Here is a 56682-nt window from a genome sequence, read left to right on the forward strand (position 1 = left end):
AGTAACAACAAAACCCGATCTACGCAGCAATGCTCTGCTGATGAACCGGCAATTGTATCCGCACCACCAGCCCATGCGGCTGCCGGTCGTGCAGTGACAGCGCGCCGCCATGCGCGAGCACGATGGCGTTGGCGATGGAAAGGCCGAGGCCGAAGCCCGCGGCTTCATCCATGTTGCGGGCGTCGTCGCCGCACACGAACGGCTCCAGCACGTTCAGCTTCTGCGCGTCCAAAATGCCGGGGCCGTCGTCTTCGACGTCGATGGTGATCCGGTCATCAGACACGCGAAGACGGATGACGGCCTCGGCGCCGAACCGCACGGCATTTTCCACGAGGTTGGTGACGCTGCGGTGCAGATCGTCCGGCCGCACCGTCGCCATCGCATGCGCGGGGCCGTCGTAAGCGACCTTGCGACCCATGTCGCCGAATTGATCGGTGATCAGCTGCAGCGTGCTGGCGACGTCGGCCAGCGTCATCGATTCAAGCCTGCGGTCGTTGCGCAGGAACGACAGCACCGATTCCAGCATCACGCGCATCTGGTCGAGATCGTCGAGCATGCGGCTGCGATGGGTTTCGTCCTCGATGAATTCGGAGCGCAGCCGCATTCGTGTGATCGGCGTACGCAGATCGTGGCTGATGGCGGCGAGCATTTTGGTGCGGTCGTCGATCAGGCCGGTGATGCGCGCGCATCCGGTTCAGCGCCCGTGCGACCGCGCGGATTTCCTCCGGCCCACGCTCGGGCAGCGGCGCCGCCGCGCCGTTGAGGCTGAAGCTTTCGGCGGCCTTTGCGGGTCCTGGCGGACCGGGTGGCCCCGGCGGCGCCGTTGGGCCGCCTCCCGGCGGTCCGCCGCCCGCGGACGGTGCGTCCTCGAGTGACGACACTTCTTCGAGCACCACTTCGCTCGACAACATCCTCAAGCAGTTTTTGCAGACACTGCAGGAATCACTGTCGGCGTCGTCATCCACGAGCTACAGCGCGACCGGCAGATCGGGCACATCGAGCACCGGTGCGTCGTTCTCGGCGTTGCTGATCGACTACCGGAGCTGACGTCTTTTCTGCGCAGCGAGCGATGTAGCCATCCTTCGCAGCCATCCTTGCCGAAAGGGAAGGGTGGCTGTCTCATTTTGCGGTGCGGGAACTGGCCACCGGCTGGAGCGTTAGACCCTTGATTCATGTGTGGAGGGTCCGATGGCAATCGACGTCATGACCAAGCCGCATCAGTTGATCGCGAGCGATCGTGTCGAAGGCACCGCGGTGCGACGACCGAACGGCGACATGATCGGCCATATCGAACGGCTGATGATCGACAAGATCTCCGGCAAAGTATCTTACGCCGTGTTGAGCTTCGGCGGGTTCCTCGGCATGGGCACCAACCTGCTTCCGTTGCCCTGGGGCCGGCTGAGCTACAATACCAAATTCGAAGCCTACGAACTCGACATCGACGATGAAGAGTTGAAGCGCGCGCCGTCGTTCCGCGCCGACAAGGATTTCGATTGGGGCGACCGCGCGCAGGAAGCGGAACTGCATCGCTACTACGGCATGCCGCCTTACTGGGGCGGATTCTAGAGCGTTTTCAAGCGAAGCGGGGAGCGGTTCGCGTTAAGGAAACGGGCAAAATATCAAGTCGCGCCTGTGTTCCATTCTCGAAACATTGGAACACTTGCTCAGGTGGCGGGTTTTCTCGGCATCGATTTCGAAACTGAGGAGAACCGATATGTTAGCTAAATATACCATCGCCGGCCTGGCCGGTTCTGCGTTGCTTGCATCGGTCGCGTTCGCACAGGCACCGACGACTCCCGCTGAACCGAGCAAGGCCCCAGCGCCTGCCGCTGAAACAAGCAAGGCGCCAGCGCCTGCGACGGCGTCTGACATGTCTTCGTCGTTCCAGGGCACCTGGCGCGCCTCGAAGATGGTCGGCTTGAACGTGTACAACGACAAGAATGAAAGCCTCGGCTCGATCAACGACCTGCTCACCGACAAGAGCGGCGACATCAAGGCCGTGGTGATCGGCGTTGGCGGCTTCCTCGGCGTCGGCGAGCATCTGGTTGCGGTGCCGCTCGACAAGGTCAAGTTCGTCATGGAGCCCGTCGCCTATACCGGCGCCGCAAACGCGCCCGCCAGCGGCGGCGCACGGCCGGGATCGACCACGACCACGGGTGCGGCCACGGCGCCTGCGGCTAAGTCGAATCCCTGGTATCCGGATCACGCCGTGCTCAGCGCGACCAAGGATGAGCTGAAGGCGATGAGCGAGTTCAAGTACTCGACCAACTAAGCTCGCGACTTTAAGTCTGGACTGATCTGAAAGTCTGGACTGATCTGAAAGGCCGGACGGCATCATTGCCGCCCGGCCTTTTGTTTTGCTGAAGCTCGCTCTGCGTGAAATTGCTGCACCGCATCCTATCAGGCCCCGAATCCCGATGTTAGGCTGAGGCGCGGCAGGAGCACCTTTAAGTCCTGCCTGTAACATCAACAGGAGGACGACATGGCTGAGAGCGTCTACAAGGTGATTGAGCTGATCGGTACCAGCAAGGACTCCTGGGAAAAGGCCGCGTCCGCGGCTGTGGCGAGGGCCGGAAAATCCTTGCGCGATCTTCGCGTCGCCGAAATCGTGCAGCTCGATCTGCAACTGGACGCCAAAGGCAAGGTCGAAGCCTACCGCGCCAAGGTGAAAGTCTCGTTCAAATTTGAAGGGTGATATACGCGTACCCACCACCGTCATGGCCGGGCATAGCCGTCCGAAGGACGGCGTCGCTTCCGCTAGCCTATGCCCGGCCATCCACGTCTTTCTTGCTTGACGGAAGTCTAGACGTGGACGCCCGGGACAAGCCCGGGCATGACGACTTCTAATATCGACGGCGCTCACAATCCCGGCAGTGCGGTCACAAACACATTGATGCCGCCTTCGGCTTCCGCGATCACGCGCAGCGTTTTTGAATCGAAGGCGATGTCGGCCAGTCTCAGCTTGGTGATCTCGGCGGCGACGCGAATGCCGTCCTCGTTCTTCTGGAAGTCCGCGATCACGGCGGCGATCTTTTTCTGCGCATTGCTGGCGAATGGCTTGAGGTCGACGGTGGCCTTGTCCGCCAGCGCCTTCTGCAGATGCGGCATCGCCGCGCGCGCCGCGGCGCCGAGCAGGCCGAACGCCGCTTCCGACTCGACCGCGAGTTCGATGTCGGTCAGCCGCAGGGTCTGCTGCGCCTGATCGAGCATCGGCTTGCCCCAGATATGCACATTGGCCTCGCCGCCGAAGCCGAAGAAGCTCTTCTTCTCCTTGGCATTCACCAACAGCGAAATCAGCAGGCGATTGCCGGATGCCGCCACCGTGGCGCGTTTCACGGTGACGTCAACCGAGCCCGAGCCGTCTTCCGGAAACATCTTTCCGGCGAACTGCGCCTCGACGATCTTGTTGATGTCGGTGAAGGGCATGTCGACGGGGACGCCGATCGCGACCCGGCCCGGCGTCGGCGGCACGATCGAGATGGTGGCGGGGAACGGGCAATTGGGCTTGGTCTCGACCGGGGTGATGCGGGTCTCCGCCTCGATGCCGAGCGTCAGTATCAGCGCCTGCGCGTCCACGCGCGGTTGGGCGGCAATCGCCCGGGTCGGCCGCAGCTCCAGCCACAGCGCCGGCAGCGATGAGCTGGCGCCGGTGCCCTGCAGCGGGATCGAGCGGCAGGCCTTGGCCCACTGCACCTTCGCGTTGTTTTCAAACGCGGGATCGTTGCGCATCCGCGCCTGCACCAGATTGATCTGATCGGCGACCGTCTTGTCGATCAGCGGCTTGACCTGGGCCGGCACGTTGATGCGGGCACCGGCCATCGTCACGCTGGTGTCGCCCAGGTTCACCTGCGCGCCGAGATTGGGCTCGATGCGCCAGGCGGCGGCGATCTTGGGCCGCGCGGTGATAACGACGTTGCCCTTGATCTCGGCTGACGCGTTGAGGTTCTTGATGTTCACGCTGCCGATCTGTTTGGCGACGTTGCCGCCGAGCAGGCCGCCGAGCGCGTCGCCGACCGCGCCCGTTGCCTTGGCCGACAGCGAACCGGTGACGTTGAGCGTCCCGGTCAGCGGCGTCGTCAGCGTCAGCGCGTCCTGCGCGCCGGTCGCGGCGATCGGTCCGCGCGAGGCGGTCCAGCCGATATCGGCGTTCTGCAGGATCTGCGAGATGGGATTTTCGGCCTTGCCGTTGAAGGCGCGCGGCGAAGCCCGATCGGCGGCGTCGCGGATCGCCGTCAACGCGACCGCGATCGGCGCCATCACGGTGGAGCTGCGCGGGGCGGGAGCGAGTGGCGGCAATTCGACAAGCGCCGGCGGCTTGACCGTGCCGCGCGGCGCCAGCCAATCCATAGCTTTCAGGCTGATCAGAAACGAAACCGCGATCACTGCGGCCCCGATCAGGATCGTTTTGGAATGCATCGGCAGACGCATCGTCCCCCCGGACCGATCGAGCCCTGGCATTTTCGGACCGCTTCGCGCGAAGAAAACGCGTCAAAAACAAGGCTGGAGCCCGACCGGCTCCGGCGGGAGTTTTACAGGGACGGGGCGGGCGGCGCCAGAGCGGGATCAGGCCGGTCGTCGGATGCGTTAACGCCGGCGCCTGGCGAGCCCGTTGCTGTTCGGCCAGCCCGCGGCACCGTCGGTTCTCAAGGGCAGGTTCCAGCTGGCGGCGTGTGCTTGAGCGCGCGGCCGGCAGCTACGGCGGTCAGTTTGCCGTCCAGAACGGAGGCCGCCCCATTGACCAATAGTGTCTGCACGCCGACGCTCAGTTCGCGAGGGCGCACATAGTCCGCCCTGGGGGCGTAGCGGGCAGGGTCGAACACCACGACGTCGGCAAAATAGCCGGGCCTCAAATAACCGCGCCGGTCGAGCTTGAAAATGTCGGCCGACAGGCCGGTGGACTGGCGGATGAACGTCTTCAGGTCGATGACGTGCCTCTCCTGGACATAGACCGCATATTTTTGCGGAAAGGTCGCATATTGGCGGGGATGGCCATCGGTGCCGTCAGAACCGGTGACCACCCACGGCTGCTTCATGACGAGGTCGACGTCGCTGTCGATCATGTTGAACGAGGCGATCGAGTCCTTGACATTGGCGCGGAGAATCCGCACCGCGGCGTCGACCGGTTCGACCTTCCATGTTTCCGCCATCTCCGAAAGCCGCTTGCCAGTCCATGGCCGCTCAACGCTGGTCAGCAGGATAGATTCGGCGCCGCCGCGGCGTCGCAGGTTCTCGATCATCTCAACGCGTATCCTGACCATCGCCGCCGGATCATCGAAGCGCTGGATCATGGCCGGATAGCCACCGTCGACCGCCCAGCGCGGCACGAGCGCAGCGTCGAGGCTGGTGCTCGACGCCAGCCATGGATACTGGTCGGCCGTCACCCGCTGGCCGGTCGCTCTCGCCGCCTCGATCAACCGGATCACATCCGGCACCTGTCCCTGCAGATCGACGCCGAGCGCTTTCAGATGCGCGAAGTGGACTGGGATCTCAGCTTCGCGGCCGATCTGCAAAACCTCCCTGGCCGAGTTCATCAGGCCGATGGAGTAGGAGCTCTCGTCGCGCTGATGGGTGTCATAGATGCCGCCGCGCCGGGCGGCCTCCCTGGCCAGGGCCACCACCTCGTCAGTCTTGGCGAAACTCTGCGGGGCGTAGAACAGCCCGGCGGAAAGCCCGATCGCCCCCTCGCACATGCCCTTGGCGACGAGTTCCTTCATGCGCTCCAGTTCCGGTGGGGTGGGCGCGCGAGCATTATGGCCGAGCACCGCCTCGCGCACCGCGCCGAACCCGACATAGCTGGCGATGTTGGTGCCGATCTTCTCCGCTTCCAGCCGGGCGTGATCGGCGGCTACCGCCGGATCGCCCCTGCCGTCGACGCCGATGAAGATGGTCGAGACACCCTGCATCTGCCACGGCGCGTTCAGGCGCTTGGCCGCATCGGGCGAGCGGATGAAGCTCTCCGGGTGGGTATGAACGTCAATGAATCCGGGCGCCACGATCATGCCCTGCCCGGCGATGTTCGCTGTTGCGGCAGGTGCGCCGGCGGAAGGGCCGACATAGACGATCTTGTCCGCGGTGACCGCGATGTCGCCGACAAGCGGGGCTTCGTCGCCACCGGTGTAGATGGTGCCACCCCGGATGGCGAGATCGGCAGTCTGTGCGACGGCTGCGCCGACGTTCGCGATGAATCCGGCGCACACGGCGGCAAGCAGGGCAGGCGTGCATTTCATTGGCAATCTCCGCAGGCGGACGGCGTCCTGGAACAGCGCGGCGAGGAGCGTCATCGTCGTTGCCGCCAAGTCTTGGGAATTGTTCGTGATGTCCGGCGGGATACTAGTTGGCGCGATCTGACCGATCCAATGCAAAATTCACATTGGACAGGCCGGACCTGGCACGAGGATTTGCGCTGGTGGCGACGGGTGTGTAGATTCACTCGAAGTCAGCGAGCCGTCGTTGACGAAGGCCTCAGCAATGCTGAGGTTGATCCTGTCCGTGAGGCTGGATTGGGTGGCGGCTCGCTGGCGTCCGGCTTTCGCCAAGGGTCAGCCAAGGCTCCGCGAAGACTCCGCGCGATCATCTGCACCAAAATCCCCGCACATCGATCGCGGACGACGATAGTTCGTCGGGCGCAGGATAGAGTTACGAGCGGCGCCCAACGGGCCGCGCTTTGCGCACGCCCGTTGGGCTCACTCCACCTTTCGGACTAGCCGCCGGGCGGTGTGTATGAGCCACGAAGCTGGACCGCCTTCTGGCGAACCAGCATGATTTCATCCTGCGTCCACAACCGAGTCAGGGTTACATTGTGGATGGCTCCGGATGCCACCACCGTGCCCGAAATGGCCGGTGCTGCATTGGGGTCAGGTACATCGAAGATTACCAGAACGCCGGGTCCATCGGCCGCGGTGCTGTACATCGAAAGCAATTTGCCACCAGCTGCTTCGATCAGCTTTTTCGCCGCTTCCTGGCGATTGGTCTTGGGATTTTCCAAGATCTTGTTGAGAGCTTGAGGCGTATATTGTGCCGTCATACAAAAATGCATGATGTCCTCCTGTTGGGTGTGTTTGATCAACGAGGCGCACGCCTCCCTGCCGGCTCCATTGAAAACGGATCGGCCCCCCAAAACGTGAGATGAACATTGCAAGCCCGCCGTGGGCAAAAATACCGCTAGCACTCCAACGGGCCTTCGGCACTGCCCGCTTGCGGCTGCCGGTTAACCTACATCAATCGCGCGCCATGCGGAAGAGCGCTTGGGCCGAGACCGTCCGGCTTAATCCTAAAGCGAAGCCGACGATCCCTCTAGCGTCGAAGGATCGGTTCGGCGCAGGAAGAAGCACGCGGTGAAAATCGCCAACGCGCTGAGCTTATGGAATCGCTGGCGAAGTGCCGACTGAGTCATTCCGCCTTGATGTTTGCCGTGCGGATCACCTTGCCCCACTTCTCGGTTTCATCGGCGATGAACGTGCCGAAGTCGGCAGACGAGCCTGAAAGCATCGTGCCGCCGAGATCGGTAAGCCGCGCCCTTGCCACAGGACTGGCGAGGATCGCGTTGATTTCCTTGTTGAGCAGGCCAACAATTTCGGCTGGCGTGTCCTTCGGGGCGCCAACGCCGAAAAACGCACTCGCCTCGAAGCCCGGCACGCTGTCGCCTACCGTCGGGATGTCAGGCAAGCCATGCCAGCGTGTTGCGGTTGTGACCGCCAATGCCCGCAGTCGGCCAGCCCTGATGTGTTCGATCGAATTGGAGACGTTATCGAAGGCGACCTGTATTCGGCCACTCAGCAGGTCGGTCAGCACGCCCGGCATGCCGCGATACGGCACATGCACCATGTCGACGCCGGTCATTTGCTTGAACAACTCGGCGCAGACATGGACGGAGGTTCCGATGCCGGCCGAGCCGTAGCTGATGCTGCCGGGATTGGCCTTGGCATAGGCAATAAGCTCAGGAACGGTCTCGACCGGGAGTGATGGAGTTACCTCCATGACATTCGGAACACGCATGATGGCCGCGACCGGCGAGATGTCGCGGATGAAATTGAAACTGAGATTGCCGTAAAGCGCCGGGCTGATTGCATTCCCGACGCTGATCAGGAGCAGCGTGTGGCCATCGGGTGATGCGCGAACCACCGCTTCGGTGGCGATGTTGCTGCCGGCGCCCAGACGGTTCTCAACGATGAATCGTTGCCCGAGGCGCTCCGACAAGGCCTGGCCAATGATGCGCGCCAGGATGTCAACGATGCCGCCGGCAGCGAACCCGGCGATGATCCGAACCGGCCGCGACGGATAGGTCTGAGCCCGCGCTATCCGCGAAGCGGCCGGGAACGCGGCAGCACCTGCTGCCAGATTCAAAAATCGACGGCGCTGAAGCTTCATGAATCCTCCCTGCAATCGACGGCGGCGTTGTTCCGCCTTTTTTGACCGCCGAGCACATTGTGCCGGCCGACGGCGTCGTTGCTCTTGATTGCCGAGTTCTAAGCAACATAACGCACTTCGGCCGTGCGCGAAGATGTTTTTGGGGAATGGTGCCTGCAGCAGCGAACTGCGCAACGCAAAAACGGCCCCGCGAATGCCGGAGCCGTTTTTGGATTTCGAAGTTTGAGTCTTAGCGGATGGCGCGGCCGAGGTCGGCGCGGCGATCCGTCATCGGCAGCACGATCACCTTGGTGCCGACGCTGACGCGCGAATAGAGGTCGCTGACGTCTTCATTGGTGAGGCGCAGGCAACCTGAGGAAACGCGGGTGCCGATCGTCTCGGGAGCATTGGTGCCGTGGATGCGATAGATGGTGCCGCCGAGATACATCGCGCGGGCGCCGAGCGGGTTACCCGGGCCACCGGTCATGTGGCGCGGCAGGTAGGGCTGGCGGGCGATCATTTCCGGGGGCGGGGTCCATGCCGGCCATTCCGCCTTCTTGGTGATCGTCTGCGTGCCGGACCAGGTGAAGCCGTCGCGGCCGATGCCGATGCCGTAGCGCATCGCCTGGCCGTTGCCCATCACCAGATAGAGATAGGTGTTGGGGGTGTCGATGATGATGGTGCCCGGAGCTTCGCGGGTGTTGTAGTTCACGACCTGGCGGCGCAGGCGGGCGGGCAGCTCGAAGCGCTCTTCGTCCTGCGAGGGAGCAACCGCGACCGGCGGCGGAGCGGCTTCGACCGGGGGCGCCATGAAGAAGGGAAACAGCGGCAGCGGGGCTGCGGCGGCGGGTGCGGAAAATGCGGTCGCGCCGATCGCGATGGCGCCGAAAGCGGCGGCGGCGAGGCGGGTATTCTGTTTGAATGAATTGAACATCAGTCGTCCCCTTCAGTTTGCGCCCTGTCGCGCCAGTTCCAGCGCGTCGTTGAGGCAAACCAGTACAGGCCAACCGTTTCAGGACATTTGCACAATGCCGCCAAAATGGTTTCGTCGCGTTAGGGAATTGTTTCAGGACGGCTTCGTCGCAGGGCTTGGGGACGGCAGCGGGGGCGCGGTTCGTGCGCAAAGCATTAAAAAAATAGAGAAGAAGCTGCCGTTCTTGCTTAGCTCTGCAGCGCCCGCAGCCGCTGCATGTCGGGCTCGGCCGTGCCGATCGTGGCGCGGCGGTCGGTCACCGCATGGTGGAATTGTTCGAGCGCCAGCCCGATGGCGGCTAATTCCCCGTCCTCGATCGCACCGTCCTCATGACAGTCGAGTGCCTCGCGCAACAGCGCATCCGCGGTGCCCTGCATCTCGAACAATTCTTCCGGCGTTTCGGCGGTGCGCGCCTTCGAAATCAGGTCGAGCAGATTGTCGCGATGCTCGGAATATTGCTCGCGTTCGTCCCGCTTCCAGTAATGCTGCAGCCAGGCCCATGCCGAGCCGATGCCTGAGAGCACCATGACCGCGAACCAGAGGTAGTCGCTGTTTCGTTCGAGGAACGTCCGCTCGTTGCCGTCGATATAGGCGGCGGCGCCGGTGTGCGCGGGCAAGGCGGCGTCCTTGTCGGTGTCCGGCTTCTCGATCTGGCTTGCGATCGGCAATTCGCGCGCGAGCTGCTGGCGGTGGGTGAAGATCTGGCGGGCGAGCGCGCCGACCGCGGTGTCGGACAGCAACTTCGGCGCGATGATCAAATGGTTGACGCTGACGGTATCGATCTTGTCTTCGGGGCGCGCCGGCGATGAAGCGAAGATGCTGCCGGGAATTTCTTCGGCTTCATAGACCGGGTGCTTCTTCGAAATCGCTTCCGACACCTCGATCGGGAGAAATTTCGGTTCGCCGCGGACCGCTGCGGTGGCGTTGATCGCGTCGACGGTGATCCTGCTGTTGAGCGGGCCGACCGTCATGTACGCGTCGACGCTCTGGTCGCGTGCCATCTCGGCGAGCTGATTGACCCCGAACTGGGTGATCGTCACCTTGTCGGCCTTGATGCCGGCCTCGGTCAGGATCGTGCGCAGCAGCTTGACGTTGGCCTCGGTTCGTCCGACCACGCCGACGCGATGTCCGGCGAGTTCGTCGAGGCTCTTGATCTTGGCCACCGGCGTTTTCTTCGAGCCCTTCGGCGCGATGCCTGACGGCGCCCACAGCACGACGACGTTCTTGCGCAGGATGGCGACCGACTCGGCGTTGGCCGGCAGGTTCAGATCGCCGCGCGCCACCGCAAGGTCGGCCTTGCCGGTGTTGAACAGCGCGATGCTCTCGACCGCGCCCGGGGTCGAAACGAGCGACAACCGAACGGCGCCGTGGTCGCGCGCGAAGGTCTGCGCCATCAGCTGGATCAGTTTCTGATCGTCGCTGCCGGGAGGGCCAACCGCGATCCGCAAGGTGACCGGCTGCAACAGATAATAAAGCGTGGCGGCGGCGGCGCCGAAAATGAAAATTCCGGCGGCGAGCAGCAGCAGCGAGTTGTTCTTTCGCTTCCGGCGCGGGCGGGAGGGAGCGGAATTTGCGTTCGGGCTTGACATCGTACTGTCACGTTACACGAAAAAGCGCCGGGACGACGGGAAAAACATCCTTACAGATCGATGACGTCATACGCTTGAAATATCCATGAACCAACGTCGGGAAGTGAGAATCATGGATAACCCCGGGGTCCCGACATGCGGGTATTGATAGCAACCGACGCCTGGCATCCGCAGGTGAATGGTGTGGTCCGGACGTTAACCTCGCTGGCGCGCAGTGCGTCCAAGCTTGACGCCGAGATCAGCTTCCTGACCCCGGACGGATTTCCGTCCGTCGGCGTCCCCACCTATCCCGGCTTGCGCATCGCGCTGCCGAACCGCCGCGAGATCGCGCGCCGGATCGAGGCGGCGGCGCCCGAGGCTATCCATATCGCGACCGAAGGCCCGATCGGTTGGGCGGTGCGCGGCTATTGCCGCCGTCACAAGCTCGCGTTCACCACGTCCTACACCACGCGCTTCCCGGAATATGTCGCGGTCCGCACCATGATCCCGGCCAGCGTCGGCTACGCCTTGTTGCGGCATTTTCATGCGGCGGCGTCGACCACGATGGTCGCGACCGCCTCATTGCGGCAGGAGCTCAGCGAGCGCGGTTTTCGCAAGCTTGGTTTCTGGACCCGCGGCGTCGACACTGATCTGTTCTCGCCTGAAAGCCCGGCCACGATCGACCTGCCGCGGCCGATCTTCATGACGATGGGCCGCGTTGCCGTTGAAAAGAATCTCGAGGCGTTTCTCTCGCTCGATCTGCCGGGAACGAAAGTCGTGGTCGGCGACGGGCCGCAGCGGGCGCAGCTCGCGCAGAAATATCCGCACGCGATCTTCCTCGGCGAGAAGAAGGGCGAGGATCTCAGGTCGCATCTCGCCGCCGCCGATGTATTTGTGTTTCCGAGCCTCACCGACACGTTCGGCGTGGTGCAGCTGGAGGCGCTCGCTTGCGGCACGCCGGTTGCGGCGTTTCCGGTCACCGGGCCTTTGGACGTCATCGCCGATCATCCGATCGGTGCGCTGGACTGGGATTTGCGCAGCGCCTGTCTGCGCGCGCTGACGATGTCGCGCGAGGCGTGCCGGAACTTTGCGCTGGGGCGCTCCTGGGAAAACAGCGCCCGGCAATTCATCGGCAATCTGGCCGCGCTGCAGCCCAGCCGCGCCACGCTGCCGGCGCGCCGCATCCCCGGCACCAGCGCCGTACAGGGTTAGTTCAATCTACTTTTGAAGAGAGACGAGAAGGCAGACCATGGCAGACATCATCAAGCTTGACGGCACCAGGGCGTTGGACTTCGACCGCGAGACGGTCGAGCAGGCCTACGACCGCTGGGCGCCGGTATACGACCTCGTGTTCGGCGGCGTGTTCAGCAAGGGCCGCAAGGCGGCCATTCAGGCCACCAACAAGATCGGCGGCCGCGTGCTCGAGGTTGGTGTCGGCACCGGCATCTCGCTGCCGCAATACGCAGCCCACTTACGCATCTTCGGCACCGACATTTCGGAAGCGATGCTGCAGAAGGCCAAGAAGCGCGTCGACGAGCTCAAGCTGAAGAACGTCGAGGGTCTGGCTGTCATGGACGCCGAGAAACTCGAATTCCCCGACAACTCCTTTGACGTCGTGATGGCGCAGTATGTCGTCACGGCGGTTCCGAACCCTGAAGCGGCGCTCGACGAATTCGCCCGCGTGCTGCGCCCGGGCGGTGAACTGATCATCCTGACCCGCGTCAGCGCCGATGCCGGCATGCGCCGCTTCATCGAGCAGCGCCTGCAGCCGGTGGTTCGCCCGCTCGGTTTCCGCACCGCCGAGTTCGCCTGGTCGCGCTACGCGCAGTGGCTGGCCAGCGCGCGCGGCATGGAGCTGGCGGAGCGCCGCCTGGTGCCGCCGCTCGGTCACTTCTCGCTCGTGCGTTTCCGGAAAGTCGACGTCGCGAAGGCAGCGTAACCGCGAAACTTCATATGACATTTAGATGATGTCATACGCCGGACATCGAATCCCGTTAATCCTTAACCCGAAAGAATTTTGGGGGAGATCATCATGATCAAGAACTTCATGCAGGAACTGCGAACCCAGCGCTGGGACGACCATCGCTACTATCACCACAGCCGCATCAACCAGTCGCTGCACTTCGTCAGCGCGGCGAGCTTTCTGTTCGCCTATGTCATGCTCTTCATCGATCCCGTGGTGTCGGCGCTGGTCGGCTGGCTGGTGTCGATGACGTCACGCCAGGCCGGGCATTTCTTCTTCGAGCCCAAAGGGTATGACCACGTCAACCACGCCACCCACGAGCACAAGGAAGAGATCAAGGTCGGCTACAATCTGCAGCGCAAGGTCGTGCTGATGGTGATCTGGGCGCTGTCGCCGGCGGTGCTGTATCTCGATCCGACCCTGCTCGGCATGTTCGCGCCGTGGGAGACGTCGGCGGACTTCATGCGCCAGGTCGCCAAGATCTGGCTGGCGATCGGTATCGGCGGGCTCTTGTTCCGCACCATCCATCTGTTCTTCATCCGCGACGTCGAGACCGGCCTCGTCTGGATGACCAAGATCGTGACCGACCCGTTCAGCGACCTCAAGCTCTACTACAAGGCGCCGATCGCCCTGATGAAGGGCGAGCTGATCGACCCGGGCCTCGAGAAGCACGTCAAGCACGCCTGATCGATTTGACCTGTCACGAAATGCATCATGCCCGGGCTTGTCCCGGGCATCCACGTCTTAAGCACCAGTTATGAGATCGTCATTGCGAGCGAAGCGAAGCAATCCATCTCTCCGCGCGGGGATAGATGGATTGCTTCGTCGCTTCGCTCCTCGCAATGACGAAAGAGCTGGCAGGTTATGAAGATTGTAGAAGAGGCGCGCTCAGCGACCGAACCTCTTGGCAAACATCTCTTTGAGGATCTGCCGCTTGATGTTCTTGTTGGTGATCGCGGCATCATGCCACCACCAGCCGTCACGCTTCATCTTCTCGGTGGCGCTGACGAAGCGGTCGGCGACCGCGGAAAAATCGTCATCGGTATAGTTCAGGCTGAAGATCAGCCGGCCGGTGCCGACCCAGCTCAGCGCCAGCCCCTCGGCGCGCAGATAGTATTGCAGCATCCAGTTGTAGCGAGACGGCGCGGTATAATGCACCATCCAGATCGACGACAGATTGCTGACGCGCACCGGAAGGTCGTGCGCGACGAGCCGGTCGTTGAGCGCCTTGGCGCGGGCGTTCCAGGTCTCGTCGAGCCCGTGATAGACCGAATTGAAATTGGGGCTGGCGAGCCGGCCGAGGAATTCATCCATCGCCGTCATGACGTAGGGATGCGAATTGAAGGTGCCGCGGGCAAAGCAGATGTCGGCGGGGCGATCGTCGCGAAAGCGCCGCATCAGGTCCTTGCGACCGCAGACCACGCCGACGGGCAATCCACCCGCAAGGCTCTTCCCATAGGTCACCATGTCGGCGCGGACGCCGAAATATTCCTGCGCGCCGCCGGCGGCGATGCGGAAGCCGACAAAGACCTCGTCGAAGATCAGCACGATGCCGCGTTCGGTGCAGATTTCGCGCAGCTTCTTCAGCCATTCGGTATAGGCGGCGCGGTCGAAATTGCCGGACCGGGAGCTGTCGACCAGCGCGGAATCGCCCGGCGCATTGGCGTTCGGGTGCAGCGCCTGCAGCGGATTGACCAGCACGCAGGCGATGTCGCGGCGCGTCTTCAAAACATGCAGCGTCCGCTCCGACATGTCGGCGAGCGTATAGGTCTCGTGCGGCGACACCGGGTTGCCGACGCCGGGCTGCACGTCGCCCCACCAGCCGTGATAGGCGCCGGCAAAGCGAACCAGATGCGTGCGCCTGGTGTGGTAGCGCGCCAGCCGCACCGCCTGCATCACGGCCTCGGTGCCGGACATGTGGAACGAAACTTCGTCGAGGCCAGAAATTTCGCACAGCCGTTTGACGTTGTCGGTGATAACGGGATGGTAGGGGCCGAGCACCGGTCCGAGCGCCTGCGCGCGCTTTTCCGATTCGGTGATGCAGTCCTTGTAGAAGTCGTTGCCGAAAATGTTGACGCCGTACGAGCCGGTCAGGTCGTAGGAGACATTGCCGTCGACATCGGTGACGGTGACGCCGGAAGAGGACTGCACGAAGGCGCTGGTGGAAAGATGCTCGCGCACCAGCCGGCTGTACTGGAACGGCACCCGGTAGGCTTCGGTGAATTGCAGATCGGAAATGTGCTCGGCCGCCTCGGCGGTCATCTGCCGTCCCTTGGGGTAACGGCCCTGATAGACGCCGGCGAGCCGGAAGAAACCGTCCTGGCGCTGCGCCGCGACATCGGCCGGCGCGCCGTCGGAGCGGAAGAACTCGCCGATATCGAATTCGTAATGCGGCATCAACCGCGCGACTATCTTGGACATCTTGGAATGTCCGGTCAGCGAGCGGTGTTTGGCGCGCGACAGCGCCAGCCGCGCCTGCAATTTGGGAAAGGTCACCGCGGCGCCGGCAATCGCAACGGCGGACAGCGACAGAATCGAAAGGGGCGAATCCATGCCACCAGCGCTAGCTAATCCTGCTAACAGATTCATGACAGTCAAAGGCCTGATTTCGGCCTTTACCCAGCAGGAGGACCTCAATTTCCTGCTCACCAACCGGATTCCCCGGGCGGCCATCACCCGTTTCATGGGGTGGTTCAGCAAGATCGAGAACCCGCTGGTGCGGGATGCCTCGATCGCCTGCTGGCGGTTGTTCTCCGATCTCGATCTGTCGGAGGCGAAGAAGACCGAGTTCAAGAGCCTGCATGATTGCTTTACCCGCGAGTTGCGCCCGGGCCTGCGGCCCGCCGATCCGGATCCGAGCGTTGTCGCCAGCCCCTCCGACGGCATCATCGGCGCGTTCGGCCGGATCGAGGACACAAAACTGTTCCAGATCAAGGGCGCACCGTATTCGCTGCTGGATCTGCTCGGCGATCCCGCGCTGGTGGAGCGTCACCGCAACGGCCGCTACCTTACGCTGCGCCTAACCTCGAGCATGTATCATCGTTTTCACGCGCCCTATGACGCCACGATCGAGCGGGTGAGGTTCATCCACGGCGACGTCTGGAACGTCAATCCGATTGCGTTGAAAAGGGTGGAGCGGCTGTTCTGCAAGAACGAGCGCGCGGTGCTGGAGACGCGGCTTGCCTCCGGCGAAGCGCTGACCCTGGTGCCGGTCGCCGCGATCCTGGTCGCCAGCATCCGCCTGCACTTTCTGGATGTGACGCTGAACGCGCAGAGCCGGGGGCCGGTGAATTTCCCCTGCACCGCCAGCATGCGCAAGGGCGATGAACTCGGCTGGTTCGAGCACGGCTCGACCATCATCGTGCTGGCGCCGGAAAATTTTGAGTTTGCCGACAATGTCGCAGACGGCGCGCGCGTTCGCGCCGGCGAGGCGCTGCTGCGGAAACCGGCCGCCTAAAGCGTGGCGCTAGTCTCGATTCCTGCGCTCGCTTCCCTATATAGTTGCGATCGAATCACGATTTTTCGCAAATCAGGGAAGCAAGATGGCGCGGACGCCTGTGCTGGCGGCGGGAGGCATTGTGTTGCGGCAGGCGGCGACGCCGCTGGTCGCGATCGTGCGCCTGCGCAAGCGCAACGAATGGGTGCTGCCCAAGGGCAAGCTCGATCGCGGTGAGACGCCGCGCGACGCGGCCGAGCGCGAAGTCAATGAGGAGACCGGGCACGACGTCGCCGTGCACGAATTCCTGGGCACGCTGGTCTACGAATCCCGCGGCGGCTCCAAGGTCGTGCATTTCTGGCGGATGGAGGCGGGCGCCGAGCCGGTCCGCAAACTGATGCGCGACGTCAAGGCGGTCGAGTGGCTGCCGCTGGCCGATGCGGTCGAGCGGCTGTCGCGCGGCTATGAGCGCGCGTTTCTGGAAAACGTCGGGCCGATAGCGCTGTCTGCGGGGGGCATTTCGCAGAGCGGCACGTCGGTTGCTCGTACGCCGGAGCGAATGCGAGTTGAAGCGATCGGCGAAGTTCGCGATCGACGCAGTCTTGTGCAGAAGATACGAGACTGGTTTTGGCGCGCGGCGTGATCCCCGCTCCTCGTCATGCCCCTTGTGCCAACAGAACGATCAAGCGCCACGTCCGGCATCGCCGGCCATGGCGCTTTCTCATGTCAGACGGAGTGCTGATCAGCCGCGTTTGTGCGGGGCCAGGTTCATCGGCTTCGACGGCTTGGCCGACGGCGCGTAGCTGACGGGCGTCGCAGCCGGGGGCTCGTAACGGAACACGGCCTTGCAGCCGTCGCTGAGTGACGCGCGCTGCCGGATCATGCAGGCGGTGACGCGATCGACATCCGGAATTTCCGCTCCGCACAGCCGCATCGCGTCGCCGGCACACATCTGCTCCTGCTCTGGCGTATGGGCCTGGGAAACGGTGGTCAGCATCCCGAACGCAAGCGTGGCCGCGATCAGCAATTGGCAGTTACGGATGGTGGAGCGTGCGAAAGCCATGGTGTGTCCCTCTTGCAGGTTTGGTGAGTAGTGCGCCCGAGTTGCGCGCCGGGTGGCGCCTCGTTGGGCAAGAGAACTACGCGAGCCTGGTTTCGGGATTTCTTCGTCGCGGGACCAAAACGGTTTCGTCGCGCGGAGAATTGTTTCGTCGCAGGTCGCGAGTAAGGAGTCGTTAACGGATGGAAAACGCGAAAAGGGCTCCGTGACGTGTCACGAGGCCCTTTCACGTCCAGCTCGAAGAAATATCAGCTCACGCGCTTCCAGGTCTGGCCGCCGCAGAACATGCCGCCGAAGGCGCAGCCCTGCACGCGGAGCGAGCCGTTGCTCTTCATCGACATCGTCGAGTCGTACTTGCGGCCGCTGTCGGGATCGTTGATCCGGCCGGCCCACTTCGAGCCCTGCGGTCTCATGTTGATCAGGATCTTTTCGCCGGTCTTGACGGCGTAGCCGCAGAGATTGTCGCCGCACTGCTCGATGCGGACATTGCCTTTGTTCTCTTCGGTGGCCCAGACGCCGATCGGCGAGTTCGGATCGAATGCGGGGCCAGCGTCAACCGGAGCCGGAGCAGGCGCAGCGTACCTGGGAGCGGCCGGCTCGGCAGCCGGAAGGGGGCCTGGCGGCGCGACGTCGGCTTGCGGAGGCGCGGCGGCGTAGGTCGTCGGGGCCGAAGCCGGGGCAGGTGCCGCCGCCTGATCAGGAGCCGGGGCAGGAGCGCGTTCCTGCCGTGCAGGTGCTGCCGCATAGTCATCGTCGTTGTAACGCTTGGCCTGGTCGCCCTTGTAACGGGGCTTGCCGGCCGCCGGTGCGTAATCATCGCCATGATAGCGCCTGTCGTCATGATAGCGCTTGGAGTCGCTGTATTCAGGCCGTGCGGGCGGCGGCGCGACATCGTCATCATCATCGTGGCGGTTGGACTTGAGGCCCTTGAAACCGGGCGCCGTGATGTTGATGCAGGACAGCGAGGCACAGCCGCGCGGCGCTTCGATATAGACGCGCTGGCCTTCGATCTGGAACGAGATGCCACCGGCATGGGCCGAGGTGGTGGCCAACAGCAGGGCTGCGAGGATGTAGAGCTTCTTCATGAGAGCCTCCTGGGCGGCTTGAATTGGTTGGCGATGAACTTGCGCGGACCCTATGCCCCGCCGCGCGCGCCTTCTGTGACGTAGGTCACTGGGGGACCCAGGTGACTCAAGTCACATCCAGGGAACCGGCCGCGGCCTAGCTTTTGGGCTCAACCCGGGGAGGGTCCGATGGAGCGTTTCTGTTTTCTCGCCGCGCTGATGCTGCTCAGTCCGTCCGCGGATGCGGCCGACTCGATTTCATTCGTGGTCGGCGGCCATCGCATCCAGATCGACGCGTCCAGATATTGCCGTTCGACCTCCTGCGCCTCGGTTTCGATTTCGGGCACCTCGCGCAACCGCATTCGTTATAACGACCGGGATCGCTATGACGACCGAGGTCGTTATGATGACCGTGATCGTTACAACGATGATGATCGCCATCGCGATGATCGCAGGATCAGCGAGTCAACGAGGACATTACCAACCGCACCGGCGGCAGCTCCGCCGTCAGTTCAATCCGTTGCCGCTCCGCCGCCGGCCGTCTACAGGCCGGCCGCCGCCGCGACGCAAAACGTGCCCGCGCCGCAGCCGCCCGCTCCGCCGGCAACACTCGCTGTTCCGCCTGCACCACCACCGCCGCCACCGCCGCCTGCGCCACCGGTTGCGAAGCCGGCCGAGCCGGCGCCGGTGGCCGTGCCACAGATTTCGCGTGTCTCGCATGATCTCGCCGACGATGCCGACACGCCTGTTGGAGATTGGCAGACCGAAGGCAAGGGATCGGTACGTATCGCCAAATGCGGCAACGCGCTGTGCGGCTACGTGCTCAATTCGTCCTCCAACGATAAGGGTGAGGCCGTCCTGATCAACATGAAGCCGAAGAGCGAGAAGCAGTGGACCGGCAGCGTCTACAGCCAGGCCAGCGGCGACATCTATTACGGCACGATGGATCTGAAAGGCCAGAACACGCTGCGCGTCGAAGCCTGCGCGCTCGGCCGCTTCTACTGCTCCGGCAACAACTGGCGCCGGATTACGACAGGGAACGAAAGCCTGATGTCGTCGCGGCAGACTCTTGTGGAGCCGCGGTCGTAATCATCACGCATGAAAATGCCCGGTGGAGCGACCACCGGGCGAACAGTTTTCGATTGGCTTCAAGCCTGGAAGGGGAAGCCTAGAACACGCCGATCACAATGGCGCCGACGAAGGCGAATGCAAGATACGCGGTTACAACGCTCAGTCTGCTGACCATGGTCATATGGGGAATACTCCCTTGGTTCACGTCGTGCCCGCTCATAACGCTCGACGCTAACAAAGCGTTCCCGGCCAAAACAAGTCAGCGTTGCTGTCTATCCCCGCCTGTCCACAGCCGGCGGTTGCAGGCAACATGGTAAATAATTCATGAAATCAACGTGTTGAAGACTTCTTAAATAAATTCGCCGAACGTGCGCGGATGACGCGTGGAGTTCGTTTGTATCTAGTCGGCTCCTTCGTCCTTGTCTCCTTGGCGGGTTGCGGCCGCGGACTGTTTCAGTCCGCCGAGCGTGAACCGTGGCGGGCCGAGGCCGAGGTCGCATGCCTGAAGTCCGGTGCGGTCAAGGAGACCCCCGAACTGGTCCGGATTGACCCGATTTCCGGTCCCGGCGCCTGTGGCGCGCAATTTCCGCTGAAAGTCGCGGCCCTCGGCGAGGGCAGCCCGAGTTTCGGTTTCGCCGACGAGTTGCGGCCGCCCGGCAATATCGGCAACCAGCCGCGCTGGCCGGTTCGGCAGCAACCTGCCGCCGCACCGCAGACCTATTCCGATCAGGCGCTGCGCCAGCCGAGCTATGGCGCGCCGTCCAACGGGCCGATCTCGCTGACCGCGCCGGGCGTGGCCCAGCAGGACGACGAAATCGATCTGCCGGCCGAAGGTGCGCCGCAATCGCGCGACCCGCGGAGCGGCTCTTATATGGCCGCGCCTTCCTATCCGCCGAGCGACCGCTACCCGTCATCCCCGAATTATTCGCCGGCACCCTATTCACAGGCGCCCGCCGCCGCGCCGCCGCCGCGGCTCGGGCCTGTTCTGGGCGATCCCGTCAACACGGTAGGGCCGGTCGCGATCAAGCCGACCGCGACGCTGGCCTGTCCGATCGTCTCGGTGCTCGACCGCTGGCTCGCCGACTCGGTACAGCCCGCAGCCATGCGCTGGTTCGGCGTGCGCGTGGTCGAAATCAAGCAGATCTCCGCCTATTCCTGCCGCGGCATGAACGGCAATCCGAACTCGCATATTTCCGAACACGCTTTTGGCAACGCGCTCGATATCTCCGCCTTCGTGCTCGCCGACGGCCGCCGCGTCACGGTGAGGGGCGGCTGGCGCGGCATGCCGGAAGAGCAGGGCTTTCTGCGCGACGTGCAGGCAAGCGCCTGCCAGCAGTTCAACACTGTGCTGGCGCCGGGCTCCAACCGCCATCACGAGGACCACCTCCACGTCGATCTGATGCGCCGCTCCAGCGGGCGGGTGATCTGCCAGCCGGCAGCTGTGTCCGGCGATCAGGTCGCGGGTAGGGCCGGAGGGCGCAGTCCCTACGCGTCGTCGCGCGAGCCCTGGACGACGGGTTCGCTCGGCGGCAGGAAGGCGCACCGGCACTCAAGCAAGGTCAACGAAGAAGACGAGTTCGACGGGCATTAGGCCCAGCTGTCATCGCCCGCCTTGTGCGCAATTGCGCACTGGAGCGGGCGATCCAGTATTGCAGAGACATCAGCGATAGAACCGAGAGGCCGCGGCGTACTGGATACCCGCGTGCGCGGGTATGACACCTTTTGTTGAAGGGTCGGCCGGCTTACGCCGCCAGCTTCTCCAGCACATCGCGCACCACGCCTTCCAGGAGATCGAGCTTGTAGCCCGTCATCAGCAACGGCTTGGCGCCCGAGGTCGCAAGCTTGGCAGCCACTTCAATGTTCAACGCATTGGCCGCCTTGCCTTGCAGTGCGCCTTCCGCCGCCTTCAGCCGCAGCGGCACCGGCGCGATGCCACCGGCGGCGAGGCGGATGAACTGGAACGCGCCGTCCTTGACGACCGCGCGGGCGCAGATCTCGACCAGCGGCCATTCCGCATAAGCGCGGCTGATCGCGCGCTTGTAGAACGCGCGCTCGTCCTGCATCGGCTTGGGCAGTTCGATGCCCCGGATCATTTCCCCCGGCTGCAGCAAATTGTCGGCGGTGCCGTTGGAGCCGTCGCCGAGCACGTCCGGGATCGATAGCCCACTTCTTGTGTAGGTGATGATGGTCGCGTCATAAGCCAGTAGCGCGGCCGCCATCGTGGAAGGGTGCGGCGCCACGCAGGGGCCGAGATCGAAGGCGACGTGATAGAGATGATTGCCGCTGCGGGCCGGGCAATCGGTGCCGCCCTTCTTCAGGCAGGCGATATGCGGATTTCGAAAATACCAGCAGCGCGAACGCTGCGCGATATTGCCGCCGAGCGTTGCCAGATGACGGATCTGCGGCGTTGCGAGGCCCTGCGCCGACGCCGCAATGCCGGGATAGGCCGCGGCGATGCTTCGATCGGCGGCGATCGCGGCGATGGTGGTGTAGGCGCCGATGCGCAGCGTGCCGTCGGCGCCCCAGTTCATGCCCGAGATATCCGACGCCGGCACGATATCCATCAGCGGGCCCTTCGAGACGCCGCTGCGGCGGCGTTCGGAAAGGTCGGTGCCGGCGGCGCGGAATTCGGTCGTCATGGCCGGTGTCATGCGGCGGCCCTCCCTTTCAGCGCTGAGATCAAACGGTCGGGGCGGATCGGCAACTCCATCGGCCGGATGCCGGTGGCGTTGTAGATCGCGTTGGCGACCGCCGGCGACGTCGGCACGGTGGCGACCTCGCCGATGCCGACGCTGCCGCCGAGCACGTGATCGAAACCGGCTTCGTCGAAATGCACGTCGATCACGGGCGTGTCGGCTATACCGGGAATCCGGTAATCCTCCAGCCCGCCGCTCAGCGTATCGCCGGTTCGCCCATCGATCTCGCGCGCTTCGTAAAGCGCGTAGCCGATGCCTTGAATGACCGATCCCGCCGCCTGGCTTCGCGCCAGCGCGGGCGCTGCGATCTTGCCGACCGCAATGCCGGTGTGGACGTTGAGGACGCGGACATGGCCGAGCCAGGTATCGACTTCGACCTCGATCACCTGCACCGAACTCGGCACGCCGGCGCCGATCACCATGTTGGACATCCAGCGCATCATCTTGCCGAAGATCCAGCCCAGAATACCCACCTGCTTCAGGGGCGACTCAACGCCCGGCGCCATCTGCCTGCTGTCCTCCGGCCGCACGCCTGATGCGGTGAGGTCGGGGGAGGCCGCCAGCAATTCGCGCCACGGCGCATTCGATCCCGGCGCCGGCTTTCGTTTTGCATTTTTTTCGATCGCGGCCTTCAGCTTTTGGATCGCGAGCAATGTCGGCGGCACCACCGAGGCGGTGGTGCGGCTGCCGCCCGAGCCCGGGCCTACCGGCAGTTTGGAATCGCCGATGTGAACCTCGACCTCATGCGGCTCGAGACCGAATTCGCGCGCCACCGTATTGGCGATCACGGTGCGGCTGCCGGTGCCGATATCCTGGATCGCCGTGCTTGCGATCAGGCGGCCGCCCTTGACCGACACTTCCACTTTCGAGCCGGGCTGCCAGAGATAAAGCCAGTATCCGGTGGCGACGCCGACACCGCGGCGATAGCGGCCGGTCTGCTCGGCCGGTGACTTCCGGTTGCGCCAGACGTCGAGCCCTTGCGCCCATTCATAAAGCCGCCGCCGGTTGGGATCGGTATCCCAGCGTTTGCGCAGCTCGATCGGATCGACCTTCATCCGCAGCGCGGCTTCGTCGATCGCCTGCTCCACCGCGAACGCCATCGGCGGTCCGCCGGGGCCGCGAAACGCCGCCCCCGGCGGCAGATTGCTGATGACGTCGAAATCGGCGAGCTCCTTGCCTTCGGCCGGATAGATCAGCCGTGCCAGGGTGGCGATGGTGGAATTGATCGCGGCGCCGGTGTCGGCATAGGCGGTCACCGACAGCGCTTTCAATCCGCCTTGCTCGGACGGCAGCAGCGCAAGCTTGACCTCCGACGCCGGCCGATAGCCGGTCACCGAAAGTTCTTCATGGCGATCGAAGGCGACGCGGACCGGCGCATTGGCGGCGCGCGCCAGATCGATCGCGATCGTCGTCTCCGCGCCGAGGCTGGCCTTGGAGCCGAAACCGCCGCCGACGTGATCGGCGATGACGCGGACCTTGTCGTGGTCGAGCTTGTAGCGCTTGGCGATCAGCTCCATCAGATGGAACACGCTCTGCGTCGAGGCGTGCACTGTAAGCCGGTCACCTTCGAAATGCGCGACTGTGGCGTGCGGCTCCAAACAGGTATGCGATTGCGTGCCGGTCCGGAACACGCCTTCGACCAGCAACGGATTTTTCTCCTGCCGCGCGCTCTCGACCCAGCTCCGCACCTGCTTCGGCTTGAGCGAGAACGCCGCCGACGGTCCGCGGATGTTCGCCTTCCACGGCGCCGGCGCGCCGGCGCCTTCGGAGACGTTGCCGGCTTTCTTGCGGTCTGCCTTTTCGAACACCACCGGCGCATTCGGCTTACGGGCTTCATCGAGCCCGATCACGGAGGGTAGCTTTTCGCTGGATACTTTGATCGCGGCGATCGCCGCCAGCGCCGTCTTGCGATCCCTGGCCGCGACGGCGGCGATGGGCTGGCCGACAAAGCGGACGATACGGTCTTCAGCGAGCAGCGAGATCGCGGCGCCGACACCCGGCAGCGCCAGCGCCGGCGCGAAATCGAGTTCGCCGATTTTGCCATGCGCGATCTCCGAGCGCAGGATGACGCCTTCGAGCTGGCCTTCATGCCTGACATCGACGGTGTATTTCGCCGCACCCGTCACCTTGTCGCGTGCCTCGACGCGCGGCGAGACGATGTCGCCGCCGTCGAACTGGCCGCTGCAGGCCGCGGCCACCGCGCTGAAGATGCCGTCATAGGCGCCGCAGCGGCACAGATGCCCCGACAGGACAGCGCCGATTTCCTCGCGCGAAGGTGTTGCCGTTCCCTTTGTTGCGCGCCAGTGGTCGTGAAACGCCGCGGCCTCGACGATGAAGCCCGGCGTGCAGAATCCGCATTGCAGCGCGTCGTGCACCATGAACGCCTTCTGCACCGGATGCAGCTTTTCGGCGCCGATGCCCTCGACCGTGGTGACTGTCTTGCCGGCCGCGGCGCGGGCCGGCATCAGGCAACTCGCCACCGGCGCGCCATCCACCAGCACGGTGCAGGCGCCGCAAACGCCGGCGCCGCAGACCAGCTTGGTGCCGGTGAGGTCGAGATCGGTCCTGACCACATCGATCAGCATGGCGTCGATGTCGTCGGGCAGGGGGGCGACACGGCCGTTGATCGTCATCGTACTCATCTGCGATCTCCTGATTTGCGGGCGGTTTTGCTTGCGACAGGCTTTCTTGCAGCTTTTCTTGCAGGTTTTCCTGCAGTGTCTCTTGAACGCGGCTTCGGCGCTGGGCCCACGGCGCCGGCGACCAGCGTGCGCACCATGATGCCGAAATCCCGCAGGAAGGCGTCAGCCGGCTGCATCGCCGGATAGGCGGACTTGGTGCCGTTGAACGCCATCTCGACGCAGCGCGCGAAGTCGGGCGCGGTCATGTCCTTGATCGCGAGACGTTGCTTGCGGCAGACCCGTTCGATCGTGGATGTCAGCTGCGCGGCATAATGCGCGGCATATTTCTGGTAGATGTCGCGGGCCTGCAGCAGGTGCTCGGAGAACAGCTCTTCGATATGGGGCGAACCCTCGAGCGGCGCGATCAACTGCCCGATCCGCGCGGTAATCTCGGCGATCAGGATGTCGGCAAGGCCGCTGCCGGCCTTTTCGGTGGCCTCGCCCGCCGCGATCTCGGCGGCCAGCGCGTTCTCATGCAGCCGCTCGATCACGGCGCGGAACAGTTCTTCCCTGGACTTGAAATGATGGTAGAGCGCCTGGCGCGTCAGGCCGGCGGCCTCCGCCGCCTGCTCGATCGACGAACGCCGAAACCCCTGCCGGCGGAATACCAGCATGGCGGCATCGAGGACGCGGTCGCGGGGCTTCATTTGACGAATTTGACAAAATGAGACGAAGTGTCAAATGACGGATTTGTGTTGGGGCGCGGCTAACTGCCCCACGTCTCGCTGCCGGTCGCGGCGGCCGAGTTCAAGCCCAGGACCATTTACGGATCACCGGCGTCCGAAAATTCCGCCGACCACGCCGCCCACGACGCCGCCGATCACGCCAACCGGATTGCTTCCGCCGCGACGACGGGCCCGACGTTCGTTACCCGACTTGCCAGTTTCGCGGACGCTGGCGTTCGCCGTCGAGGCGGATTCGGCCAGCAGTGCCTGGTGCTGCAACGGGTTGAGGAAGCCGGTGCTGGGATAGTCGCGCGCGGCCTGCCAGCGCGTGATGACGGCGCGGGTCCGCGCGTCGAACTTTCCGTTGGCCCTGGTGTCGAAGCCGAGCCGGGTCAGCCGGCGCTGCAGGTCGCGGCGCTTTCGCTTGTCGAGCCCGATCCGGTCTTCGGTTGCTTGCGTCGCTTCTTCGGCAAAGATCGCTTCATCGACCGAGGTCGTCGAATCGCGCGTGGTCGTGCTTGGGCCGGCCCTGGCGGCATCCGAGCAGGCGAGAATTCCCAGGATCGACAATGCCAGGATAACGACACGCATGGCTATTCTTCCCCCGAGTCTCTCGCTTCGAGAACCTGCGTCGGTGCAAATACGAACCCGGCTTTTGAATCAATGGTCGATTTTGGTTTCGTCGCTGGCAACTATTGGCGGGAACACTTGTTCCATGGCGTGCGCGGATTGTTGCACCGCATCGCGCGCAGCCGCGCGGCGGTCGGCGCAAGCAGGCGGTGCCGTCCCGCCCTAAACGAATTTGATCCCGATCAGGTCGCCTTTCTTCCAGGCGACCCTGCAGGCCCTGCCCGGGGAGGCCCGGTCGAATTTCAGATGAAAATGCGGCTTGACGAATTGCGGGTCTTCCACCCGCAATCGCGCACCGCCTTCCGAAATGTCGATGACGGTGCATTGACGCGCGGCAAAACTGCCGTCGATGGTCATCCATGCAGGCTGGTTGGTTCGCCGGCGAGAGGGCCGGGGCTTTCGACCGAAAATTGCCATGGCACATATCTCCCACGGGTCAAACGCGGAGAGGGGACGCCTGGTTGCAGTTGCGGACAATTTGAACGAACGGGAGGGCGGGGTGGAGATGCACCCGCATGAGCACACGCACTCAACTGTCATCGCCCGCGAAGGCGGGCGACCCAGTATCCCAGAGACGGTAATGATTGAACCGAGAAGCCGCGGCGTACTGGATCCCCGCCTGCGCGGGGATGACAGTCTTTGTAGGAAGCTACAGTCGCCCTCAGTCCCGTTTCGCCCGATACGCCGTCAGAAACACCCGCGTCGCGCTGTCGACGACAGTTGCGATCTGCTCTGGCGAAGGTGAGGGCTTGGCCTGGAAGATGAAAGCCTGAAACAGCGTCGCCTGGCACATCTGCATGAATTGCCAGGCCGCCAGTTCGTAATCGTCGATCACGAGTTCGCCGAGCCGTCCCCGCGCCTCCAGATAGGCGGCGAAGCGATTGACGGTGCGGGCCAGCACATTGTCGTAAAATCTGCGGCCGACGTCCGGCATGCGCTCCGCAATCGACATCACGGTGCGGATCGCCGAGCCGCCGCCGGGCCGACAAAGCACCTGGATGTAGGCCCGGCCGAATTCCGGCAGCGTGATGTCGACGCCGCGGTCGGGATCGAAATTGAATGCGGTCTTGCCCTGTTCGATCGATTCTTCCTCGACGATGGCTTCGAACAGGCGGTGCTTGTCGGCGAAGTAGACGTAGAGCGTTCCCTTGGAGACGCCGGCGGAGCGCGCGATCTCGCCCATGCTGGCGCCGTCGAACCCGAGATCCAGGAAAACTTTTCGGGCGCCGTCGAGGATCTGGCGACGCTTCGAGGAATCCTCGTCGATCACGACATCAAGCGGGTTCGAAGTGTCTGCAACCATTGGTTTATATTCTCGGGAAAGATTTCAACCTGAGTTAGATACCGGAAGGGTTTCTCGCTCTATGGTCCCCTCACGTAAATGTATATTGACCGAACGGTTCGGTCAATGCTAAATGTTGCAAGTGACGGTGCCTTCACGGCCGGGTTTCGGCTGCGTCTGCGCCGTGCATGAGTAATGGGGAGGCCGGGGTATGGCCGCAGCGAGAGATCAGGCCGCACGCGTCGTTCGGGAGCAGCCCGAAGGAGAAGCGGCCGAAGGCGAGGCCGCGCGCGACCCCGCCCAGTTGGCGGACCAGCTTCGAACTCACGTTGCAGAAGAAACCAGGCGCCAGCCGGCAACTGCTCCGGGCGCGCCGGCAACCGCCGCGCCCGCCGATGCCGCACAACCCGCCGCGCCGAAATCCGGCAAACGCAAATTCGTGATGATGGGCGTGTTCGCGTTGCTGGCACTCGCGGCCGTCAGCTACGGCGTCTACTACACATTCATCGGACGCTTTTATATCTCGACCGACGACGCCTATGTGCGTGCCAACAACACCACGCTGGGTGCGCGGGTCGCGGGCCATATCGCGGCGATCATTCCGACAGACAATTCAATCGTTCGCGCCGGCGACGTGATCTACAGGATCGATGACGGCGATTACCGGATCGCCGTGGATGCCGCGCGCACCAAAATCGCGACCCAGCAGGCCACCATCGACCGTATCGGCCGTCAGGTGGCGGCGATGGAAAGCGCGGTCGAGCAGGCCAAGGCGCAACTCGTCTCCGCGGAAGCGGCGCTGAAGCGCGCAGGTCTCGACTTCGACCGTCAGCAGGCGCTGAGCACCAAAGGCTTTGCCTCGCGCGCCACGTTTGAAGTTTCCGAAGCCGGCCGCGATCAGGGTGTCGCGCAGGTGAAATCGGCGCAGGCGGCCTTTGATGCCGCGCGCGACAATGTCGAGGTGACCAGGGCGCAGCAGAACGAGGCCCGCGCCCAGCTGGCGGAGTTGCAGACCACGCTGGCCAAGGCCGAGCGCGATCTTGCATTCACCGCGGTGCGTGCGCCGGTCGACGGCACCTTCTCCAACCGCATCGTCAACACCGGTGACTACATCCAGGCCGGCCAGCGCCTCGGCAATGTGGTGCCGCTCAACGACGTCTTCATCGACGCCAATTACAAGGAAACCCAGCTCAAGCGCATCCGTCCCGGGCAGCCCGTGACGATTTCCGTGGATGCCTACGGCCATCGCAAGTTCGCGGCCGTGGTCGACAGCATTTCGCCGGCGGCGGGTTCGGTGTTCACGTTGCTGCCGCCTGATAACGCCACCGGCAACTTCACCAAGATCGTGCAGCGGCTGCCGGTGCGGATCCGGGTGCCGAAAGATGTCGCGAAGCAAAACCTGCTGCGCGCGGGCATGTCGGTCTACACCACGGTCAACACCCGTGACGGCGCCGCCGATGCCGACAACGAGGCCGACCTCGACGCATCGCCGATGCTGCATCCGAAGTAACTTTTTCAGCGCAGAGGGAGCCCGGCGCGCGTCCTGAGCAGATCATGGCAGACGCCACCACCGCATCGCCGTCGATGATACCAGCCGCCAGCGTGCCGGACGAGCGCATCCCGCCGCGACGGCTGTTTGCGTTCCTCATCATGGTGTTCGGGATGTTCATGTCGATCCTGGACATCCAGATCGTCTCGGCATCGCTGAACGAGATCCAGGCCGGGCTTTCGGCAAGCTCGAGCGAAGTGTCGTGGGTGCAGACTTCGTATCTGATCGCCGAGGTGATCGCGATTCCGCTTTCCGGGTTCCTGTCGCGTGCGTTCGGCACCCGCCTGCTGTTTGCGATTTCCGCCTCCGGCTTCACTATCGCGAGCTTCTTCTGTGGTTTTGCCTCCACGATCGAGCAGATGATCGTGTGGCGCGCGCTGCAGGGATTTCTCGGCGCCGGCATGATCCCGACCGTGTTCGCCTCCGCCTATACGGTGTTTCCGCGTTCGAAATTCTACATCGTCGGCCCGATCATCGGCCTGGTGGCGACGCTGGCGCCGACGATCGGTCCGACGGTCGGCGGCTACATCACCGACCTGATGTCGTGGCACTGGCTGTTCTTCGTCAACATCATTCCGGGCATCGGCATCACCATCGGCGTCTTGATCCTGGTCGATTTCGACGAGCCGAACTTCAAGCTGCTCGAACATTTCGACTGGTGGGGCCTGCTGTTCATGGCGGGCTTCCTCGGCTCGCTCGAATACGTGCTCGAGGAAGGCCCGCAATATCAGTGGCTGCAGGATACCTCGGTCGCAGTCTGCGCCGCCGTCTGCCTGGTGTCCGCGATCGCGTTTTTCTGGCGCGTGCTGACAGCGCATGAGCCGATCGTCGACATCAGGACGTTCGGCGACCGCAATTTCGCCATCGGCTGCCTGATCTCGTTCTGCGTCGGCATCGGGCTGTACGGCCTGACCTATGTTTATCCGCGTTATCTTGCCGAAGTGCGCGGCTACAGCGCGCTGATGATCGGCGAGACCATGTTCGTCTCGGGCGTCGCCATGTTCCTCACCGCGCCGCTCGTCGGACGGCTGATGACCAAGGTCGACATGCGTTACCTCATCGCCTTCGGGCTTTGCAGCTTCGCGCTCGGCTCCTATTTGATGACATGGATCACCCGCGAATATGATTTCTACGAGCTGCTGGTCCCGCAAATCCTGCGCGGCGTCGGCATGATGTTCGCGATGGTGCCGACCAACACCATCGCGCTCGGCACGCTGGCGCCTGAGCGGGTCAAGAACGCCTCCGGCCTGTTCAACCTGACACGTAACCTCGGCGGCGCGGTGGGGCTCGCGCTGATCAACCAGGTGCTGAACGAGCGCACCGATCTGCACATCTCGCGGCTGCACGATCGCATGAACTGGGGCAACGCCATGGCCGTGGAGACGCTCAACATGTTCACCCAGCGCATGCAGGGCATGGGCGACGCCGCGCGGATGGCGATGAAGCAATTATCGCAGATCGTTCACCGCCAGGCTGTCGTGATGGGGTTCGGCGACGCCTTCTTCATGCTGGCCGTGTTCTATGTCGGCCTCAGCCTTCTGGTCGTGCTGCTGAACAAGCCGCCGGCGCTGGCGGCGGGCGGTGGCTCAGGGCATTGAATTGGGCGCTGAACCTTGCGTTGATTGATTTCGCGCGCTCACGCGGTTGTCATATTGCAAATCACCCGTGATGCATTTATAAGCGTGCGCATTGTCGCTCGAACCGGGGAGGATTTGCATGATTTCGTCTAATTCGCAGACCGCCCGCTTGCGTTCGATGCCTATGCTGGACGCCGTATCGGGCCTCTGAGGCCACTTTTCGCCAGCTCTGATCGGGCCTGACGTCCCGATCATCCAAGCTTCCCCGATCTTCAAAACTTCTCAACGAGTTACCTTTTTTCAACGACGCTTGCGTTCGGCCCTGTGCCGTCCGTGCGTCCTTTCAAATGGAGCCGGCATGCGCGCAAGCGGTGCCGGATGAGGCCATGACCGTTCAAACCGACAAGCGTCCCGCCGCGATACGCGTGGTGATCCCGTTCGTGTTCCGGCACTGGCTCGAACAGCCCGGCCGCGCCAGCGTCGTTGCCGGCGGTCTGCTGGGTGCGACAGCGGCCGACCTGTTCATGCCGCTGTTCTCCGGCCATCTGGTCGACGCGCTGACGCAAGGCGCGTCTGATCCCGCCGCGCGACGCGCGGCGATGATCGCCTTTGGCGGCATCGTGGCGCTGGGCGCGCTGTCGATGGTGCTGCGGCTGATCGGCCTGCAGGCGATCGTGCCGTTCACGCTGAAGATCATGTCCGACGTGTCGCGCGACGCCTTCATGCGGGTGCAGCGCTTCTCGACCGATTGGCACGCCAACAGCTTCGCCGGGTCCACCGTGCGCAAGATCACCCGCGGCATGTGGGCGCTCGATCTGCTCAACGACACCATCCTGATGGCGCTGGCGCCGTCGCTGACGGTGCTGCTGGGCTCGATGATCCTGCTCGGGCTGCACTGGCCCTCGCTCGGGGCGGTGATTGCGGTCGGCACGGTGATCTATGTCGCGATGACGATCGCGTTCTCGATGAATTACATCGCACCGGCCGCGCGCGTCTCCAACGCCTGGGACACCAAGGTCGGGGGTACGCTGGCGGATGCGCTGACGTGTAACGCGGTGGTGAAATCCTTTGGCGCGGAAGCGCGCGAGGACGGGCGGCTGTCCGGCGTCATCGGCCGCTGGGGCAGGCGCGTGCGGCGGACCTGGATACGCTACAACTACACCTCGACGGCGCAGCTCGCGGTGCTGCTGTGTTTTCGCACGTCCGTGATCGGCGGCGCGATCCTGCTGTGGATCGCGGGCCGCGCCACGCCGGGCGACGTCACCTATGTCTTGACCAGCTATTACATCATCCATGCGTACCTGCGCGACGTCGGCATGCACATCAACAATCTTCAGCGTTCGGTGAACGACATGGAGGAGCTGGTCGCGATCCACGCCGAGCCGATCGGCATTGCGGATGCGCCTGACGCGAAGCCGATCGACATCCAGGGCGGCCGCATCGTGTTCGACGCCGTGACGTTCCATTACGGCGGCCATCGCGATCCGCTCTATGACGGCTTGTCGGTGGACATCCGTGCCGGCGAGCGCGTCGGCCTGGTCGGTCGTTCGGGGTCGGGCAAGACGACGTTCGTCAAGCTGGTGCAGCGGCTCTACGACATCGGCGGCGGCAAGATCCTGATCGACGGTCAGGACATTGCGAAAGCGACGCAGCACTCGCTACGCAGCCAGATCGCGATCGTGCAGCAGGAGCCGATCCTGTTTCATCGATCATTGGCCGAGAACATCGCCTATGGCAGGCCGGGCGCCAGTATGGCCGCGGTCGAGCAGGCAGCAAGGTTGGCGAACGCGCACGAGTTCATCCTGCGGCTGCCGAAGGGATACGGCACGCTGGTCGGTGAACGCGGCGTCAAGCTGTCGGGCGGCGAGCGGCAGCGCGTCGCATTGGCGCGTGCCTTCCTGGCCGATGCGCCGGTGCTGATCCTGGACGAGGCGACTTCCAGCCTCGACTCGGAGTCCGAAGGCCTGATCCAGCAGGCGATGGAACGGCTGATGAAAGGCCGCACCTCGATCGTGATCGCACACCGGCTGTCGACGGTGCGCAGCCTCGACCGCATCCTGGTGTTCGATCGCGGCAAGATCGTCGAGCAGGGCACCCACGCGATGCTGACGGCGCGCGCCGGCGGCATCTATCGCGGATTGTTCGAGCGGCAGGCGACGGAGTTCGGCCGCATTACGGCGGCGGAGTAAATGACATTGCGGCGCGCGGCCTTGGGATGTTCCAAGGTCGCGCGCCGGGGGCGGATTTGAAATGAAAGACCTTACGCAGGGCTCCATCGTGAGCCACATCCTGAGCATGGCGCCACCGATCGTCGCCGGCATGATCACGATCATGATCTGCCAGCTCGTCGATCTGTATTTCGTGGCCGGGCTTGGTGATGCCGCCGTCGCGGGTGTGGCGGCGGCGGGCAATCTGGCATTTCTCATCAACGGCCTGATGCAGGTCCTGGGGGTGGGCACCGTCGCGCTCATTTCGCATGCTGTGGGCCGCAAGGATCAGGCCGACGCCAATCTGGTGTTCAACCAGTCGCTCGGCCTGGCGGCCGCGTGCGGGCTGCTGACATGGGTGGCAGGATCCGCATTCGCTGGCGGTTACATGCGCATGGTCGCCGCCAACGAGGCCACCGTCGAGGCCGGCACGACGTATCTGCTTTGGTTCATGCCCGCTTTGGCGTTGCAATTCGCCACGCAGGTGATGGCGGCCGCGCTGCAAGGTACCGGTATCGTGCGGCCCAGCATGATCGTGCAGGTGCTCGCGGTGATCATCAATATTGCGCTGGCGCCGGTCCTGATCTCCGGCTGGGGCACCGGCCTCGCGCTCGGCGTCGCGGGCGCAGGCCTTGCGAGTTCAATTGCGGTGCTGATCGGCGCGCTGATGCTGTGGATGTATTTTCGAAGACTGGAGCGCTACGTCGGCCTCAATCCCGCGCAACTGCGCCCGCGGATCCGGCAGTGGACGCGCATCCTCAATGTCGGTCTGCCGGCCGGCGGTGAGTTCGCGATCATATTCCTCTGGATGGGCGTGATCTATTACGCGTTACGCGACTTTGGCGCGGCGGCGCAGGCTGGATTTGGCATCGGGACGCGTGTGCTCGGCCTCATCCAGATGCCGGCACTGGCGATTGCGCTCGCCGCCGGACCGATCGCCGGGCAGAATTTTGGCGCCGGCAACGCCGCACGCGTGAAGGAAACCTTCACCAAGGCAGCACTGATCGCCACGTTGGTGATGATCGCTTTCACGATCCTGGCGCAATGCTGGCCCGGGCTGCTGCTCGGCGGCTTCGCGAGCGACGCTCAGACGATCGCGGTCGCAATCGTGTTCCTGCAATTGGTCTCGCTCAATCTCGTCGCGCAGGGATTCAACTTCGTGTGCTCCAGCATGTTTCAGGGACTGGGCAACACCAAACCGGTGCTGCTGAGTTCCGGCATACGTCTGATCACCTACGCCTTGCCGGTGCTCTGGCTGTCGGCAAGGCCAGGTTTTCGTATTGAGTATGCGTGGTACCTGTCGAACCTGTCGACGACGCTGCAGGCCGCGTTGAGTTTGTGGCTGCTGCATCTGGAGTTCAGGAAACGGCTGGCGCCGCTCAAGTCGGCGTTGCCGGCGGCGTGACGCCGGGAACGGAAGTCAGCTCAGGACGATCGGGCGCTTTGTGCCCGCGCGTGCGGGTCGAGATCGCGACGGTCGCGACCACGCCGGCAGCGAACAGCACGATCTGCGGCGTGATGGTCTCGTCGTTGAAAACCGCTGCGAGCGCAAAGACCACGAAGGGCTGCAGCAGCTGCACCTGCGACACCCGCGCGATGCCGCCCATCGCCATGCCGGCGTTCCAGGCAAAGAATCCGATCCACTGCGAGAACAGCGCGACGTAGAGCAGCCCCAGCCACGGTTTTAGCGGGATATGGGTGATGTCGGCCGGCATCGTCAGCGCGGCCGCCGGAATCGAGAGCGGCAATGCGATCACCAGCACCCAGCTGATGACTTCCCAGCCCGGCATCTGCGCGGTGAGCCGGCCGGAGAAGGCGTAGCCGATGCCGGACACGACCACCGCAGCAAGCAAGTATAAATCGCCGACCGACAGTTCGCCGCCGCCTTGCCGCAGCGCAAACGCAATCACCAATCCGGCGCCCGCGAACGAGGCGATCCAGAACAGCGGCCGCGGCCGTTCGTGGGTGATCATGACCGCCACCAGGGCGGTGGCGATCGGCATGATCCCGAACACCACGCCGCCATGCGAAGCGTCGACGGTCTGCACCCCCACCGACATCAGGAACGGAAACAGGATGGCGACGCAGATCATGGTGATGACCAGTTGCGGCCACAGCGCGCGCGGCGGCAGCGGGCGGCGTAACGCGACCAGCAATATCAGCGAGCATATTCCGGCGATCAGTGTGCGCTGCGAGGTCAGTGCAATCGGATCAATTGCCGACACCGCGAGCCGCGTCGCCGGCAGCGTACCGCCAAAAATCAGCACGCCGACAAAACCCAGCAACAGACCGAGACGTGCGCGTGAAAAAGTTGGAGAGGTCATGAAGCGATTGGATAACTGTTTTCCAGATCAGCGTACAGCAATCTACTCGGAGCACATGGCGGCCATGCGCCGCTAGCTCGGAGCAATACTGCTCCACACCAGTGCGAGCCCGGACAGAAACAGCAAGCCGAGCACGATGTCGTAGAAATTGCGGTCGCTCAGGGCCCGATAGGTCCGCGCGCCGATCCATGCGCCGATCAGCGTGCCCGGCAGCGCCAGCAGCGCGAGCCAGAACACTTCGGTCTTGACGAAACCGCTGACGATCTGCAGCAGCAAGGCGGCGCCGAGCACGCTGCCGTTGAAGATCTGGAATACGCCGCGGCGCTGGTCCTTGGTCCAGCCGCGCACGCTGGCCCACAGGGTCGGCAGCGGGCCGGACAGCCCGGCGAGGCCGCCCAGGATGCCGCCGGCAAATCCGACGGCAGCGTCCGCCGGCCGGCCGCCGAAGGCGAATGCCATCGGCTTGCGGACGAAAAACAGCGCGGCGGGAAACACCAGCAGCATCACCCCGACGCTCAGTTTGAATATTTGCGGCTCGGCCTGCGCGACCAGCAGCGCGCCGATCGGCATGCCGGCGAGCCCGCCGATGACGAACGGCGCGGCCAGTTTGAAGTCGAGAACCTTCCACATCGTCGGCAGCGTCGAGATCTGCGAACTGACCGAGCAGATCAACACCAGGGGGACGGCCAGCGACGGTGGCAGCACATAGAGCCAGATCCCCAGCGCCATCAGCGCCGTTCCGAAACCGGCAAGGCCGGACACGAAGCCCCCGGCGAGCGCGCCAAAAAGCAACAGCGCGTAAGTGGACGTTTCCAATTTTTCTTCTCTCCTTCGTCATTCCCCGATGCGCAATTGCGCATCTGAGGGCGGCGCGAAGCGACGAGCCCGGAATCCATACTCCGATCGTGGTTATGGATTCCGGGCCTGCGCCAAGAGGCGCATCCCGGAATGACGGTTGATTGGGTGCGAATATTTACACGCCCACGCCAACAGGTACTATCGCAATTCAAGCCTTCAACAACAATCATGGAAACGCCCCCGATGAGCTCAACCTCCGCAAAGACCTTCCTTGTCTGTCACGGCGCGTGGTCGGCGGGCTGGGCGTGGAAGAAGATGCACCCGCTGATGCGCGCCGCGGGGCATCACCTGGTGACGCCGAGCTACACCGGGCTTGGCGAACGCGCGCATCTGGCAAACCCCTCGATCGATCTCGAAACCCATATCGAGGACATGCTCAATGTCATCAAGTATGAGGATATGCGCGACATCGTGCTGGTCGGCCACAGCTATGGCGGAATGGTCGCGACCGGCGTCGCCGATCGTGCCAGGGATCGCGTTACGCAGCTGATCTACGTCGACGCCTTCGTGCCGGAAGACGGACAGTCGCTGTTCGACATCAACGAGCCGGGCCGGCAGCCGATGCTGGATGGCGCGAAGAAGGGGGATGGCTGGCGCATCCCGCCGATGACGTCGCCGCCGGACACCGCGGCTGAAGACGTCGAGTGGCTGGCCGCGCGCCGCGCCCCGATGCCGGTCAAATGCTTCGAGACCAGGCTCAAGCTGCAAGGCGGCAGGCTGACATTGCCGCGCAGCTATATCTACGCCACCCGCTTCCCGCCGGCCGATACGTTCGGCCCGTTTGCGAGGAAGACAAAGAGCGATCCGGCGTGGCGCTATTTCGAGATCGATGCCAGCCACGCGCCGAATGTCACCGCGCCGGAAGCGCTGATGGCGCTGTTGGAGAAGATCGTGGCGTAAAATTGAGGGAGGCGGAGCCATGGTGGCCAGGACGGCGGCAGTCATCGAGAAATGGTCGACCGGCCTGGTCGAGCCGGAACGGCGGCTGGACTACTGGATCGGCGCCGTCTGCGAATGCTTTCTCGAGATGGATATCACGACGCAGGTCCGGTCGGGCTCCGACTGCTCGGTCCAGCGCGGGCAACTCGACACCATCGGCATCAACCGTGTCGAGGGCTCGGCGCAGCACGTCTACCGCAGGAAAGCCAGCCTCGGGCGCAGCGCGTCGAACTACTACTACCTTCTCTGCAAGACCGACAACGACTGGACGGTGATGCAGAACGGCCATCGGTCGAGCATGCGGCCGCACGATCTCGTGTTGCTGGACTCCCGGCGCTGCTATGAATTCAATTTTCCGGTGACTGCGAACACGCTGTCGCTGGAGTTGCCGATCGCGTGGGTCGAATCGTGGGTCACCGACCCGGAACGGCGGGCCGGGCAGCGGATCGACGGGTGCAGCGGCTGGGGCGTGGCGCTCAGCGCATTTGCGTGCCAATTATCACCCCATCTGGCAGTCGACCTGCCGCTGCCCGCGCAGGTTCTCACCGACCAGCTCGGCGGCCTGCTGGCGCTGGCGGCGGGCAGCGAGATTCCAGCCACGCCGTCGGAGCGGCGCGAGGCTGACAACCTGCTGGATCAGATCGGCCGCGCCATCCGGTTGCTCTACGCCGAACCGGGATTGACGGCCGCTTCCGTCGCGGAGCATCTGCGGGTTTCGGAGCGGACGGTGCATCGCTGCCTCAACAAGTCAGGCCTGACGTTTAGCGGCATGCTGAACGACTGCAGGATGGCGGTCGCGCGCAGGATGCTGAGTGAAGCGCGGTTCGATCACATCGGCGTCGGCGGGATAGGATTGCGCGTCGGCCTGTCCGATCCGTCCCATTTCATTCGCCAATACCGCAGATATCTCGGCATGACACCGGCCGCATTCAGGCGACAGCGCTGACCCGTTCGGGCAAAGACCATGGCGCAAATCGGCGATGATGGTGGCTTAATCCGGCCATCCGGCATAACCTGCCGGACCTATCAAATCCACTTCCATAACGGGGGAGACGGAAATGGCAGGCCTTTACGTCCTTGTACACGGCGCGTGGCACACCGGTGCCGAAATGGATGCGGTCGCCGGGCACTTGCGCAAATACGGCCATGCCGTGCATTGCCCGACGGTTGCCGGCAACAATGCGGGCGACGATCGCGACAAGATCGGGCTGGAACAGGCAATCGCGTCGGTTACCAGCTACATCGAAACCAACAACCTGCGGGACATCTGGCTGGTTGGCCACAGCTATGGGGGAATGCTGATTTCGGGCGTCGCCGACCGGCTGACGGATCGCATCAAGCGTCTCGTCTATGTCAATGCCTTCGTCCCGCTGGACGGGCAGTGTCTCAACGACATGGTGCCGCCGCATTATGTCGGGCTGTTCGATGCGGTGGCCGCCGCCAACAAGAACGCGGTCATGCTGCCGTTTGAAATCTGGCGCGATGCATTCATCAACGACGCCGACCTCGAACTGGCAAAGTCCGCGTACGCCAAACTCAACCCGCATCCTTACCGGACATTCACCGACAAGATTGCTTTGAAGCGTCCGCTGGCGGAGCTGCCGGTCGGCAAGTCCTACGTCAATTGCCGGCAGGACATCGCCTTGCCGCACAGCCTGCCCTGGCATCCGCGGCTGTCGGAGCGCCTCGGCCTGTTTCGCCTCGTCGAGTGCGATGGCAGCCATGAAATGTTCTTCAGCAGTCCGGCGCGGCTGGCGCAGGCGATTGAGGAAGCGGCGCGCGACTAGGATCGTTGCGCGGTCCTGAAGATGGCGAGGGGTCCGGCGCGTTACGCCGAACCCCTCATTTTAGAAACATCAGCCGGCCTGTAAGCCGGGTTTTGTAGGGCACCACTCACTTTCGCGAGTGATACGTGACGGCCATTCCTCTGGGACCATGTTTGCACATGGCCTCGAGCAACCTACCCGGACGGCGAGCCTGACATTGCCCTGCGGCGTTTTCGCTTTCGCGAACTGCCCGCGGTGCCGTCCCTATTCGGTTTTGCTCCCGGTGTGGTTTGCCATGCCGGTTCCGTTGCCGGACCCGCGGTGCGCTCTTACCGCACCTTTTCACCCTTGCCTCCTCCGGAGGAGAAGGCGGTTCGTTCTCTGTGGCACTTTCCCTGGGGTCGCCCCCGCCGGACGTTATCCGGCACCGTATGTCGATGGAGCCCGGACTTTCCTCTCCCGCAGCCTTTCGGCCGTAGCGGGAGCGGCCGTCCGGCCGACTGACCCCTTACGCATGGGCGCTGGGCGGCGTGGCGTCAAGCCACGAAACGCGCGAAAATAAACTATCCTGAAGATGTCGTTTCGCGTCCGGCCCGTTCGACTGGGTGTCGGCGATCCAGCCGATCAAGAGGAGTAGAGCGATGCAGTATCTGTTGATGATCTATCGGAGCGAAGCCGAGTTCGGCAAAATGGATGCGGCGGCGCGCAAGGAAATGTCGGCGGAATATGGCGCGTTCACGCAATCTATCATCCAGAGCGGCCACTTCAAGGCCGGCGACGGCTTGCAGCCGACGACGACTGCGACCACCGTGCGCGTCCGCGACGGCAAGACGCTCACGACCGACGGTCCGTTCGCGGAAACGCGCGAACAGCTCGCCGGCTATTATCTGGTCGAGGCCAAGGATCTCGACACCGCGCTCGCCATCGCCGCGCGCATTCCCGAGGCCAGGAAAGGTTCGATCGAGGTGCGGCCGATCATGGTTTATGATTGACGGCAAGTACGCCGATGACGCCGCTTGAGATCGAAAAAATCTTCCGCGACGAGGCGGGCAGGGCGCTGGCGACCCTGATCCGCCTCGTCGGCGATTTCGATCTCGCCGAGGATGCGCTGCAGGACGCGTTCGCGGTGGCGCTGGAGCGCTGGTCCGTTGCCGAAATGCCGTCCAATCCGCGCGCCTGGCTGGTCAATGTCGGGCGCAACAAGGCCATCGATCGCGTCCGCCGCAACGCCGCGTTTCGCGACAAGCAGCAGGAGCTGACGCGCGAAATCCTGCTCAATGCGTCGGCGCCTGACGAGGCCGCCGACAATGTGCTCGACGACGACATGTTGCGGCTGATCTTCATTTGCTGCCATCCGTCCTTTGCGGCGGAAGTGCAGGTGGCGCTGACGCTGCGTACGGTGTGCGGGCTCTCGACGGCGCAGGTGGCGCGCGCGTTTCTCGCGAGCGAGGACGCCATGGCGCAGCGGCTGGTGCGCGCCAAGCAGAAGATCCGCCTCGCCGGCATCGCCTACGAAGTGCCGGAACGCGAAGCGCTGGAGCCGCGCCTGCGCGGCGTGCTCGCGGTGATCTACCTGGTCTTTACCGAAGGCTATGTCGCGACCTCGGGCGAAGATCTGATGCGGCCTGATCTGGCCCGCGAAGCGATCCGGCTGGTGCGGCTGCTCGACGCGCTGATGCCCGGCCGCGGCGAGATCAAGGGATTACTGGCGCTGATGTTGCTCCACGATTCCCGCCGCGCCGGCCGCGAGACCGCGGGCGGCGACATCGTGCTGCTCGAAGAGCAGGACCGTTCGCTGTGGGATCAGGCCCAGATCGCGGAGGGCTTGAAGCTGGTCGAAAAGGCGTTGCGGATGCCGGGGCGGCCGCAATCCTATGCGGTGCAGGCCGCGATCGCAGCGCTGCACGCGCGTGCGCCGAATTATAACGACACCGACTGGCCGCAGATCGCCGGCCTCTATGAGGTGTTGCTGCGGATCAGCCCGTCGCCGGTGATCGAGCTCAATCATGCCGCCGCGGTGTCGATGGTCGATGGGCCGGCGCGGGCGCTCGACCTGATCGATGCGCTGGAGGCGCGCGGCGGGTTGAAAGGGTATGAGTTGCTGCCGGCCGTCCGCGCCGATCTGCTCCGCCGCCTCGGCCGGCGTGATGCGGCGCGCGAAGCCTATCAGGCGGCGACGGCTGCCACGCAACTGGAGCCGTTGCGGCGGCTTTACGCACGGCGGATGGAAGAGCTGGACCGCGATGCCGGAGCGAAGGCCTAGGCGAGATTCATTGCGATCGGGATAGATCAGACTCCCTTGTCCGTCGGGTTGGCGACCGCGTCCTTTAACGGCGGCGTCATCGGAAAATTCAGGTTCACGTTCTTGGGCGGAATGGGCTTCATGAACCATTTTGCATAGAGATCCGCAAACTGATTGCTCTTCATCATCGCGACCAGCGTCTTGTCGATCAACACTTTGAACTCCGGATCGTCCTTGCGGATAATCAGCCCGTACGGTTCGGTGCGGAGGCTATCGTCGATAATGCGCCAGTTGTCCGGATCGGGGCTGTTGGCGATCAGGCTGGCGAGCAAAATGTCGTCCATGATGAAGGCCTCGCTGCGGCCCGTCGTCAGCGCGAGGAACGATCCGGCATGATCACCCGACAGGATGTTCTTGGTCTGGAAATTCTTCTCCTGGCCTCGCGCCGTCAGCAGGGCGATCGACGTTGAACCTGACGTCAGGGACACCGGCTTGCCGCTCAGGTCTTCGAAGGTTTTGATCGCAGCGTCCTTTTTCACCACAGCGCGAATGCTGGAGACGAAGATGGTGTTGCTGAAGGCCACGACTTTCTGCCGTTCAAGCGTGTTGGTTGCGGGACCGCAAACGATATCGATCGTCCCGTTTTGAATGAGCGGAATTTGAGTGGCAAGCTGGATCGGCTGAAGCTTCGTCTGAATGGCAGGAAGCTTGAGTTCGCTTTTCACCGCATCGACAATCCGTCCGCAGAGGTCCATCGCAAACCCGACCGGCTTCTGATTGTCGTCGAGGTACGAAAACGGGATCGAAACGTCCCGGTGCCCGAGCCGGATTTCGCCGCTGTCCTTGATTTTGGCCAGCGTTCCGCCGGGCGACTGTGCGTGGGCGGGGACAGCGACCGCGGTCGCCAGGATCAATGAATAAAACAGTCCTTTCATGGGCTTACTCCCTATTCGGCTGACCGGCCGTTGCTGACGCGATTGTGCTGGATTTTATACACATGAACTGTATAATATACAAATCGATTTTATACAGAGTAGGCCGGATGGGACCTGGAGTATCCGCAAAGAGCCGAGGGGCCGGGGGACATGGATCCACGCCGGACGCCGTCCGTGAGGCGCTGAGACTCGCGATCAGCCTGGGCGAGTTTGCGCCCGGGTTTCAGCTCAGGCAGGACGAATTGGCGGAACGGTTCGGGACGAGCCGTATTCCCGTGAGGGAAGCGCTCAAGCAGTTGGAGGCCGAGGGGTTCGTTACGTTCCTGCCCAATCGCGGCGCCGTCGTATCCGATATGTCGATCGACGAGGTTGTGGAGCTGCTCGAGATTCGCATCGCACTTGAATGTCATGCGCTGCGCCTGGCTATCCCGGCCATGGGAGAGGTTGATCTCGACGATGCCAACAAGATCCTCCGGTCGTACGACAAGGAGCCCGATCCGGAAAAGTGGGGCGCGTTCAACTGGAGATTCCACGAAACGCTCTACGCGCCGTGCAATCGGCCGCGCCTGCTTGCGATGATTGAAGCAAATTATGGTCATGTAAGCCGTTTTACGCGGGCGCTGGTGTCCCGGGCGACCGGCAAGGAGCGCCCGCAGCGCGAGCATTACCAGCTGCTCGAATTGTGTCGCGCCGGCGAGATTGAAAAAGCCGTTCGGCTTTTGCGCGAGCACATCGTGCAGACGCAGAAAACGCTGAGGTCCGCACAACGTCACGCTTCACGGGATGCAAGTCCGGAACGCTGATTTGATCCATCACCTCAACGTCCACGCGCACTGATCGCTTTGCCTGCGTAAGCCAGCCTGGAGAAAGAATGAAATGAACGCCCGCAAAGCCGATATCGTCGTGATCGGTGCAGGTATCGTCGGCATCGCCTGCGCTTACTATCTGGCGAGGAGCCGTCCCGGCTCGCGGATCGTGATCGTCGACCAGAATGCTCCCATGAGTCTGACCTCGGCCGCTTCGGGTGAAAACTACCGTAACTGGTGGCCGCATCCGATCATGACTGAGTTCACCGACTACAGCATCGATCTGCTCGAGGAAATCGCCCGTCGGCACGACAACCGCGTCCGTATGACCCGCCGGGGCTACGCACTGGCCACGCGTCAGGCAAAGCCGGACCAATTGCTGGAGGAGCTCCATACGGGTTACGGGCCGGAAGGTGCGCGCCGGATACGCGTGCATGGCGCAGCGTCGTCTTCGTCCTACATACCGGCGGTCTCGGAGGATTGGCGGGATGCACCCGAAGGTGTCGACGTACTTCAAAACCCGGAACTGATCCGTCGCCATTTTCCAACGTTTGATCCTGAGGTCTCCACCGTTCTGCACGTCCGCCGCGCCGGAGATATCAGCGGGCAGCAGCTTGGAAGTCTGATGCTGGAGGAAGTCCGGGCAGCCGGAGGCGCAGTGAGCCGTGCGCGCGTCACCGAAATCGTCCGGCAAGACGGCGGCTTTGCACTGAAGATGCGTGGCGAGGAAGGCGAGCAGACACTGCATGCCGGGATACTCGTCAACGCTGCCGGCCCGTACGTCGCCGACATCGCGCGAATGCTGGGGGAAGAGCTTCCGGTCGAGAACGTGTTTCACCAGAAGATTGCGTTCGCCGACAATCTCGGCGCCATCGATCGACGAATGCCGTTCTCGATCGATCTGGATGGCCAGACGATCGACTGGACCGACCAGGAGCGTCAGCTCCTCGAGGAAGATAGTGCAACGGCCTGGCTCGCCCGACCGATGCCGGGCGGAATTCACTGCCGTCCGGAAGGTGGCGATCACGGAAAATGGATCAAGCTCGGCTGGGCTTATAATCGCCAGCCGTCAGAGCCGCAGGACGATCTCCCGACGGATCCCAACTTTCCGGATATCGTTCTGAGAGGCGCGAGCAGGCTGAACCCGCTCTTGAAGCAGTATTACGGTCGGCTGCCGCGGCAGATTACGCATTACGGCGGCTATTACACCATGACCAAAGAGAATTGGCCGCTGATCGGGCCGATGAAGACCGAAGGCGCCTTCATCGCCGGTGCGCTTTCCGGTTTCGGAACGATGGCTGCCTGCGCCACGGGCGCGCTTTGCGCGAGTTGGGTTCAAGGCGCACAGCAGCCCGGGTTTGCGCAGCGTCTCAGCCTGTCACGCTACGACGACGAGAATTTTATGCGGCAGCTGCGCGACAGCGCGGGAACCGGTGTGCTCTAGCTACTGCGCCGCGACCTGCGTCGGCGTCGCATCGGCCGGCAAAGTGGCCAGCAGCGCGTGCAGCGTGATCATGGTCGAATGATCGGCGATGCCGTCGACGCGGGCCGGGCGGAAGTGGCGCTGGAACGCGGTGACCACTTCCATGGTCGGGCCGTCGTACTTGCCGTGGTTCGGCACTTGGTAGCCGTAGCGCGCCAGGGCAGTCTGCAGGCCGGCGACATCGTCGCTGATGCTGCCGAGCTTGAGCGATTCGCCGCGCACGATCGGCGCCGGCTGCACCCAATGGCCGACGCCGGAATTGGCCAGCGAATGCCACGGGAATTTCTCGCCGGGATCCTTTTTGCGCGCAGGCGCGACGTCGGAATGCCCAAGCACGCGATGCGGCGGCACGTTGCGGCGGAGCATGATGCCGCGGCACAGCGCGATCACGGCGGCGATCTGGCGCAGCGGAAAATCCGGATAGCCCCAGTCGTGGCCACGATTGATGATCTCGACCCCGATCGAACAGGAGTTGATGTCTTCTTCGCCGGCCCAGAACGATACGCCGGCATGCCAGGCGCGCTTGCTCTCGGGCACGCATTGCACGATCCGGCCGTCTTCCAGCACGATGTAATGCGCCGATACGTCGGTTCCCGCGGTGCAGAGCTGGGCGATTGCGCCTTCCACATCCGGCATGCCGGTGTAGTGCAGCAGAATCATGTCGGGCAGGCGCCCCTTGTTCCGGTCGCCATAGTTCGCCGACGGGATCACGTCGGAGGCAATCGAGGAATCCGGGGTAAAAGTCTTCATGTCCGCGATGGCCCTGGGAACGGGAAGGGCACGTTGACGCTTCGAATCAATACCAGCAGACGTGAACGAACCAGCAGCCATTATATGAGCTCAAACCGGGCAGGAGAACGACAACCCGCAAATTTTACAAAACAATGATCTTTACTATTCCTTTACCAAGCCATCCGCGCAATCCAGCAGCCGCGCCCGCTCTCGCATTTTGACCGAGTGTGTGCGGCGGGCATCACTGGCTTCGCCAGATGAGCCGGGCATCACTGGCTTTGGCCAGTGAGCCGGGCATCACTGGCTTCGACAGACGGCCGGCTTCGCCAGATGAGCCGGGGCGTCACTTGGCTGGGCCAGTGAGCCGGGGCATCACCGGCTTGAGAGTAGCTACAAAGCGCGTAAAAGCCGTGGCCGATCGTCAACGCTTTATTAACGCTAAGTGCCGTTACTAAGTGATGAAGAGCCGAACCGGTTTGGGGACGGCCGAGGCCCTCTTTCACGCTCGAAAAGCCATGGCAGCCCAGCAAATTCCGTCCGGAAAACAGGGTTTGCGGGATGGGGCGGGAAACAGCCAGCGCGCCTCGCAGCGGTTTTTTGGCCGGAACGACCCGGCGAAGCGCAGGGATTTGAGGCGCAATGGACCGGTTGGCGTCCAGTTTCTGTATCGTACCTTGGAATACGCTGAAGGCCGGCGGATGACCCCGGCTGCCTCCCGACATATCTCCGTTCTCGGCCGCGAGGCGGTCGAGATGCTCACCCCCCGCGACGGCGGCATCTATGTCGATGCCACCTTCGGTGCCGGCGGCTACACCCGGATGATCCTGGAAACCGCTGGAACCCGGGTGATCGGTATCGACCGCGACCGGTCGGCGATTGCTGGCGGGGTCGATCTGGTCGACCAGGCGGATGGCCGGCTGACGCTGGTCGAGGAGCGGTTTTCCAATCTCGCCGAGGTCTGTGCCGCGCAGGGCGTTGATGCCGTCGACGGCGTCGTGATGGACGTCGGGGTCTCGTCGATGCAGCTCGATCAGGCCGAGCGCGGCTTTTCGTTCCGGCTCGGTGGCCCGCTCGACATGCGGATGGGGCATGACGGCCCGACCGCGGCGGACGTGGTCGCGAAAGCCTCCGAAGCCGATCTCGCCAGCATCATCTACATCTTCGGCGAGGAGCGTCACTCCCGCGGCGTCGCCCGCGCCATCGTCGCCGCCCGCAAGGAAGCGCCGATCACGACCACGAAGGCGCTCGCCGACATCGTCGGCAAGGTGGTCCGCTCCAAGCCGAACGAAATTCATCCGGCGACGCGGACGTTCCAGGGCCTGCGGATTTTCGTCAACGCGGAGCTCGACGAGCTGCATCTGGCGCTGTCGGCAGCGGAACGCGTGCTGAAGCCGGGCGGCCGGCTGGTCGTGGTGTCCTTTCATTCGCTGGAAGACCGCATCGTCAAGGATTTCCTTAACCAGCGCGGCAAGTCCGGCGGCGGATCGCGGCATCTGCCCGAGGTCGCGCAGGCCGTTCCGAGCTTTCAAATCCTGACCAAGCGTCCGGTCACACCCGGCGAGGCCGAGGTTTCGGCCAATCCGCGCGCGCGGTCCGCCAAACTGCGCGCCGCGGAGCGGACGGCGGCACCGGCGCATACGGCGGGCGAATTGCCGGCGTGGCCGACCATCGACAGCGTCATGAGGGGAGGCTGACCATGCGGATCATCCACCTCCTCGTGATCGGCATGCTGGTGTTCGCCGCCTCCTATGTCTACCGGATCAAGATGGAATCGACCTCGCGCACCGAGCGCGTGCTGCGGCTGAACGCGGAAATCCGCGAGCAGCGCGACGCCATTGCCGCGCTCCGCGCCGAATGGGCCAAGCTCGACGCGCCGCTGCGGCTGCAGGGCCTGGCCGACCGGCATTTGCCGCTGAAGTCCCTGGTCGCCACGCAATATGACCAGTTGAAGAACCTGCCGGAACGGCCGCCCAGCTTTGCGAGGCCAGGCGCGCCCGATCCGATCGGCGCGATGATCAATACCATCGAGGCTGCCACCGATGCGCCGACCGTGACCGGCTCGGTGCCCGCGCCGGGAGATCAGCAATGACCGATCAGGCGCTTGCCACCACCCGACCTGCAAAGCCTGCCGAGCCCTGGCGGCAGCGGCTGATCCGCAGCCTGCTCTACGGGCGCAATGTCGATCGCGCGGCGAAGGCGCGGGCGCGCGTCGGACTTGCGGTGCTGGCGTTCGCATTGGTGTACGCCATCATTGCCGGACGCCTCGTCATGTTTGCGATCGGCGCCGACAGCCACAATGCGGCCCGCACCGGCTCGCGGGACGCGATCGCGACCGCGCGGCCCGACATCGTCGATCGTAACGGCGAGGTCCTGGCGACCGACGTCAAGTCGCCGAGCCTTTTCGGCGAACCGCGCCGCATCATCGACAAGGACGAGGCGATCGAGCTTCTGACCGCGACATTGCCTGATCTCGACACGACTGAGGTCCGCGAGCGGTTGTCGTCGCGCAAGGGCTTTGTGTGGCTGAAGCGCGAGATCACCTCGAAGCAGCAGCAGGCCATTCATCGCCTCGGCATTCCCGGCATCGGCTTCCTGCGCGAGAACAAGCGCGTCTATCCGACCGGCGCTGCGGTCGCGCATCTGATCGGCCTGGTCAATATCGACAACCAGGGCATCGCCGGGATGGAGAAATGGCTGGACAATAACGGGCTGGCCGACCTGCACCGCGCCGGCTTTGCCACCGATCGGCTGCAGCGGCCGGTCGAGCTGTCGATCGACCTGCGCGTCGAGCACGCGCTGCGCGACGAATTGTTGAAGGCCAAGGAGAAGTACAAGGCCAAGGCCGCTTCCGGCCTGGTCTCCAACGTCAGGACCGGCGAGATCGTCGCGCTGGTGTCGTTGCCGGATTTCGACCCGAACAACCCGAAAGAGGCGCACGACCCCGAGCGCATCAACCGCCTGACCACCGGCGTGTTCGAGATGGGCTCGACCTTCAAGGCGCTGACGCTGGCGATGGCGCTGGATTCCGGCAAGGCCAACCTCAACACGCTGTACGACGGGCGGGGTGTGCTGAAGTACGGCAAATTCACCATCCACGATACGCATCCGGTCGGCCGCTCGATCACGCTGTCGGAAGTATTCACGTTCTCCTCGAACGTCGGCGCGGCCAAGATCGCGCTGGGGCAGGGCGTCGAGGCCCACAAGGCGTTTCTGAAGAAACTCGGCCAGATGGACCGGCTGCGCACTGAATTGCCCGAAAGCACGTCGCCGATCCTGCCGAAGCGCTGGAGCGAACTCAACACCATCACCATCTCGTTCGGCCACGGCATCGCGGTGGCGCCGCTGCAGGCGGTGATGGGCATCAACGCCGTTATCAACGGCGGCTACCTGATCCCGCCGACCTTCCTCAAGCGCTCGGAAGAAGAAGCCAGGGCGATCGGCAAGAAGGTGCTCAAGACCGAAACGTCGGACAAGATGCGCTATCTGATGCGGCTGAACGCCGAGATCGGAACCGCCAAGAAGGCCGACGTGAAGGGCTACTATATCGGCGGCAAGACCGGCACCTCGGAAAAGGTGGTCAATGGCCGCTATTCCAAGAAGCAGGTGCTCAATTCCTTCACCGCAATCTTCCCGGCCGACAACCCGCAATATCAGCTGCTGATCATGCTGGACGAGCCCAAGGCGCTGCCGGAAACCCATGGTTTCATCACCTCGGGCTGGAACACGGTGCCGACCGGCGGCAAGGTGATCGCCCGAATCGGACCGCTTTTGGGCGTCGAACCACGCTTCGATCTGCCGACCTCGGATCGCCTCATTCTTGCGGCATCGAAGACAACCCAGTAAGGCGTTAGATCACAGCATGATCCGGAAAAGTGGAGACCGGTTTTCCGACAAAGATCATGCTCAAACAAGAGGCTGCAAGCATGATCCATTCGGATCAAGCTTGCAGCCCCCTTGCTGCGCCGGACTGGAAGACCATGAGACTTCGCGACCTCTTCAGCAGTGATGCCGCGATCGAGCCGCAGGCGGAAGCGATCGAGACCGCGGATGCGATCGAGATCGCGGATGCGATCGACGTGACGGGCCTGGCGGTGGACAGCCGCGCGGTAAAGCCGGGCGATCTGTTTTTCGCGCTCGCCGGCAGCAAGACCGATGGTTCGCGCTTCGTCGATTCAGCCATTGCCGCAGGCGCGGTCGCGGTCGCGGGTGATCACCCCACCAGGGATTGCCGCGTGCCGTTCGTCACGACGCCAAATCCGCGCCGTGCGCTGGCGCTGGCGGCGGCGAAATTCTATCCCAGGCAACCGCAGACGATTGCAGCCGTCACGGGCACGAGCGGAAAAACCTCGGTCGCGGCGTTCACGCGCCAGATCTGGCAACGGCTCGGCCATGCCTCCGCCAGCATCGGCACCATTGGTCTCGTTTCGCCGAAGCGCACCGTCTACGGCTCGCTGACGACGCCGGATCCGATCGCGCTGCATCGCCAGCTCGACGAGATCGCCGGTGACGGCGTCACCCATCTCGCCTTTGAAGCCTCCTCGCACGGGCTTGACCAATACAGGCTCGACGGCGTGCGCATCGCCGCCGGCGGATTTACCAATTTGACGCGCGACCACATGGATTATCATCCCGACGTCGCGCATTACCTTGATGCCAAGCTACGGCTGTTCCGCGATCTCGTCGTGGCCGATGGTGCAGCCGTGATCTCGGCCGATCACGATTGCTCACTGGAGGTGATCGACGCCGCGCGGGAACGGAAACTGCGGATTATCGCGATCGGCCGCAACGCTGATGGTGCGGACGGGGGCATCCGTCTGGTCGATGCTGTCGTCGATGGCTTTGCGCAGAAGCTGACGCTCGAACATCGCGGACGCAGGCATATGATCAAGCTGCCGCTGGTCGGCGAATTCCAGATCGAGAACGCGCTGGTCGCGGCGGGACTGGCGATCGGGACCGGCAGCGAACCTGCGGCGGTGCTAGCCGGCCTCGAACATCTCGAGGGCGCCAAGGGCCGGCTGGAACAAGTCGGCGAACATAATGGCGCGCCGATCTTCGTCGACTATGCGCACAAGCCGGACGCGCTGGCGAAAGCGCTGCAGGCGCTGCGGCCCTATGCGAAGCGAAAACTGGTGGTGGTGTTCGGCTGCGGCGGCGACCGCGACGCCGGCAAGCGTCCGCTGATGGGGGCGATCGCGGCCGAGAACGCCGACGGCGTCATCGTCACCGACGACAATCCGCGCAGCGAGAATCCGGCAAGCATCCGCGCCGCCATTCTGGCTGCCGCCAGGGGCGCCCGGGACATCGGCGACCGGGCGGAAGCCATCAGGGCCGGGATTGCCGGACTGCAGCCAGGCGACGCGCTGTTGATCGCCGGCAAGGGTCACGAGACCGGCCAGATTGTCGGCGACAAGACGCTACCGTTCAGTGATCACGACGCGGTGGCGGCCGCACTCGCGGAGAGGAATGCATGAGCGCTGCGCCATTGTGGACGATTGCCGAAGTGGCCCAGGCTTTAGGCCTGGCGGGTACGTTTCCCGACACCGCGATTGATTTCGTTACGCAGGACAGCCGGCTGGTAAAACCCGGATGCCTGTTCGTGGCGCTCAGCGGCACGCCGAGCGGCGGCTTCATTTCGAGTTTCGCGAGCGCGCGCGACGGCTGGGAGTTCGCCGACAAGGCGGAAGCCGCCGGAGCGGTGGCGATGATCGTGCCGCACAGGATCGAAGGCGTGCGTGTTCCGCAGCTGATCGTCAAGGATACGCTGATCGACGGTCTCTGGGGATTGGCGCGCGCGGCGCGGGCGCGGTTCAAGGGCCCGGTGATCGGCCTCACTGGCAGCGCCGGCAAGACCAGTACCAAGGAATATCTCGCCGCCTATCCGAACGCCTATGCGAGCCCGAGCAGTTTCAATAATTTCTGGGGCGTGCCGCTGACGCTGTGCAATGCCAGCCCGAGCGCCTCGCTGTGGGTGGTGGAAATGGGCATGAACCAGACCGGCGAAATCGCACGGCTCAGCGAACTGACGCAGCCGACCGTGGCGCTGGTGGTCAACGTCCAGCCCGTGCATCTGGAAAAGCTCGGCAGCCTGGAGGCGATCCGGCGCGAGAAGGTGAGCATCGCGCAGGGCCTCCCGCAAAATGGCGTGCTGGTGCTGCCGACCGACGTCGAAGCGCCGGAATGGAACGGCAAGCTTGTCCGCTTCGGCAGTGGTTCAGAAGTGCATGCGTTGAAGCACACCCCGCATGGCGAAAGCTGGCACGTGTCAGCGCAAGTCGGCGGCAAACAGGTCGCATTCGACCTGACGCCGGGCGCGCCGCATCGTCTGCAGAACGCGCTGGCCGCGCTGGCGTCAGTCCACGCCGCCAGCCTCGATGAGGCTGATCTGGCCAAGGAACTCGGCAAGGTCGGCATCATGACCGGGCGTGGGGTGGAGCAGACCGCCGCCGGCGTCACCGTGATCGACGACAGTTTCAACGGCAATCCGGCCAGCATGGTCGCAGCGCTCGACAGCCTCAAGGCGCGGCCGGTCGCATCCGGCCGGCGCATCGCCATCATGGGCGACATGCTGGAGCTCGGCGCCGACGCGCCCGCCTATCATGTCAAGCTGGCCAGGGACCTGCCCGGCATCGACGGCGTCTATTGTGTCGGCCCGCTGATGCGCCATCTGTACGACCTTTTGCCGGCCGATCGCGCCCTCGGCTGGCACGACGACCCCGCCACGCTGGAGCCGCAGAAAATCGCCGCATTGTTGCAAAGCGGTGACGTCGTGGTGGTCAAGGGCAGCAAAAAGATGTTCTGGGTCAACAAGTTTGTGCCCAAGCTGCTGGCTGCCTTGCAGGCAAAAGCGTAAACTGGCCGGGCTGACCCACTCGTGATTTCCGTGGTGATTCGCGCAACCGCCGCCGCGATCGTGACCAAGATTTGCTTGGTTTCCAGGATGAAAACGATTGTCAACGCGCTTGCAATGCGCTTACCCGGCAAGACGGCGCAACCAGGCCGCAATAGGGCATACTGAATGTTTTACTGGCTGATCGAGCTTTCCAACACCGTCCCCGCTTTCTCGTTTTTACGCGGCCTCCTCAACGTCTTCCGCTACATCACCTTCCGCACCGGCGGGGCGATGGTGACGGGCGCGCTGTTCGTGTTCCTGTTCGGTCCCTGGATCATCGATCATCTGCGTTTGCGGCAGGGCAAGGGCCAGCCGATCCGCACCGATGGTCCGGCCTCGCACATCATCGCCAAAAAGGGCACGCCGACGATGGGCGGGCTGATGATCCTGTCTGGCCTCGTCGTCTCGACGCTGCTCTGGGCCAACCCGCTCAATCCCTATGTCTGGATCGTGCTCGCGGTGACCCTCGGCTTCGGCTTCGTCGGCTTCTATGACGATTATCTAAAGGTGACGAAACAGACCCATAGCGGTTTTGCCGGCAAGTTTCGTCTCGCCATCGAAGGCGTGATCGCGCTGATCGCCTGTTACGCGCTGGTGCGGCTCGGGCGCGACGTGACCTCGACCTCGCTGGCGATTCCATTCCTGAAGGACATGGTGTTCAATTTCGGCTGGTTCTTCGTGATCTTCGGTGCCTTCGTCATCGTTGGCGCCGGCAACGCGGTCAACCTGACCGACGGCCTCGACGGCCTTGCGATCGTCCCCGTGATGATCGCCGCCGCCAGTTTCGGCATGATCGCCTATCTGACCGGCAATGCTGTCTTCTCCGACTATCTGCAGATCAGATACGTCGCCGGCACCGGCGAACTTGCGGTGCTGTGCGGCGCGGTGCTCGGCGCCGGGTTGGGATTCCTGTGGTTCAATGCGCCGCCGGCCTCGATCTTCATGGGCGACACCGGCTCGCTCGCGCTCGGCGGCATGCTGGGCGCGACCGCGGTTGCGGTCAAACACGAGATCGTGCTGGCCGTGATCGGCGGCCTGTTCGTGCTGGAAGCGGTTTCCGTGATCGTGCAGGTGGTGTCGTTCAAGCTGACCGGCAAACGCGTGTTCCGGATGGCGCCGCTGCATCATCATTTCGAGCAGAAGGGCTGGACCGAACCACAGATCGTGATCCGGTTCTGGATCATCTCGGTGATGCTGGCGCTCGCCGGCCTCTCCACGCTGAAGCTGCGGTGACAACTTGATCCCCGTCACTTCCTTCGCGGGCAAGACGGTCGCCGTCTTCGGGCTCGGTGGCTCCGGCCTCGCGAGCTGCCACGCGCTCAAGGCCGGCGGCGCGGAGGTGATTGCCGGCGACGACAGCGCCGATAACGTCGCCAGGGCGGCACAGGAAGGCTTCATCACCGCCGACTTGCGCAACGTCCCCTGGGATAATTTCGCCGCGCTGATATTGACCCCCGGCGCGCCGCTGACCCATCCGGCGCCGCACTGGTCCGTGCTGATGGCGCGGCAGGCCGGCGTCGAGGTGATCGGCGACATCGAATTGTTCTGCAGGGAACGAAGGCGTCACGCGCCCGATGCGCCGTTCGTCGCCATCACCGGCACCAACGGCAAATCCACCACCACGGCGCTGATCGCGCACCTGATGAAGGTTGCCGGCTACGATACCCAGATGGGCGGCAACATCGGCACCGCGATCCTGTCGCTGGAGCCGCCGCGGATGGGGCGGGTGCATGTGATCGAGATGTCGTCCTATCAGATCGATCTGGCGCCCTCGCTCGATCCGTCCGTCGGCATTCTGCTCAATGTCAGCGAAGACCATATCGATCGCCACGGCACGCTGGAGCACTACGCGGCGGTGAAGGCGCGGCTGGTCGCCGGCGTGCAGCCGCAGGGCACCTCCATCGTCGGCGTCGACGACGGCTGGTGCCGCAACATCGCCGACCGGCTCGATCAGGCCGGCAAGCGCGTGGTGCGCATCTCCGTGAAAAACCCGCTGCCCGACGGCGTCTATGTCGAGCGCGAAACCATCGTCCGGGCCTCCGGCGGCGCGCGGAGCGAAATCGCAAAACTCGGCGGCATCGGCTCATTGCGTGGCCTGCACAACGCGCAGAATGCGGCGTGCGCCTCGGCTTGCGCGCTGGCGATGGGGATCTCGACCGACATTCTGCAGAACGGCCTGCGCAGTTTTCCCGGTCTCGCGCACCGCATGGAGCAGGTCGGCCGCCTCGGCAACGTGCTGTTCGTCAACGATTCCAAGGGTACCAATGCGGACGCGGCAGCGCATGCGCTGTCGTCCTTCGCTGATATTTTCTGGATCGCCGGCGGCAAGCCGAAACTCGGCGGCATTACCGGCCTGACCGAATATTTCCCGCGCATCCGCAAAGCCTATTTGATCGGCGAAGCCGCGCAGGAGTTTTCCGGCACGCTCGGGACCCGCGTGCCGCACGAGATTTCGCAGACGCTCGACGTCGCCGTCGCCAGCGCCGCGCGCGACGCCGAAGCCTCGGGCCTCACCGACCCCGTCGTGCTGCTGTCGCCGGCCTGCGCCTCGTTCGACCAGTACCGCAACTTCGAAATCCGCGGTGCCAGGTTCCGCGATCTCGTCACGGCGATGCCGGGTGTGAAGCCGGTGGTGTGACGATGTAGGATGGGTTGAGCTCTTCGCGAAACCCATCACGTGTCGTTGTTGCCTCGATGGGTTTCGCTTCCACCTTTGCCAGGTTGGGCTTCGGCGGATGCGGTCGCTCAACCCATCCTACTTCTTCGCACTCCGACGCGCGTGCACTGGCTTGAACAGATCCAGATCGATCGCCTGGCCCATCGCCAGATAACCCGTGCGATTGGGATGCAGCTTGTCGCCGGCGCCGCCGGTGGTGCTGTCGGGGACGAATTCTACCTTGAGGCCGCCGGATTGCGGATCGAGGGTCGCCTTGTCGAAGTCAATCACGCCGTCGAACGTGCCTGACGTGCGGATGAAGTCGTTCAGCGCTTTCCGCTTGGCGTCCTGTTCGGGGAAACCGTGTGCGGCACTGGAACTGCCGAGCGCCGTCGTCACGGTGGCGCCGATGATTTTGATATGCGGCCATTTCGCGCGCAGCCGTGCGACGCCGTCCTTCATGGCGGCGATGACCTTGTCGCTTTCGGCGTTGCCGTTCTTGCTGAAATCGTTGATGCCTTCCAGCCAGATCAGGCTGGAGATGCCCGACAGCGTCAGCACGTCGCGCTCGAGCCGCTGGCCCGAAGCAGGGCCGCCGGGGAACGGTTTGCCGGGACCATACTCGGCCGGTCCGGCGATCTGGTTGCCGCCGATGCCGCCGTTCACCACCGCGACCTTGTTGCCATGGATCGCTTTTAGCCGGCGCGAGAGCACGTTGGGCCAGCGGTCGTCGCCGTTCATCGTCGACGCGGTGCCGTCGGTGATGGAATCGCCGAACGCCATGATGGCGAAGGCGTCGGTCGGTGCCGTCATCTCGATCGCATCGAGGAAGAACCACGACGCGGTCGTATACGGAAATGCCGCCTCGTCTTCCAACGTGCCCTTGGATCCCGCACCGGGCGCGGTGACGTAAGACGTCGTCAGCGCTTTGGCGTGCCAGGTCATCGGACCGCTCTCACCTGGGATGTGAAAGCTGACCGCGAGGCGGCGGCCGGCGAGCTGGTCGGGCTGCCCTCCGAACGGCAGCGTGATGGCGTCGCTCCAGACCGAATCGCCGGGCTGGACGGTGACGGAAGTCTTGCCGCCAAAAGTCACCAGGCGATTGGAGCCGCGGAGCAGCGCAGCACTGCTCAATTGCAGGCCGGCACAAACGCCGTCGAACGTCACGGGCCTGGTGCCGAACGCATTGCTGAAACGAAGCCGGGCCTGACGGCCCCACAGATCGGGCCGCACGATCAGGCGAAAGGTCTGATCCCGCGCGCCGGCCGCAGGATCGGGGAACGCAAATTTCTGGTCGGGCTGGGCGGACGGGTTGCCGACGGGGTAGGGTCCTTGGACCGAACCGGTCCATGACACCACCCAGTTCTCATCCTTGGCGGATGCCGTCTGAAGTGATGCGACCAACAGCGATGCCACGACGATAGCGGTAAGAGAACGCATGGTTCCTCCCAAGCCTTGTGATTGGAGCTTACCCTAAAGCCAAGGGCGCAATTGGTGAAACCGAAAATTTGACGGACCCCATTAACCCCTTGGAAACCATCCTCCGCCACCAATGGACGTTACCTCTGCCATTTGGGGACGCCCATGCTCGCCCGTGACCAACGCACCCCGTTCTCGGAATGGTGGTGGACCGTGGATAGACTGCTGCTCGCGGCGATCATCGCGCTGGTCGTGGGCGGCCTCATCCTGTCGCTGGCGGCGAGCCCGCCGGTGGCGACAAGGATCGGGCTCGATCCCTTCCACTTCTTCAACCGGCACGTGATGTTCCTGCTGCCGTCCTTCATCGTGCTGATCGGGGTATCCTTCATGTCTCCGAAGAACATCCGCCGTGGGGCGCTGCTAGTATTTGCGATCTCGATCGTGCTGATCGTGGCCACGCTGATGTTCGGTGCCGAGGTCAAGGGTTCGCGGCGCTGGATCACGTTGCTCGGCGTCAATATCCAGGCCTCGGAATCCGCCAAGCCGGCTTTTGTCGTGATCGCGGCGTGGCTGTTTGCGGAATCGACCAAACGTCCGGAGATGCCGGCGACTTCGATGGCGATGGTGCTGCTGTTGATGCTGGTGTCGCTCCTGGTGATGGAGCCGGATTTCGGACAGACCATGCTGGTCCTGATGGTGTGGGGCGCGCTGTTCTTCATCGCGGGCATGCGGATGATCTGGGTGGTCGGTCTTGCCGGCGCCGCCGCAGCCGGATTGTTCGGCGCCTATCTGCTGGTGCCGCACGTCGCCCACCGCATCAAGCGATTCATGAATCCCGGCTCGGGCGATACGTTCCAGCTCGACA

51 protein-coding genes, 1 other RNA gene and 1 pseudogene (2 of these 53 running past the window's edge) are annotated in these 56682 nt (G+C 63.8%); 31 read left to right on the forward strand and 22 right to left on the reverse strand.

Features of this window, described 5'->3' with window-relative positions; all coding sequences use genetic code 11:
• Position 1: a 1-nt sliver of a hypothetical protein gene (locus tag JQ558_RS38205; RefSeq protein WP_312015048.1), read on the forward strand. 431 nt of this gene lie to the left of the window's left edge; a 1-nt sliver of its 432-nt coding sequence is all that appears in the window; its start codon lies beyond the left edge, outside the window; its stop codon straddles the left edge of the window (only 1 of its three bases is visible, at position 1).
• A gap of 18 nt (positions 2-19) precedes the next feature.
• On the opposite strand, the pseudogene JQ558_RS29500 reads toward JQ558_RS38205, so the two are convergent.
• Positions 20-788 (reverse strand): annotated as a pseudogene (locus JQ558_RS29500) (ATP-binding protein); the annotation flags it as partial.
• On the opposite strand from JQ558_RS29500, the gene JQ558_RS29505 reads away from it, so the two are divergent.
• The 4 genes from JQ558_RS29505 to JQ558_RS29520 all read left to right on the forward strand — a co-directional run bounded on the left by JQ558_RS29505 (position 760) and on the right by JQ558_RS29520 (position 2695).
• Positions 760-1047, forward strand: coding sequence for a hypothetical protein (locus JQ558_RS29505; RefSeq protein ID WP_212296009.1), 288 nt, complete (start codon positions 760-762; stop codon positions 1045-1047). The pseudogene JQ558_RS29500 and the gene JQ558_RS29505 overlap by 29 nt on opposite strands.
• Positions 1048-1188: 141 nt before the next feature.
• Complete coding sequence (locus tag JQ558_RS29510) at positions 1189-1566, forward strand: PRC-barrel domain-containing protein (RefSeq protein ID WP_212033827.1); 378 nt, start codon at positions 1189-1191, stop codon at positions 1564-1566.
• Between the two features lie 148 nt (positions 1567-1714).
• Entirely contained in the window at positions 1715-2272 is a 558-nt protein-coding gene (locus JQ558_RS29515) for a PRC-barrel domain-containing protein (protein ID WP_212211681.1), read from the forward strand.
• 210 nt (positions 2273-2482) lie between these two features.
• A complete protein-coding gene (locus JQ558_RS29520) occupies positions 2483-2695 on the forward strand; it encodes a dodecin family protein (protein ID WP_212211674.1) in 213 nt (70 codons plus the stop codon).
• A 164-nt stretch (positions 2696-2859) separates the two neighbouring features.
• On the opposite strand, the gene JQ558_RS29525 is transcribed toward JQ558_RS29520, so the two are convergent.
• The 6 genes from JQ558_RS29525 to JQ558_RS29550 form a co-directional block, all read right to left on the reverse strand.
• Positions 2860-4428 (reverse strand): DUF4403 family protein, encoded by a 1569-nt coding sequence (locus tag JQ558_RS29525; protein WP_212295968.1) that lies wholly within the window; start codon positions 4426-4428, stop codon positions 2860-2862.
• Between the two features lie 215 nt (positions 4429-4643).
• Positions 4644-6362: an amidohydrolase family protein gene (locus JQ558_RS29530; protein ID WP_212295969.1), complete on the reverse strand. Its 1719-nt coding sequence runs from the start codon at positions 6360-6362 to the stop codon at positions 4644-4646.
• Between the two features lie 338 nt (positions 6363-6700).
• Positions 6701-7066, reverse strand: a complete 366-nt coding sequence (locus tag JQ558_RS29535) for a GYD domain-containing protein (RefSeq protein ID WP_249119512.1) — start codon at positions 7064-7066, stop codon at positions 6701-6703.
• A 323-nt stretch (positions 7067-7389) separates the two neighbouring features.
• The gene (locus JQ558_RS29540) at positions 7390-8367 is read right to left on the reverse strand and encodes a tripartite tricarboxylate transporter substrate binding protein (protein WP_212296008.1); all 978 of its coding nucleotides are present in this window, start codon (positions 8365-8367) and stop codon (positions 7390-7392) included.
• Between the two features lie 229 nt (positions 8368-8596).
• Entirely contained in the window at positions 8597-9280 is a 684-nt protein-coding gene (locus JQ558_RS29545) for a L,D-transpeptidase (protein WP_212295970.1), read from the reverse strand.
• A 227-nt stretch (positions 9281-9507) separates the two neighbouring features.
• On the reverse strand, positions 9508-10908 hold the full coding sequence (locus JQ558_RS29550; protein WP_212295971.1) for a TAXI family TRAP transporter solute-binding subunit: 1401 nt from the start codon (positions 10906-10908) through the stop codon (positions 9508-9510).
• Positions 10909-11043: 135 nt separating this feature from the next.
• On the opposite strand from JQ558_RS29550, the gene JQ558_RS29555 reads away from it, so the two are divergent.
• The 3 genes from JQ558_RS29555 (at position 11044) to JQ558_RS29565 (ending at position 13537) form a co-directional block, all read left to right on the forward strand.
• On the forward strand, positions 11044-12099 hold the full coding sequence (locus JQ558_RS29555; protein WP_212295972.1) for a glycosyltransferase family 1 protein: 1056 nt from the start codon (positions 11044-11046) through the stop codon (positions 12097-12099).
• Positions 12100-12136: 37 nt separating this feature from the next.
• Positions 12137-12826: a class I SAM-dependent methyltransferase gene (locus tag JQ558_RS29560; RefSeq protein ID WP_212295973.1), complete on the forward strand. Its 690-nt coding sequence runs from the start codon at positions 12137-12139 to the stop codon at positions 12824-12826.
• Between the two features lie 93 nt (positions 12827-12919).
• The gene (locus tag JQ558_RS29565; protein WP_212211659.1) at positions 12920-13537 is read left to right on the forward strand and encodes a hypothetical protein; all 618 of its coding nucleotides are present in this window, start codon (positions 12920-12922) and stop codon (positions 13535-13537) included.
• A 201-nt stretch (positions 13538-13738) separates the two neighbouring features.
• Here the strand turns inward: JQ558_RS29565 and JQ558_RS29570 are convergent, their stop codons facing one another.
• Entirely contained in the window at positions 13739-15403 is a 1665-nt protein-coding gene (locus JQ558_RS29570) for an aminotransferase class III-fold pyridoxal phosphate-dependent enzyme (protein ID WP_212295974.1), read from the reverse strand.
• Positions 15404-15437: 34 nt separating this feature from the next.
• Here JQ558_RS29570 and asd point away from each other — a divergent pair, with 34 nt between their 5' ends.
• Both asd and JQ558_RS29580 read left to right on the forward strand, forming a co-directional pair.
• Positions 15438-16307: an archaetidylserine decarboxylase gene (asd, locus tag JQ558_RS29575; protein ID WP_212295975.1), complete on the forward strand. Its 870-nt coding sequence runs from the start codon at positions 15438-15440 to the stop codon at positions 16305-16307.
• 85 nt (positions 16308-16392) lie between these two features.
• Positions 16393-16929 carry an NUDIX hydrolase gene (locus JQ558_RS29580; protein WP_212295976.1) on the forward strand — a complete coding sequence of 179 codons (537 nt, stop codon included), beginning with the start codon at positions 16393-16395 and terminating at the stop codon, positions 16927-16929.
• Between the two features lie 99 nt (positions 16930-17028).
• Here the strand turns inward: JQ558_RS29580 and JQ558_RS29585 are convergent, their stop codons facing one another.
• On the reverse strand, positions 17029-17349 hold the full coding sequence (locus JQ558_RS29585; protein WP_212211650.1) for a hypothetical protein: 321 nt from the start codon (positions 17347-17349) through the stop codon (positions 17029-17031).
• 245 nt (positions 17350-17594) lie between these two features.
• Positions 17595-18431: a DUF2147 domain-containing protein gene (locus JQ558_RS29590; protein WP_212295977.1), complete on the reverse strand. Its 837-nt coding sequence runs from the start codon at positions 18429-18431 to the stop codon at positions 17595-17597.
• A 168-nt stretch (positions 18432-18599) separates the two neighbouring features.
• On the opposite strand from JQ558_RS29590, the gene JQ558_RS29595 reads away from it, so the two are divergent.
• Positions 18600-19499 (forward strand): DUF2147 domain-containing protein, encoded by a 900-nt coding sequence (locus JQ558_RS29595; protein WP_212295978.1) that lies wholly within the window; start codon positions 18600-18602, stop codon positions 19497-19499.
• A 358-nt stretch (positions 19500-19857) separates the two neighbouring features.
• Positions 19858-21072: an extensin family protein gene (locus JQ558_RS29600; protein WP_212295979.1), complete on the forward strand. Its 1215-nt coding sequence runs from the start codon at positions 19858-19860 to the stop codon at positions 21070-21072.
• Between the two features lie 151 nt (positions 21073-21223).
• On the opposite strand, the gene JQ558_RS29605 is transcribed toward JQ558_RS29600, so the two are convergent.
• The 6 genes from JQ558_RS29605 to JQ558_RS29630 all read right to left on the reverse strand — a co-directional run bounded on the left by JQ558_RS29605 (position 21224) and on the right by JQ558_RS29630 (position 27456).
• Positions 21224-22132: a xanthine dehydrogenase family protein subunit M gene (locus tag JQ558_RS29605; protein WP_212295980.1), complete on the reverse strand. Its 909-nt coding sequence runs from the start codon at positions 22130-22132 to the stop codon at positions 21224-21226.
• Positions 22129-24819: a molybdopterin-dependent oxidoreductase gene (locus tag JQ558_RS29610; protein WP_212295981.1), complete on the reverse strand. Its 2691-nt coding sequence runs from the start codon at positions 24817-24819 to the stop codon at positions 22129-22131. The genes JQ558_RS29605 and JQ558_RS29610 overlap by 4 nt, the downstream gene beginning before the upstream one ends.
• Complete coding sequence (locus tag JQ558_RS29615; protein ID WP_212295982.1) at positions 24816-25505, reverse strand: TetR/AcrR family transcriptional regulator; 690 nt, start codon at positions 25503-25505, stop codon at positions 24816-24818. Before JQ558_RS29615 ends, JQ558_RS29610 begins: the two co-directional genes overlap by 4 nt.
• Positions 25506-25628: 123 nt before the next feature.
• Positions 25629-26114 carry a peptidoglycan-binding domain-containing protein gene (locus tag JQ558_RS29620; protein ID WP_212295983.1) on the reverse strand — a complete coding sequence of 162 codons (486 nt, stop codon included), beginning with the start codon at positions 26112-26114 and terminating at the stop codon, positions 25629-25631.
• Between the two features lie 201 nt (positions 26115-26315).
• Positions 26316-26570, reverse strand: a complete 255-nt coding sequence (locus JQ558_RS29625; RefSeq protein ID WP_212295984.1) for a PilZ domain-containing protein — start codon at positions 26568-26570, stop codon at positions 26316-26318.
• A gap of 244 nt (positions 26571-26814) precedes the next feature.
• Positions 26815-27456, reverse strand: a complete 642-nt coding sequence (locus JQ558_RS29630; RefSeq protein WP_212211638.1) for a TetR/AcrR family transcriptional regulator — start codon at positions 27454-27456, stop codon at positions 26815-26817.
• A gap of 190 nt (positions 27457-27646) precedes the next feature.
• On the opposite strand from JQ558_RS29630, the gene JQ558_RS29635 reads away from it, so the two are divergent.
• The 4 genes from JQ558_RS29635 to JQ558_RS29650 all read left to right on the forward strand — a co-directional run bounded on the left by JQ558_RS29635 (position 27647) and on the right by JQ558_RS29650 (position 34173).
• Positions 27647-28945, forward strand: a complete 1299-nt coding sequence (locus tag JQ558_RS29635; protein WP_212295985.1) for an HlyD family secretion protein — start codon at positions 27647-27649, stop codon at positions 28943-28945.
• Positions 28946-28989: 44 nt separating this feature from the next.
• Positions 28990-30582 carry a DHA2 family efflux MFS transporter permease subunit gene (locus JQ558_RS29640; protein ID WP_212295986.1) on the forward strand — a complete coding sequence of 531 codons (1593 nt, stop codon included), beginning with the start codon at positions 28990-28992 and terminating at the stop codon, positions 30580-30582.
• 365 nt (positions 30583-30947) lie between these two features.
• Complete coding sequence (locus tag JQ558_RS29645; protein ID WP_212211635.1) at positions 30948-32750, forward strand: ABC transporter ATP-binding protein; 1803 nt, start codon at positions 30948-30950, stop codon at positions 32748-32750.
• 61 nt (positions 32751-32811) lie between these two features.
• The gene (locus tag JQ558_RS29650) at positions 32812-34173 is read left to right on the forward strand and encodes an MATE family efflux transporter (RefSeq protein ID WP_212295987.1); all 1362 of its coding nucleotides are present in this window, start codon (positions 32812-32814) and stop codon (positions 34171-34173) included.
• Here the strand turns inward: JQ558_RS29650 and JQ558_RS29655 are convergent.
• Together JQ558_RS29655 and JQ558_RS29660 are read right to left on the reverse strand one after the other, a co-directional pair.
• Entirely contained in the window at positions 34148-35092 is a 945-nt protein-coding gene (locus tag JQ558_RS29655) for a DMT family transporter (protein ID WP_212295988.1), read from the reverse strand. The genes JQ558_RS29650 and JQ558_RS29655 overlap by 26 nt on opposite strands.
• Before the next feature lie 72 nt (positions 35093-35164).
• Entirely contained in the window at positions 35165-35908 is a 744-nt protein-coding gene (locus JQ558_RS29660) for a sulfite exporter TauE/SafE family protein (RefSeq protein ID WP_212211628.1), read from the reverse strand.
• Positions 35909-36118: 210 nt separating this feature from the next.
• On the opposite strand from JQ558_RS29660, the gene JQ558_RS29665 reads away from it, so the two are divergent.
• The 3 genes from JQ558_RS29665 to JQ558_RS29675 all read left to right on the forward strand — a co-directional run bounded on the left by JQ558_RS29665 (position 36119) and on the right by JQ558_RS29675 (position 38676).
• Positions 36119-36850: an alpha/beta fold hydrolase gene (locus JQ558_RS29665; RefSeq protein ID WP_212295989.1), complete on the forward strand. Its 732-nt coding sequence runs from the start codon at positions 36119-36121 to the stop codon at positions 36848-36850.
• A gap of 19 nt (positions 36851-36869) precedes the next feature.
• Positions 36870-37835: an AraC family transcriptional regulator gene (locus JQ558_RS29670; RefSeq protein WP_212295990.1), complete on the forward strand. Its 966-nt coding sequence runs from the start codon at positions 36870-36872 to the stop codon at positions 37833-37835.
• A 112-nt stretch (positions 37836-37947) separates the two neighbouring features.
• Positions 37948-38676, forward strand: a complete 729-nt coding sequence (locus tag JQ558_RS29675) for an alpha/beta hydrolase (protein WP_212211625.1) — start codon at positions 37948-37950, stop codon at positions 38674-38676.
• A 65-nt stretch (positions 38677-38741) separates the two neighbouring features.
• Here the strand turns inward: JQ558_RS29675 and rnpB are convergent.
• An RNA gene (gene rnpB, locus JQ558_RS29680) (RNase P RNA component class A) lies at positions 38742-39159 on the reverse strand.
• A gap of 137 nt (positions 39160-39296) precedes the next feature.
• On the opposite strand from rnpB, the gene JQ558_RS29685 reads away from it, so the two are divergent.
• Positions 39297-39647 (forward strand): YciI family protein, encoded by a 351-nt coding sequence (locus JQ558_RS29685; protein WP_212211624.1) that lies wholly within the window; start codon positions 39297-39299, stop codon positions 39645-39647.
• 14 nt (positions 39648-39661) lie between these two features.
• Entirely contained in the window at positions 39662-40918 is a 1257-nt protein-coding gene (locus JQ558_RS29690; protein WP_212295991.1) for an RNA polymerase sigma factor, read from the forward strand.
• Positions 40919-40944: 26 nt separating this feature from the next.
• Here the strand turns inward: JQ558_RS29690 and JQ558_RS29695 are convergent, their stop codons facing one another.
• Complete coding sequence (locus tag JQ558_RS29695; protein WP_212295992.1) at positions 40945-41832, reverse strand: transporter substrate-binding domain-containing protein; 888 nt, start codon at positions 41830-41832, stop codon at positions 40945-40947.
• Positions 41833-41939: 107 nt separating this feature from the next.
• Between JQ558_RS29695 and JQ558_RS29700 the strand changes: the two genes are divergently transcribed.
• Complete coding sequence (locus tag JQ558_RS29700; RefSeq protein WP_212275990.1) at positions 41940-42635, forward strand: GntR family transcriptional regulator; 696 nt, start codon at positions 41940-41942, stop codon at positions 42633-42635.
• A 73-nt stretch (positions 42636-42708) separates the two neighbouring features.
• On the forward strand, positions 42709-44082 hold the full coding sequence (locus JQ558_RS29705; protein WP_212295993.1) for an FAD-binding oxidoreductase: 1374 nt from the start codon (positions 42709-42711) through the stop codon (positions 44080-44082).
• Here the strand turns inward: JQ558_RS29705 and JQ558_RS29710 are convergent, their stop codons facing one another.
• The gene (locus tag JQ558_RS29710; RefSeq protein WP_212275992.1) at positions 44083-44952 is read right to left on the reverse strand and encodes an N-acetylmuramoyl-L-alanine amidase; all 870 of its coding nucleotides are present in this window, start codon (positions 44950-44952) and stop codon (positions 44083-44085) included.
• Between the two features lie 416 nt (positions 44953-45368).
• On the opposite strand from JQ558_RS29710, the gene rsmH reads away from it, so the two are divergent.
• The 7 genes from rsmH to murD all read left to right on the forward strand — a co-directional run bounded on the left by rsmH (position 45369) and on the right by murD (position 54380).
• Positions 45369-46547 carry a 16S rRNA (cytosine(1402)-N(4))-methyltransferase RsmH gene (gene rsmH, locus JQ558_RS29715; protein WP_409410602.1) on the forward strand — a complete coding sequence of 393 codons (1179 nt, stop codon included), beginning with the start codon at positions 45369-45371 and terminating at the stop codon, positions 46545-46547.
• A gap of 2 nt (positions 46548-46549) precedes the next feature.
• A complete protein-coding gene (locus tag JQ558_RS29720) occupies positions 46550-46942 on the forward strand; it encodes a hypothetical protein (protein WP_212211607.1) in 393 nt (130 codons plus the stop codon).
• A complete protein-coding gene (locus tag JQ558_RS29725) occupies positions 46939-48696 on the forward strand; it encodes a penicillin-binding protein 2 (protein WP_212211605.1) in 1758 nt (585 codons plus the stop codon). The genes JQ558_RS29720 and JQ558_RS29725 overlap by 4 nt, the downstream gene beginning before the upstream one ends.
• Before the next feature lie 134 nt (positions 48697-48830).
• Entirely contained in the window at positions 48831-50324 is a 1494-nt protein-coding gene (locus tag JQ558_RS29730; RefSeq protein WP_212295995.1) for a UDP-N-acetylmuramoyl-L-alanyl-D-glutamate--2,6-diaminopimelate ligase, read from the forward strand.
• Entirely contained in the window at positions 50321-51703 is a 1383-nt protein-coding gene (murF, locus tag JQ558_RS29735) for a UDP-N-acetylmuramoyl-tripeptide--D-alanyl-D-alanine ligase (protein ID WP_212295996.1), read from the forward strand. Before JQ558_RS29730 ends, murF begins: the two co-directional genes overlap by 4 nt.
• A gap of 165 nt (positions 51704-51868) precedes the next feature.
• Entirely contained in the window at positions 51869-52975 is a 1107-nt protein-coding gene (gene mraY / locus JQ558_RS29740) for a phospho-N-acetylmuramoyl-pentapeptide-transferase (protein ID WP_192738075.1), read from the forward strand.
• A gap of 4 nt (positions 52976-52979) precedes the next feature.
• Positions 52980-54380, forward strand: coding sequence for a UDP-N-acetylmuramoyl-L-alanine--D-glutamate ligase (murD, locus tag JQ558_RS29745; protein WP_212295997.1), 1401 nt, complete (start codon positions 52980-52982; stop codon positions 54378-54380).
• 117 nt (positions 54381-54497) lie between these two features.
• Here murD and JQ558_RS29750 read toward each other — a convergent pair whose 3' ends face one another.
• The gene (locus JQ558_RS29750; protein ID WP_212295998.1) at positions 54498-55838 is read right to left on the reverse strand and encodes a GDSL-type esterase/lipase family protein; all 1341 of its coding nucleotides are present in this window, start codon (positions 55836-55838) and stop codon (positions 54498-54500) included.
• A 144-nt stretch (positions 55839-55982) separates the two neighbouring features.
• On the opposite strand from JQ558_RS29750, the gene ftsW reads away from it, so the two are divergent.
• Positions 55983-56682 carry the 5' portion of a putative lipid II flippase FtsW gene (gene ftsW / locus JQ558_RS29755; protein WP_212295999.1) on the forward strand. 452 nt of this gene lie beyond the right edge of the window, so 700 of the gene's 1152 nt are visible here — the first part of the coding sequence; its start codon is at positions 55983-55985; its stop codon lies beyond the right edge, outside the window.

The sequence above is a fragment of the Bradyrhizobium sp. AUGA SZCCT0160 genome (assembly GCF_018130105.1).
Lineage (GTDB): Bacteria > Pseudomonadota > Alphaproteobacteria > Rhizobiales > Xanthobacteraceae > Bradyrhizobium.

What these genes read in the sequence shown, in the direction of transcription:
- JQ558_RS29510 (WP_212033827.1), top strand. Translation starts at nt 1,189, where the DNA reads ATGGCAATCGACGTCATGACCAAGCCGCATCAGTTGATCGCGAGCGAT.
- JQ558_RS29515 (WP_212211681.1), top strand. Translation starts at nt 1,715, where the DNA reads ATGTTAGCTAAATATACCATCGCCGGCCTGGCCGGTTCTGCGTTGCTT.
- JQ558_RS29520 (WP_212211674.1), top strand. Translation starts at nt 2,483, where the DNA reads ATGGCTGAGAGCGTCTACAAGGTGATTGAGCTGATCGGTACCAGCAAG.
- JQ558_RS29525 (WP_212295968.1), bottom strand. Translation starts at nt 4,428, where the DNA reads ATGCGTCTGCCGATGCATTCCAAAACGATCCTGATCGGGGCCGCAGTG.
- JQ558_RS29540 (WP_212296008.1), bottom strand. Translation starts at nt 8,367, where the DNA reads ATGAAGCTTCAGCGCCGTCGATTTTTGAATCTGGCAGCAGGTGCTGCC.
- JQ558_RS29545 (WP_212295970.1), bottom strand. Translation starts at nt 9,280, where the DNA reads ATGTTCAATTCATTCAAACAGAATACCCGCCTCGCCGCCGCCGCTTTC.
- JQ558_RS29550 (WP_212295971.1), bottom strand. Translation starts at nt 10,908, where the DNA reads ATGTCAAGCCCGAACGCAAATTCCGCTCCCTCCCGCCCGCGCCGGAAG.
- JQ558_RS29555 (WP_212295972.1), top strand. Translation starts at nt 11,044, where the DNA reads ATGCGGGTATTGATAGCAACCGACGCCTGGCATCCGCAGGTGAATGGT.
- JQ558_RS29560 (WP_212295973.1), top strand. Translation starts at nt 12,137, where the DNA reads ATGGCAGACATCATCAAGCTTGACGGCACCAGGGCGTTGGACTTCGAC.
- JQ558_RS29565 (WP_212211659.1), top strand. Translation starts at nt 12,920, where the DNA reads ATGATCAAGAACTTCATGCAGGAACTGCGAACCCAGCGCTGGGACGAC.
- JQ558_RS29570 (WP_212295974.1), bottom strand. Translation starts at nt 15,403, where the DNA reads ATGGATTCGCCCCTTTCGATTCTGTCGCTGTCCGCCGTTGCGATTGCC.
- asd (WP_212295975.1), top strand. Translation starts at nt 15,438, where the DNA reads ATGACAGTCAAAGGCCTGATTTCGGCCTTTACCCAGCAGGAGGACCTC.
- JQ558_RS29580 (WP_212295976.1), top strand. Translation starts at nt 16,393, where the DNA reads ATGGCGCGGACGCCTGTGCTGGCGGCGGGAGGCATTGTGTTGCGGCAG.
- JQ558_RS29585 (WP_212211650.1), bottom strand. Translation starts at nt 17,349, where the DNA reads ATGGCTTTCGCACGCTCCACCATCCGTAACTGCCAATTGCTGATCGCG.
- JQ558_RS29590 (WP_212295977.1), bottom strand. Translation starts at nt 18,431, where the DNA reads ATGAAGAAGCTCTACATCCTCGCAGCCCTGCTGTTGGCCACCACCTCG.
- JQ558_RS29595 (WP_212295978.1), top strand. Translation starts at nt 18,600, where the DNA reads ATGGAGCGTTTCTGTTTTCTCGCCGCGCTGATGCTGCTCAGTCCGTCC.
- JQ558_RS29600 (WP_212295979.1), top strand. Translation starts at nt 19,858, where the DNA reads ATGACGCGTGGAGTTCGTTTGTATCTAGTCGGCTCCTTCGTCCTTGTC.
- JQ558_RS29605 (WP_212295980.1), bottom strand. Translation starts at nt 22,132, where the DNA reads ATGACACCGGCCATGACGACCGAATTCCGCGCCGCCGGCACCGACCTT.
- JQ558_RS29610 (WP_212295981.1), bottom strand. Translation starts at nt 24,819, where the DNA reads ATGAGTACGATGACGATCAACGGCCGTGTCGCCCCCCTGCCCGACGAC.
- JQ558_RS29615 (WP_212295982.1), bottom strand. Translation starts at nt 25,505, where the DNA reads ATGAAGCCCCGCGACCGCGTCCTCGATGCCGCCATGCTGGTATTCCGC.
- JQ558_RS29620 (WP_212295983.1), bottom strand. Translation starts at nt 26,114, where the DNA reads ATGCGTGTCGTTATCCTGGCATTGTCGATCCTGGGAATTCTCGCCTGC.
- JQ558_RS29625 (WP_212295984.1), bottom strand. Translation starts at nt 26,570, where the DNA reads ATGGCAATTTTCGGTCGAAAGCCCCGGCCCTCTCGCCGGCGAACCAAC.
- JQ558_RS29630 (WP_212211638.1), bottom strand. Translation starts at nt 27,456, where the DNA reads ATGGTTGCAGACACTTCGAACCCGCTTGATGTCGTGATCGACGAGGAT.
- JQ558_RS29635 (WP_212295985.1), top strand. Translation starts at nt 27,647, where the DNA reads ATGGCCGCAGCGAGAGATCAGGCCGCACGCGTCGTTCGGGAGCAGCCC.
- JQ558_RS29640 (WP_212295986.1), top strand. Translation starts at nt 28,990, where the DNA reads ATGGCAGACGCCACCACCGCATCGCCGTCGATGATACCAGCCGCCAGC.
- JQ558_RS29645 (WP_212211635.1), top strand. Translation starts at nt 30,948, where the DNA reads ATGACCGTTCAAACCGACAAGCGTCCCGCCGCGATACGCGTGGTGATC.
- JQ558_RS29650 (WP_212295987.1), top strand. Translation starts at nt 32,812, where the DNA reads ATGAAAGACCTTACGCAGGGCTCCATCGTGAGCCACATCCTGAGCATG.
- JQ558_RS29655 (WP_212295988.1), bottom strand. Translation starts at nt 35,092, where the DNA reads ATGACCTCTCCAACTTTTTCACGCGCACGTCTCGGTCTGTTGCTGGGT.
- JQ558_RS29665 (WP_212295989.1), top strand. Translation starts at nt 36,119, where the DNA reads ATGGAAACGCCCCCGATGAGCTCAACCTCCGCAAAGACCTTCCTTGTC.
- JQ558_RS29670 (WP_212295990.1), top strand. Translation starts at nt 36,870, where the DNA reads ATGGTGGCCAGGACGGCGGCAGTCATCGAGAAATGGTCGACCGGCCTG.
- JQ558_RS29675 (WP_212211625.1), top strand. Translation starts at nt 37,948, where the DNA reads ATGGCAGGCCTTTACGTCCTTGTACACGGCGCGTGGCACACCGGTGCC.
- JQ558_RS29685 (WP_212211624.1), top strand. Translation starts at nt 39,297, where the DNA reads ATGCAGTATCTGTTGATGATCTATCGGAGCGAAGCCGAGTTCGGCAAA.
- JQ558_RS29690 (WP_212295991.1), top strand. Translation starts at nt 39,662, where the DNA reads ATGACGCCGCTTGAGATCGAAAAAATCTTCCGCGACGAGGCGGGCAGG.
- JQ558_RS29695 (WP_212295992.1), bottom strand. Translation starts at nt 41,832, where the DNA reads ATGAAAGGACTGTTTTATTCATTGATCCTGGCGACCGCGGTCGCTGTC.
- JQ558_RS29700 (WP_212275990.1), top strand. Translation starts at nt 41,940, where the DNA reads ATGGGACCTGGAGTATCCGCAAAGAGCCGAGGGGCCGGGGGACATGGA.
- JQ558_RS29705 (WP_212295993.1), top strand. Translation starts at nt 42,709, where the DNA reads ATGAACGCCCGCAAAGCCGATATCGTCGTGATCGGTGCAGGTATCGTC.
- JQ558_RS29710 (WP_212275992.1), bottom strand. Translation starts at nt 44,952, where the DNA reads ATGGCTGCTGGTTCGTTCACGTCTGCTGGTATTGATTCGAAGCGTCAA.
- rsmH (WP_409410602.1), top strand. Translation starts at nt 45,369, where the DNA reads ATGGCAGCCCAGCAAATTCCGTCCGGAAAACAGGGTTTGCGGGATGGG.
- JQ558_RS29720 (WP_212211607.1), top strand. Translation starts at nt 46,550, where the DNA reads ATGCGGATCATCCACCTCCTCGTGATCGGCATGCTGGTGTTCGCCGCC.
- JQ558_RS29725 (WP_212211605.1), top strand. Translation starts at nt 46,939, where the DNA reads ATGACCGATCAGGCGCTTGCCACCACCCGACCTGCAAAGCCTGCCGAG.
- JQ558_RS29730 (WP_212295995.1), top strand. Translation starts at nt 48,831, where the DNA reads ATGAGACTTCGCGACCTCTTCAGCAGTGATGCCGCGATCGAGCCGCAG.
- murF (WP_212295996.1), top strand. Translation starts at nt 50,321, where the DNA reads ATGAGCGCTGCGCCATTGTGGACGATTGCCGAAGTGGCCCAGGCTTTA.
- mraY (WP_192738075.1), top strand. Translation starts at nt 51,869, where the DNA reads ATGTTTTACTGGCTGATCGAGCTTTCCAACACCGTCCCCGCTTTCTCG.
- JQ558_RS29750 (WP_212295998.1), bottom strand. Translation starts at nt 55,838, where the DNA reads ATGCGTTCTCTTACCGCTATCGTCGTGGCATCGCTGTTGGTCGCATCA.